Annotated in this window: 52 protein-coding genes and 1 pseudogene (2 of these 53 running past the window's edge); 18 read left to right on the top strand and 35 right to left on the bottom strand. The window is 59.1% G+C overall.

The genetic code is table 11. The features are described from left to right. From ACOI8A_RS07825 to ACOI8A_RS07785, 9 genes are all read right to left on the bottom strand, one after another. Positions 1-1,897 carry the 5' portion of a sensor histidine kinase gene (locus ACOI8A_RS07825; RefSeq protein ID WP_420646196.1) on the bottom strand. It extends 17 nt beyond the left edge of the window, so 1,897 of the gene's 1,914 nt are visible here — the first part of the coding sequence; it begins with the start codon at positions 1,895-1,897; the stop codon falls past the left edge of the window. Positions 1,898-2,134: 237 nt separating this feature from the next. Next, a complete protein-coding gene (locus tag ACOI8A_RS07820) occupies positions 2,135-2,869 on the bottom strand; it encodes an amino acid ABC transporter ATP-binding protein (protein ID WP_420646197.1) in 735 nt (244 codons plus the stop codon). Beyond that, on the bottom strand, positions 2,866-3,537 hold the full coding sequence (locus tag ACOI8A_RS07815) for an amino acid ABC transporter permease (RefSeq protein ID WP_420651209.1): 672 nt from the start codon (positions 3,535-3,537) through the stop codon (positions 2,866-2,868). The genes ACOI8A_RS07820 and ACOI8A_RS07815 overlap by 4 nt, the downstream gene beginning before the upstream one ends. Further along, positions 3,537-4,283 (bottom strand): amino acid ABC transporter permease, encoded by a 747-nt coding sequence (locus tag ACOI8A_RS07810; RefSeq protein WP_095190466.1) that lies wholly within the window; start codon positions 4,281-4,283, stop codon positions 3,537-3,539. The genes ACOI8A_RS07815 and ACOI8A_RS07810 overlap by 1 nt, the downstream gene beginning before the upstream one ends. 193 nt (positions 4,284-4,476) lie before the next feature. After that, a complete protein-coding gene (locus ACOI8A_RS07805) occupies positions 4,477-5,391 on the bottom strand; it encodes a glutamate/aspartate ABC transporter substrate-binding protein (protein WP_420646199.1) in 915 nt (304 codons plus the stop codon). A gap of 341 nt (positions 5,392-5,732) precedes the next feature. Continuing rightward, positions 5,733-7,271, bottom strand: a complete 1,539-nt coding sequence (gene glpD, locus ACOI8A_RS07800; RefSeq protein WP_420646200.1) for a glycerol-3-phosphate dehydrogenase — start codon at positions 7,269-7,271, stop codon at positions 5,733-5,735. A gap of 336 nt (positions 7,272-7,607) precedes the next feature. Continuing rightward, on the bottom strand, positions 7,608-8,363 hold the full coding sequence (locus ACOI8A_RS07795) for a DeoR/GlpR family transcriptional regulator (RefSeq protein ID WP_007916700.1): 756 nt from the start codon (positions 8,361-8,363) through the stop codon (positions 7,608-7,610). A 95-nt stretch (positions 8,364-8,458) separates the two neighbouring features. Then, positions 8,459-9,961, bottom strand: a complete 1,503-nt coding sequence (glpK, locus tag ACOI8A_RS07790) for a glycerol kinase GlpK (protein WP_420646201.1) — start codon at positions 9,959-9,961, stop codon at positions 8,459-8,461. Positions 9,962-10,037: 76 nt separating this feature from the next. Beyond that, the gene (locus ACOI8A_RS07785; RefSeq protein ID WP_420651208.1) at positions 10,038-10,889 is read right to left on the bottom strand and encodes an MIP/aquaporin family protein; all 852 of its coding nucleotides are present in this window, start codon (positions 10,887-10,889) and stop codon (positions 10,038-10,040) included. Positions 10,890-11,249: 360 nt separating this feature from the next. Here ACOI8A_RS07785 and ybaK point away from each other — a divergent pair, with 360 nt between their 5' ends. Continuing rightward, a complete protein-coding gene (ybaK, locus tag ACOI8A_RS07780; RefSeq protein WP_420646203.1) occupies positions 11,250-11,720 on the top strand; it encodes a Cys-tRNA(Pro) deacylase in 471 nt (156 codons plus the stop codon). A gap of 538 nt (positions 11,721-12,258) precedes the next feature. Here ybaK and ACOI8A_RS07775 read toward each other — a convergent pair. Both ACOI8A_RS07775 and argF read right to left on the bottom strand, forming a co-directional pair. Next, on the bottom strand, positions 12,259-13,368 hold the full coding sequence (locus ACOI8A_RS07775) for an ABC transporter ATP-binding protein (RefSeq protein ID WP_420646204.1): 1,110 nt from the start codon (positions 13,366-13,368) through the stop codon (positions 12,259-12,261). Continuing rightward, a complete protein-coding gene (argF, locus tag ACOI8A_RS07770; protein WP_420646205.1) occupies positions 13,365-14,285 on the bottom strand; it encodes an ornithine carbamoyltransferase in 921 nt (306 codons plus the stop codon). Before argF ends, ACOI8A_RS07775 begins: the two co-directional genes overlap by 4 nt. Positions 14,286-14,689: 404 nt before the next feature. Between argF and ACOI8A_RS07765 the strand changes: the two genes are divergently transcribed. The 3 genes from ACOI8A_RS07765 (at position 14,690) to grxD (ending at position 17,656) form a co-directional block, all read left to right on the top strand. Further along, entirely contained in the window at positions 14,690-14,980 is a 291-nt protein-coding gene (locus tag ACOI8A_RS07765) for a hypothetical protein (RefSeq protein WP_420646206.1), read from the top strand. A 134-nt stretch (positions 14,981-15,114) separates the two neighbouring features. Next, complete coding sequence (locus tag ACOI8A_RS07760) at positions 15,115-17,220, top strand: molybdopterin oxidoreductase family protein (RefSeq protein WP_420646207.1); 2,106 nt, start codon at positions 15,115-15,117, stop codon at positions 17,218-17,220. A gap of 97 nt (positions 17,221-17,317) precedes the next feature. After that, positions 17,318-17,656 carry a Grx4 family monothiol glutaredoxin gene (grxD, locus tag ACOI8A_RS07755; protein WP_420646208.1) on the top strand — a complete coding sequence of 113 codons (339 nt, stop codon included), beginning with the start codon at positions 17,318-17,320 and terminating at the stop codon, positions 17,654-17,656. Between the two features lie 131 nt (positions 17,657-17,787). Here the strand turns inward: grxD and bfr are convergent, their stop codons facing one another. Further along, positions 17,788-18,264 (bottom strand): bacterioferritin, encoded by a 477-nt coding sequence (bfr, locus tag ACOI8A_RS07750; RefSeq protein WP_420646209.1) that lies wholly within the window; start codon positions 18,262-18,264, stop codon positions 17,788-17,790. Positions 18,265-18,464: 200 nt separating this feature from the next. Continuing rightward, complete coding sequence (locus ACOI8A_RS07745; RefSeq protein ID WP_003227725.1) at positions 18,465-18,683, bottom strand: bacterioferritin-associated ferredoxin; 219 nt, start codon at positions 18,681-18,683, stop codon at positions 18,465-18,467. Between the two features lie 293 nt (positions 18,684-18,976). On the opposite strand from ACOI8A_RS07745, the gene ACOI8A_RS07740 reads away from it, so the two are divergent. Then, on the top strand, positions 18,977-19,579 hold the full coding sequence (locus tag ACOI8A_RS07740) for a peroxiredoxin (RefSeq protein ID WP_003227723.1): 603 nt from the start codon (positions 18,977-18,979) through the stop codon (positions 19,577-19,579). Between the two features lie 71 nt (positions 19,580-19,650). Here the strand turns inward: ACOI8A_RS07740 and rnt are convergent, their stop codons facing one another. Then, on the bottom strand, positions 19,651-20,325 hold the full coding sequence (rnt, locus tag ACOI8A_RS07735) for a ribonuclease T (RefSeq protein ID WP_420646210.1): 675 nt from the start codon (positions 20,323-20,325) through the stop codon (positions 19,651-19,653). Further along, positions 20,322-21,368 carry a dihydroorotase gene (pyrC, locus tag ACOI8A_RS07730; protein ID WP_420646211.1) on the bottom strand — a complete coding sequence of 349 codons (1,047 nt, stop codon included), beginning with the start codon at positions 21,366-21,368 and terminating at the stop codon, positions 20,322-20,324. The genes rnt and pyrC overlap by 4 nt, the downstream gene beginning before the upstream one ends. 160 nt (positions 21,369-21,528) lie before the next feature. On the opposite strand from pyrC, the gene ACOI8A_RS07725 reads away from it, so the two are divergent. Both ACOI8A_RS07725 and ACOI8A_RS07720 read left to right on the top strand, forming a co-directional pair. After that, a complete protein-coding gene (locus ACOI8A_RS07725) occupies positions 21,529-22,437 on the top strand; it encodes a flagellar protein MotY (protein ID WP_420646212.1) in 909 nt (302 codons plus the stop codon). A gap of 129 nt (positions 22,438-22,566) precedes the next feature. After that, complete coding sequence (locus ACOI8A_RS07720; RefSeq protein WP_420646213.1) at positions 22,567-23,784, top strand: argininosuccinate synthase; 1,218 nt, start codon at positions 22,567-22,569, stop codon at positions 23,782-23,784. A gap of 129 nt (positions 23,785-23,913) precedes the next feature. On the opposite strand, the gene ACOI8A_RS07715 is transcribed toward ACOI8A_RS07720, so the two are convergent. Then, the gene (locus ACOI8A_RS07715) at positions 23,914-24,585 is read right to left on the bottom strand and encodes a hypothetical protein (RefSeq protein WP_420646214.1); all 672 of its coding nucleotides are present in this window, start codon (positions 24,583-24,585) and stop codon (positions 23,914-23,916) included. A gap of 485 nt (positions 24,586-25,070) precedes the next feature. On the opposite strand from ACOI8A_RS07715, the gene ACOI8A_RS07710 reads away from it, so the two are divergent. After that, a complete protein-coding gene (locus ACOI8A_RS07710) occupies positions 25,071-25,697 on the top strand; it encodes a response regulator transcription factor (protein WP_108592726.1) in 627 nt (208 codons plus the stop codon). Between the two features lie 86 nt (positions 25,698-25,783). Here ACOI8A_RS07710 and ACOI8A_RS07705 read toward each other — a convergent pair whose 3' ends face one another. The 8 genes and pseudogenes from ACOI8A_RS07705 to metG all read right to left on the bottom strand — a co-directional run bounded on the left by ACOI8A_RS07705 (position 25,784) and on the right by metG (position 32,354). Continuing rightward, on the bottom strand, positions 25,784-25,963 hold the full coding sequence (locus tag ACOI8A_RS07705) for a PA3496 family putative envelope integrity protein (RefSeq protein ID WP_420646215.1): 180 nt from the start codon (positions 25,961-25,963) through the stop codon (positions 25,784-25,786). A 106-nt stretch (positions 25,964-26,069) separates the two neighbouring features. Then, positions 26,070-26,708 (bottom strand): endonuclease III, encoded by a 639-nt coding sequence (gene nth, locus ACOI8A_RS07700; protein WP_420646216.1) that lies wholly within the window; start codon positions 26,706-26,708, stop codon positions 26,070-26,072. Continuing rightward, positions 26,705-27,229 carry an Rnf-Nqr domain containing protein gene (locus ACOI8A_RS07695; RefSeq protein ID WP_420646217.1) on the bottom strand — a complete coding sequence of 175 codons (525 nt, stop codon included), beginning with the start codon at positions 27,227-27,229 and terminating at the stop codon, positions 26,705-26,707. The genes nth and ACOI8A_RS07695 overlap by 4 nt, the downstream gene beginning before the upstream one ends. Beyond that, positions 27,226-27,819 carry an RnfABCDGE type electron transport complex subunit G gene (locus ACOI8A_RS07690; RefSeq protein WP_420646218.1) on the bottom strand — a complete coding sequence of 198 codons (594 nt, stop codon included), beginning with the start codon at positions 27,817-27,819 and terminating at the stop codon, positions 27,226-27,228. Before ACOI8A_RS07690 ends, ACOI8A_RS07695 begins: the two co-directional genes overlap by 4 nt. Then, a complete protein-coding gene (locus ACOI8A_RS07685) occupies positions 27,816-28,799 on the bottom strand; it encodes an RnfABCDGE type electron transport complex subunit D (RefSeq protein ID WP_420646219.1) in 984 nt (327 codons plus the stop codon). The genes ACOI8A_RS07690 and ACOI8A_RS07685 overlap by 4 nt, the downstream gene beginning before the upstream one ends. A 427-nt stretch (positions 28,800-29,226) precedes the next feature. Then, positions 29,227-29,601 (bottom strand): annotated as a pseudogene (rsxB, locus tag ACOI8A_RS07680) (electron transport complex subunit RsxB); the annotation flags it as partial. Positions 29,602-29,618: 17 nt separating this feature from the next. Beyond that, positions 29,619-30,188, bottom strand: coding sequence for an electron transport complex protein RnfA (locus ACOI8A_RS07675; protein WP_420646220.1), 570 nt, complete (start codon positions 30,186-30,188; stop codon positions 29,619-29,621). Positions 30,189-30,302: 114 nt separating this feature from the next. Next, positions 30,303-32,354 (bottom strand): methionine--tRNA ligase, encoded by a 2,052-nt coding sequence (gene metG / locus ACOI8A_RS07670; RefSeq protein ID WP_420646221.1) that lies wholly within the window; start codon positions 32,352-32,354, stop codon positions 30,303-30,305. A gap of 366 nt (positions 32,355-32,720) precedes the next feature. Here metG and apbC point away from each other — a divergent pair, with 366 nt between their 5' ends. Beyond that, positions 32,721-33,815 carry an iron-sulfur cluster carrier protein ApbC gene (gene apbC, locus ACOI8A_RS07665; protein ID WP_420646222.1) on the top strand — a complete coding sequence of 365 codons (1,095 nt, stop codon included), beginning with the start codon at positions 32,721-32,723 and terminating at the stop codon, positions 33,813-33,815. Between the two features lie 603 nt (positions 33,816-34,418). On the opposite strand, the gene ACOI8A_RS07660 is transcribed toward apbC, so the two are convergent. Beyond that, positions 34,419-35,177: an SDR family oxidoreductase gene (locus ACOI8A_RS07660; protein ID WP_420646223.1), complete on the bottom strand. Its 759-nt coding sequence runs from the start codon at positions 35,175-35,177 to the stop codon at positions 34,419-34,421. A gap of 162 nt (positions 35,178-35,339) precedes the next feature. On the opposite strand from ACOI8A_RS07660, the gene ACOI8A_RS07655 reads away from it, so the two are divergent. The 4 genes from ACOI8A_RS07655 (at position 35,340) to groL (ending at position 38,851) form a co-directional block, all read left to right on the top strand. Next, positions 35,340-36,071: a HugZ family protein gene (locus tag ACOI8A_RS07655; protein ID WP_420646224.1), complete on the top strand. Its 732-nt coding sequence runs from the start codon at positions 35,340-35,342 to the stop codon at positions 36,069-36,071. A 65-nt stretch (positions 36,072-36,136) separates the two neighbouring features. Beyond that, positions 36,137-36,613: an FxsA family protein gene (locus tag ACOI8A_RS07650; protein ID WP_420646225.1), complete on the top strand. Its 477-nt coding sequence runs from the start codon at positions 36,137-36,139 to the stop codon at positions 36,611-36,613. Positions 36,614-36,860: 247 nt separating this feature from the next. Beyond that, entirely contained in the window at positions 36,861-37,154 is a 294-nt protein-coding gene (locus ACOI8A_RS07645; RefSeq protein ID WP_003227685.1) for a co-chaperone GroES, read from the top strand. Positions 37,155-37,204: 50 nt separating this feature from the next. Continuing rightward, positions 37,205-38,851 carry a chaperonin GroEL gene (gene groL / locus ACOI8A_RS07640; protein ID WP_420646226.1) on the top strand — a complete coding sequence of 549 codons (1,647 nt, stop codon included), beginning with the start codon at positions 37,205-37,207 and terminating at the stop codon, positions 38,849-38,851. A gap of 180 nt (positions 38,852-39,031) precedes the next feature. On the opposite strand, the gene ACOI8A_RS07635 is transcribed toward groL, so the two are convergent. Next, a complete protein-coding gene (locus ACOI8A_RS07635) occupies positions 39,032-39,775 on the bottom strand; it encodes a phosphatase PAP2 family protein (protein ID WP_420646227.1) in 744 nt (247 codons plus the stop codon). A gap of 231 nt (positions 39,776-40,006) precedes the next feature. Between ACOI8A_RS07635 and colR the strand changes: the two genes are divergently transcribed. The 5 genes from colR to ACOI8A_RS07610 all read left to right on the top strand — a co-directional run bounded on the left by colR (position 40,007) and on the right by ACOI8A_RS07610 (position 43,732). Further along, complete coding sequence (gene colR / locus ACOI8A_RS07630) at positions 40,007-40,690, top strand: two-component system response regulator ColR (protein WP_420646228.1); 684 nt, start codon at positions 40,007-40,009, stop codon at positions 40,688-40,690. Beyond that, complete coding sequence (locus ACOI8A_RS07625; protein WP_420646229.1) at positions 40,680-41,954, top strand: sensor histidine kinase; 1,275 nt, start codon at positions 40,680-40,682, stop codon at positions 41,952-41,954. The genes colR and ACOI8A_RS07625 overlap by 11 nt, the downstream gene beginning before the upstream one ends. Positions 41,955-42,116: 162 nt before the next feature. Then, positions 42,117-42,785: a class I SAM-dependent methyltransferase gene (locus ACOI8A_RS07620; RefSeq protein ID WP_420646675.1), complete on the top strand. Its 669-nt coding sequence runs from the start codon at positions 42,117-42,119 to the stop codon at positions 42,783-42,785. Between the two features lie 3 nt (positions 42,786-42,788). Beyond that, entirely contained in the window at positions 42,789-43,502 is a 714-nt protein-coding gene (locus ACOI8A_RS07615) for a lipopolysaccharide kinase InaA family protein (RefSeq protein WP_420646230.1), read from the top strand. A gap of 2 nt (positions 43,503-43,504) precedes the next feature. Next, positions 43,505-43,732, top strand: coding sequence for a hypothetical protein (locus tag ACOI8A_RS07610; RefSeq protein WP_420646231.1), 228 nt, complete (start codon positions 43,505-43,507; stop codon positions 43,730-43,732). A 53-nt stretch (positions 43,733-43,785) separates the two neighbouring features. On the opposite strand, the gene ACOI8A_RS07605 is transcribed toward ACOI8A_RS07610, so the two are convergent. The 9 genes from ACOI8A_RS07605 to ACOI8A_RS07565 form a co-directional block, all read right to left on the bottom strand. Beyond that, complete coding sequence (locus ACOI8A_RS07605; protein WP_420646232.1) at positions 43,786-46,812, bottom strand: multidrug efflux RND transporter permease subunit; 3,027 nt, start codon at positions 46,810-46,812, stop codon at positions 43,786-43,788. 13 nt (positions 46,813-46,825) lie between these two features. Next, positions 46,826-47,974, bottom strand: coding sequence for an efflux RND transporter periplasmic adaptor subunit (locus ACOI8A_RS07600; protein WP_420646233.1), 1,149 nt, complete (start codon positions 47,972-47,974; stop codon positions 46,826-46,828). Between the two features lie 190 nt (positions 47,975-48,164). Beyond that, the gene (locus ACOI8A_RS07595) at positions 48,165-49,265 is read right to left on the bottom strand and encodes a DUF1513 domain-containing protein (protein WP_420646234.1); all 1,101 of its coding nucleotides are present in this window, start codon (positions 49,263-49,265) and stop codon (positions 48,165-48,167) included. A gap of 14 nt (positions 49,266-49,279) precedes the next feature. Continuing rightward, the gene (locus tag ACOI8A_RS07590; RefSeq protein WP_420646235.1) at positions 49,280-50,344 is read right to left on the bottom strand and encodes an imelysin family protein; all 1,065 of its coding nucleotides are present in this window, start codon (positions 50,342-50,344) and stop codon (positions 49,280-49,282) included. A 27-nt stretch (positions 50,345-50,371) separates the two neighbouring features. Then, a complete protein-coding gene (locus tag ACOI8A_RS07585) occupies positions 50,372-51,799 on the bottom strand; it encodes a di-heme oxidoredictase family protein (protein WP_420646236.1) in 1,428 nt (475 codons plus the stop codon). 265 nt (positions 51,800-52,064) lie between these two features. After that, positions 52,065-53,414 carry an imelysin family protein gene (locus ACOI8A_RS07580; RefSeq protein ID WP_420646237.1) on the bottom strand — a complete coding sequence of 450 codons (1,350 nt, stop codon included), beginning with the start codon at positions 53,412-53,414 and terminating at the stop codon, positions 52,065-52,067. Between the two features lie 206 nt (positions 53,415-53,620). Further along, a complete protein-coding gene (locus tag ACOI8A_RS07575; protein WP_420646238.1) occupies positions 53,621-55,672 on the bottom strand; it encodes a putative bifunctional diguanylate cyclase/phosphodiesterase in 2,052 nt (683 codons plus the stop codon). A gap of 344 nt (positions 55,673-56,016) precedes the next feature. After that, positions 56,017-56,613, bottom strand: coding sequence for a superoxide dismutase (locus ACOI8A_RS07570; protein ID WP_420646239.1), 597 nt, complete (start codon positions 56,611-56,613; stop codon positions 56,017-56,019). 176 nt (positions 56,614-56,789) lie between these two features. Further along, a protein-coding gene (locus tag ACOI8A_RS07565) for a LysE/ArgO family amino acid transporter (RefSeq protein WP_420646240.1) crosses the window boundary here: on the bottom strand, positions 56,790-56,824 show its 3' end. It continues 568 nt past the right edge of the window; only the last 35 of its 603 coding nucleotides appear in the window; the start codon falls outside the window, past its right edge — the gene reads right to left on this strand; its stop codon occupies positions 56,790-56,792.

Raw genomic sequence — 56,824 nt, 5'->3', positions numbered from 1 at the left:
GAGTAGGGCTTACCAACGGTAAACTGAGGACGAAAGTGGTACCACCGCTGGCCGGGTGTTCAACCCCCAGATGCCCGCCGGTGGCGGCGGCCAGGCTGGCGGACAGGGTCAGGCCAAGGCCCAGCCCTTGCTCGCCGGGTTTGGTGGTGAAAAACGGTTCGAACAGATGTTTGCGTGCTTCGGCGTCGATACCGTGGCCGTTGTCGCGCACCCGCAGACGATATTTGCCGTCGAATTCTTCGCCCTGCAGCCACAGCTCCGGCTGCGGTTGCGCCTGCATGGCGTCGAGGGCGTTGCCGATCAGGTTGACCAGAATCTGTTCAAGGCGGGTCTGGTCGATCTGCACTTGCACATCAATGAACTGGCGATGCACTTGCAGCGCGGCGCTTTCCACCCGCGCGCCGAGTACTTGCAGCGCGGCGTCCACCGCTTTACCCAGACTGGCGCGGCCCTTGTCGTCACCGCGCCGGGCGAACGAGCGCAGGCTGGCGGTGATCCGGCCCATGCGGTCGATCAGGTCGTTGATGGTTTTCAGGTTGGTGCTGGCGACGTCGAGCTGGCCACGCTCCAGAAACCGGATCGTGTTGCCGGACAGCGTGCGCATCGCCGCCAGTGGCTGGTTCAATTCGTGGGCGATGCTGGTGGACATCTGGCCGATGGCGGCGAGTTTTCCGGCCTGCACCAGCTCGTCCTGAGCGCGGCGCAAAGTCTCTTCGGCCTGGCGGCGTTCACGGATCTGCGCCTTGAGCCTTTCGTTGCTGGCGCGCAGGTCGCCGGTGCGTTCGGTAATCCGACGCTCCAGTTGATTGTTGGCTTCCTGCAAGGCTTCACGAGCGGCGAGGCGGGTGGCGATGACCTTGCGCCGCTCGTTCCAGGCGATCAGCAGGAACGCCACCAGCGCAAACGCAATGGCCACCAGAATCCCTTGGTTGATGGCTTCGCGGCGCAAGTCCTGCAACGGCGTGAGCAGGGTGAAATTCCACGGTGTATCGCTCAGCGGCCGGGTTTGCGCCAGATAGCTGATGTTTTCATCCTCAGGCTCTTGTTGCGGCAGCAGCTCGCTGTTGGCCGGGAAGGTGAGTTTTTCCACGCCTTCGGCCAGGGTTTCACGGGCCAGCGGTTGCAGTTCGTTGAGCGGGAACCAGTAGTACTGCAGGCTGCGCGCGAGTTTTTCTTTGGTTTCGTCACTCAGCGGCACCACTGATTTCAGCCGTCGTGCCGGATCGCTGGAGAGAATGATGATGCCGTTCTCGTCGCTGACGAACGCTTCCAGACGTGCGCGCTGCCAGCGTTCTTCCATGGCTTCCAGACGCACTTTGACCACGGCGACGCCGATGATCTTGCCGTGTTCTTCGAGGCCGTGGGCCAGGTAGTAACCGGGTTCGCCGCTGGTGCTGCCGATGCCGTAGAAACGTCCGGGCTGACCGCGCACGGCATTTTGGAAGTAGGCGCGAAAGGACAGGTCTTCGCCGAGGTAACTGTCGACGTCGCGCCAGTTGCTTGTGGCCACCACGCGGCCGGTGGTGTCCATCACGTAGATGGCCCGACTGCGGCTGCGCCGGTTCAGGCCTTCAAGGTATTCGTTGACCGTTTGTCGGTGGTCCGCCGTCGGTTCGTCGAGCAGGCGCGCGACGCTCGATTCGAGCTCCAGCAGGCTGGGCAGGTAGGTGTATTTGCTGATCTCGCTTTCGACTGCACGGGCGTGCAACTCGAGTTGCCGCTGGCCGTTTTCGCCAAGGCTGCGGATACCGAAATGTTCACTGGTCCAGAAGCCGGCATAACCCAATCCGATCATCAGGGCGATGACCAGCGGCGGCAGGAACAAATGGCGGATCAGACGGGGTTTCACGGCAAGTGATGGCGTGGTTGCGCGATAAAGAGTGGGGTCGCATTTCATCACAGATGCCTTGGGTCAACCAGCACACCTTGGGTCAACCAGCACACCTGTTGGTGGATACGCGCTGGCTTGGAGGTGGACTCTGTGGCGAGGGGATTTATCCCCGATGGGCCGCGAGCGGCCCCAGCATTTCAAAGTCAAACCGCATCTGCTGGTTTGACGACTGCTTCGCAGCCGATCGGGGATAAATCCCCTCGCCACAGAAGCTCCCTTGCCACAGAGTTCAGTGTGTAGCTTTTAGTGCTGCAGGATTTTCTCGAGGAAGTGCTGCGCGCGTTCGGAGCGTTGGCTGATGTCGCCGAAGAACTCCTCTTTCTTGCAGTCTTCGATGATCTTGCCCTGATCCATGAAAATCACCCGGTCGGCCACTTTGCGCGCAAAGCCCATTTCGTGGGTCACGCACATCATGGTCATGCCTTCGTGGGCCAGTTGCACCATCACGTCGAGCACTTCGTTGACCATTTCCGGGTCGAGCGCCGAGGTCGGTTCGTCGAACAGCATGACGATCGGGTCCATCGCCAGCGCACGGGCAATCGCCACACGCTGTTGCTGGCCACCGGACAGTTGCCCCGGATGCTTGTGAGCGTGAGCCGACAGGCCGACGCGCTCGAGCAGTTGAAGACCTTTCTTGGTCGCCTCTTCCTTGCTGCGGCCGAGCACCTTGATCTGCGCGATGGTCAGGTTTTCGGTGATGGTCAGGTGCGGGAACAGTTCGAAATGCTGGAACACCATGCCGACGCGCGAACGCAGTTTCGGCAGGTTGGTCTTCGGATCGGCAATCGAGGTGCCGTCGACCACGATGTCACCTTTCTGGAACGGCTCCAGTGCGTTGACGCACTTGATCAGGGTCGACTTGCCCGAACCGGACGGGCCGCAGACCACGATCACTTCGCCTTTTTTGACCTCGGTGCTGCAATCAGTCAGCACCTGGAAGTCCCCATACCACTTGTTGATGTTCTTGATAGAGATCATACGGCGAACCTTTTTTGCAGACGCTTGACCAGCAGCGAGGCGGCAAAGCTGATTGTGAAGTACACGAGACCTGCGAAGATCAGGAACTCATTCGAACGGCCAATGATGTCGCCACTGGCGCGCGAAGCATTGAGGAAGTCCACCAGGCCCACGGTGTAAACCAGCGAGGTGTCCTGGAACAGAATGATGCTCTGCTGCAGCAGCAGCGGGGTCATCTTGCGGAACGCTTGCGGCAGGATGATCAGACGCATCATCTGCCCGTAGCTCATGCCCAGCGCCTGAGCGGCGCCCATCTGACCCTTGGGAATCGACTGCACACCGGCGCGGACGATTTCGCAGAAGTACGCCGCTTCGAACATCATGAACGCCACGATGCACGAGGTGAACGCGCCGATCGGGGTGTCTTCACCGGTGATCCAGCGCAGCACGAACGGCACCGCCAGATAGAACCAGGTGATCACCAGCAGCAGCGGGATCGAACGGAAGTAGTTGACGTAAGCGCCGGCCACCCGCGACAGCAGTTTGCTGGAGGACAGGCGCATCAGCGCCAGAATGGTGCCGAGAATGATCCCGCCGACCACGCCCAGCGCCATCAACTGGAGAGTCATGACCATGCCGTTCCACAAACCGGGAATGGCCGTGACGATGCCACTGAAATCAAATTCCATTATTTACCCCCCACGGAGATCAGGCCGGGCACGGCAACTTTCTTCTCGACCACGCGCATCAGCAGCATCAGGCTCATGTTCAGGGTGAAATAGATCAGGGTCGCCAGGGTGAAGGCTTCAAACAGGTTGGCCGAGAATTCGGCGGTCTGTTTGGTCTGGGCCAGAAGCTCCATCAGACCGATCAGCGACGCCACGGAGGAGTTCTTGAACACGTTCAGGAATTCCGAGGTAAGCGGCGGAATGATGATCCGGTAGGCTTGGGGCAGCAACACGTTCCAGTAGATCTGCGGCAGCTTGAAACCCATGGCCCGAGCGGCGGATTCCTGACCGCGTGGCAGCGCCTGAATACCGGTGCGCACCTGTTCGCAGACCCGCGCGGCGGTAAACAGACCCAGACACACGACAACACTCAGGTACGCCGAGGTGGTCGGGTTAAGGTCCTGCTTGTACCACTCCTGCAGATCGGCCGGCAGCAGATCGGGCACCAGGAAGTACCAGATAAACAGCTGCACCAGCAGCGGTACGTTACGGAAGAGTTCGACGTAGCAGGTCGCAATGCCCGATACGATGCGATTCGGCACAGTGCGCATCACGCCCAGAATCGAGCCCAGCAGCAGGGCGATGATCCAGGCCACGATGGCGATGGCGATTGTCCAGCCCAGCCCGGAGATGAACCAGTCGAGATAAGTCTCGCTGCCCACGCCGGTGGACTTGAAGAACACGCCCCAGTCCCAGTTGTAATTCATTAGGGTCTCCCCTCGATTCGATCGATGTACAAGTGCCCGCCTGGGGGAAATCCGTTCCCGCCCCGATCTTGTCGATCAGGCACACACGATCGGCTCGACAGCCACCGGTTCGAGTGTTCCCAAAAAGTGCCAGCAGGGAGTGACGAACTCCTGAAAGGGCACAGCCCCTTCAGGAGATAAGGTTAGTCAGAAATCAGGACTTCTTGTCGTCAGCCGCTTTATCAGTCGGATTGGCGATCAGGGCCTTGAGCTCGTCGCTCATCGGGAAGTTCAGATTCAGGCCTTTTGGCGGGATTGGCGCCATGAACCACTTGTCGTAGATCTTGTTGATCTCGCCGGACTTGTAGGTCGCAACGATGGCGTCATCCACAGCCTTTTTGAATGGAGCGTCGCCTTTGCGCACCATGCAGCCGTAGATTTCGTACGACTGTGGAGTGCCGGTGACGGCCCAGTCGGTGGCTTTCTTGGCCTTGGCGGCTTCGCCGGCCAGCAGCGCGTCGTCCATCATGAACGCAACGGCACGACCCGATTCGAGCATCTGGAAGGATTCGCCGTGGTCTTTGGCGGAGATGACGTTCATGCCCATCTGCTTGTCGGCGTTCATCGCCTTGAGGATGCGCTCGGACGTGGTGCCGGCGGTGGTCACGACGTTCTTGCCTTTCAGGTCGTCGAAATCCTTGTACTTGGAGTCAGCCTTGGACAGCAGACGGGTACCGATTTCGAAGATGCCGACGGAGAAGTCGACCTGTTGCTGACGCTCGACGTTGTTGGTGGTGGAACCACACTCGACGTCCACGGTGCCGTTCTGCACCAGTGGGATACGGGTCTGCGAAGTTACCAGGTTGTATTTGACCTGCAGGTTTGGCAGGTCGAGGTCTTTCTTGATCGCTTCGACGATAGCCAGCTGGATATCGTGGGAATAGCCGACTGGCTTGCCGGAAGCGTCAGCGATGTAGGAAAACGGGATGGAGGCGTCACGATGCCCCAGGGTGATGGTGTTCGATTCTTTGATTTTCTTAAGGGTGCCGGTGAGCTCGGCAGCGAAAACTGGTGTGCTGATCAGAGCGGCAGCAATGGCTGCGCCCAGGATATGGGGAACGATGCGCATCAAATTTTCCTCGACATTGTTTTTTTTATGGAGCCGGTTGAGCGGGCCCTTGTTGTGCTTCGAATGCCTGACGGCTCCTGTCGGGTTGGCGCAACAGGCATTCGTCGAAGAGTGTAGAGCATGAGTCGTGCCAGAGCAGTCGTGGCTGGTTAAGTTGTTGATCTGTATTGAGATTAAAGTTTTGCGACGATATTTTTTGGGGTTTCTGATCCGGTTAACCGAATTGACTGTCAGGTCGCGTTCGGAAAACCGAATGAAAAGGCGCTGGCGAGATTTGCCGGAGATGCAAAAAGCCCCTGAGTCTCACGATTCAGGGGCTTTGCTTATTAAAACGGATCGAATCAGGCGGCTTCGATCTTACTGCGACTCTGCTCAACCTTGCTCAAGTACACCGCCAGTTTTTCTTGCTCTGCCGGCGTGGTGAACAGGCCCAGCTTGCTCCGGCGCCACAAGATGTCGTGAGCCGTGGTCGCCCACTCTTCACTGCACAGGTAATCCACTTCACGGGTGTAAAGCCCGCCACCAATGTGCTCGCCCATGTCCGCCAGGCTATCCACGCCTTCGAGCATACGCCAGGTGCGGCTGCCGTAAGTGGTGGCCCAACGCCGGGCGATCTCGGTCGGCACGAAGTCAAACTTGTCGCGGATCAGCGCGCTGAGGGCCTGCGGGGTGGTCATGTCTTCGCCGCCGGGCAGGGTCGCGCTGGCGGTCCAGCTCGGGCGCATCTGGGTGAAGTACGGCATCAGTTGCGCCATCGCCGACTCGGCGAGTTTGCGGTAGGTGGTCAGCTTGCCGCCGAACACCGACAAAAGGGGCGCTTCTTCAGTGCTGCCAGACAGCGCGAGGGTGTAATCGCGGGTCACGGCCGAAGGGTTGTCGGATTCGTCGTTGCACAGTGGGCGCACGCCCGAGTAGCTGTGCAGGATGTCGTCGCGGCTGACCTGCTTTTTGAAGTGCGCGTTGACCACTTTCAGCAGGTACTCGGTTTCGCCTTCGGTGATCGTCACTTTGGCCGGATCGCCGGTGTACTCGCGGTCGGTGGTACCGATCAGGGTGAAGTGGTTCAGGTACGGAATAGTGAAAACGATGCGCTGATCTTCGTTTTGCAGAATGTGCGCGTGTTCGCCTTCATACAGCTTCGGCACGATCAGATGGCTGCCCTGAATCAGACGGATGCCGTACGGCGATTCCATCTTCAGGTCGTCGCGAATGAACTTGGCAACCCACGGGCCGGCAGCGTTGACCAGCGCTTTGGCGCGGATCGAAAACAGGCTGCCATCGGCGCGTTCCAGGTGCAGGTGCCACAGGCCTTTGGTACGACGGGCGCTGACGCAACGGGTCTGGGTGTGTACATGCGCGCCTTTTTCACGGGCGGCCATGGCGTTGAGCACCACCAGGCGGGCGTCGTCGACCCAGCAGTCGGAGTATTCGAAGCCTTTGGTGATTTCGCTTTTCAGCGCGCTGTCGGCGCCGAATTTCAGGCTTTTCGAACCGGCGAGTTTTTCGCGCTTGCCGAGGTTGTCATACAGGAACAGGCCCGCACGGATCATCCACGCCGGACGCAGGTGCGGACGGTGCGGCAACACAAAGCGCATCTGTTTGACGATGTGCGGCGCCTTGGCCAGCAGCACTTCGCGCTCGGCCAGTGCTTCACGCACCAGACGGAATTCGTAATGTTCGAGGTAGCGCAGGCCACCGTGGATCAGCTTGCTGCTGGCCGACGAGGTGTGACTGGCCAGATCGTCCTTTTCACAAAGGAACACCGAAAGCCCGCGACCGGCGGCATCCGCTGCGATCCCCACGCCATTAATCCCGCCGCCGATCACGGCAACATCGTAAACCTCGGAGAGTGGGGGCGTAGGCAAGGTAGAAGTGGGCATCGGCTGGCCTCGGGCTCTTTTGATTTTCTGTTTGGAATTCGAACATTAATGTTCATTTGCGAAAATGGTAGCCCATAAAGACGCGCACAGCCAGTCAACTTCGATTGAAAAAACTCATCGAAGGTGGCTTAAAGGAAAATTTTCGAACATTTCAGGTGTGAGTGATGACTGTGGCGAGGGAATTTAGCGAACGTCGCACCGCCCCGTTCGGCTGCGAAGCAGTCGTGAAATCATCAAACGCGGTGTCTCAGGCACACCGTAATCACTGGTTTTGGGGCTGCTTCGCAGCCCAGCGGGGATAAATCCCCTCGCCACAGTAGGACTGTTGTTGGGGGGTTAAACCACTTCCAGCCGAATCTTGTGCTGACTCAACAACTGCGCCAGCGCCGGCACCGGCTGCTGATCCGTCACCAGACAATCAATCAAACTGATCGGCCCCAGGCGAATCATCGCATTGCGCCCGAACTTGCTTGAGTCCGCCGCCAGAATCACCTGCCGCGCATTGGCGATGATCGCCTGCGACACCCGCACTTCCTGATAATCGAAGTCCAGCAAACTGCCGTCCTCATCGATCCCGCTGATGCCAACCAATGCGAAATCAACCTTGAACTGGTTGATGAAGTCCACACTCGCCTGACCGACTACGCCGCCATCGCGGCGCACATTGCCGCCCGTCAGCAGCACATCGAAATCATCCTTGGCGCTGAGCATTGAAGCAACGTGCAGGTTGTTGGTGATGATCTTCAGGTGATTATGGTTCAGCAGGGCCCGGGCAATCGATTCGGTGGTGGTACCGATGTTGATGAACAGCGAGGCGTGATCGGGGATCTGCGCAGCGATGGCTTCACCGATGCGTTGTTTCTCATCGCGCATCTGATCGGCGCGCATCGCATAGGCAGTGTTTTCGACGCTGGAATCATAGGCAGCGCCGCCATGGTAGCGACGCAGCAGATTGGCTTCCGCCAGCTGATTGATATCGCGGCGGATGGTTTGCGGAGTAACAACGAACAGCGTGGCCATTTCCTCGATGCTCACATAGCCGCGTTCGCGAACCAGCTCGAGGATTTGTTGCTGACGGGGAGGCAGATTCATGGGGCGTCCTTTGGGCTGCCGTGCAAAATTTGCCCATGATGCCGCAGGAATCACCTCCCGACCAGTTTCCAGCTTTAGACAGTCCTCAGACTGGCTTATTCAGCGTCTTCACGTGCCCAGTCGCGGGTACGGCTGACCGCTTTTTTCCAGCCTTTATAGAGCTTTTCCTTTTCGACTTCGTCCAGCGTCGGTTCGAACTCGCGCTCGATCACGGCTTTGTTGCGCAGTTCGTCGAGGCTGCCCCAGAAACCGCACGCCAAGCCAGCGAGGTACGCCGCGCCAAGGGCGGTGGTTTCGCGCATTTTCGGACGCTCGACCTGCGTGCCGAGGATGTCGGCCTGGAATTGCATGAGGAAGTTGTTCGCCACCGCGCCGCCATCCACGCGCAGGGCTTTCAGGCGTTCGCCGGAATCCTGTTGCATGGCGTCGAGCACGTCGCGGGTCTGGTAGGCAATCGATTCCAGCGCAGCGCGGATGATGTGATCCACGCGCACACCGCGCGTCAGGCCGAACAGTGCGCCACGGGCATACGGGTCCCAGTACGGAGCGCCCAGGCCAGTGAAGGCCGGCACCAGGTACACGCCGTTGCTGTCCTTCACTTTGCTGGCGAAGTACTCAGTGTCGTGGGCGTCGTTGATGATTTTCAGTTCATCGCGCAACCACTGCACGGTCGAGCCGCCATTGAATACCGCGCCTTCGAGTGCGTAAGCCACTTCGCCGCGCGGGCCGCAAGCGATGGTGGTGAGCATGCCGTGCTTGGACTTCACGGCTTTGTCGCCGGTGTTCATCAGCAGGAAGCAGCCAGTGCCGTAGGTGTTTTTCGCCTGGCCCGGCTCGACGCACATCTGGCCGAACAGTGCAGCCTGTTGGTCGCCGGCGATACCGCCGATGGCGATGCCGCTTTTGGTGCGACCGTAGATTTCCGACGAGGCCTTCACTTCCGGGAGCATTTCGCGCGGGATATCGAGGATCTCCAGCATCTTCGCGTCCCACTCAAGCGAGTGGATGTTGAAGAGCATGGTGCGCGAGGCGTTGGTGTAGTCAGTGACGTGCACCTTGCCGCCGGTGAATTTCCAGATCAGCCAGCTATCGATGGTGCCGAACAGCAGTTCGCCGTTGCGCGCACGCTCGCGGCTGCCTTCGACGTTGTCGAGGATCCACTTGAGCTTGGTGCCGGAGAAGTACGGGTCGGTGACCAGGCCGGTGGTGTCGCTGATGTATTGCTCGTGACCGTCGCGCTTGAGCTGCTGGCAGATCTCGGTGCTGCGGCGGCACTGCCAGACGATCGCGTTGTAGACCGGGCGGCCGGTGGTCTTGTCCCAGACGACGGTGGTTTCACGCTGGTTGGTGATACCGATGGCGGCAACCTGGTCGTGATGCAGACCGGCCTGAGCCAGCGCTTCAACCATCACCGCGCTCTGGGTGGCGAAGATTTCCATCGGGTCGTGTTCAACCCAACCGGCTTGCGGGTAATGCTGGGCAAATTCGCGCTGCGCGGTGCACACCACGTTGGCGTCACGGTCGAAAATGATCGCGCGCGAGCTGGTCGTACCCTGATCGAGGGCAATGATGTAGTTCTTATTCTGAATGTCGGTCATGTCGATTGCCTTGGACGAAGTAAGGAGAGTGGGCCGTAGCGCGGGCTCGATTTGACAGGAGCCCGCGCCGACTGTTTCAAGAAGTTCTTGGTTTGCCGTCAATGGCCGGTTCTGCATCCTTTGTAGCAGGTGTGGCGCCAGTCAGGTGACGGGCGATAAGCCCGCGATACCCGGCAGCGCCGAGGCAGGCACCGACAATCGGTGCAAAAATCGGAATCAGGAAGTACGGAATTTCACGCGCGCCGGTGAAGGAGACTTCACCCCAGCCAGCGAAGAAAGTCATCAGTTTCGGACCGAAGTCACGCGCCGGGTTCATCGCGAAACCGGTCAGCGGGCCCATCGAACTGCCGATCACCGCGATCAGCAAACCGATCAGCAGCGGTGCCAGCGGGCCTTTCGGCAAGCCGTTGTTGTCGTCGGTCAGGGACATGATCACGCCCATCAGGATCGCGGTGATGATCATCTCGACCAGAAATGCCTGAGCGGTGGACAGCGCAGGATTGGGGAAGGTGGAGAACACCGATGCCAGTTCCAGGCTCGCCTGTGTGCCGCGAACCATGTGGTGAGTTTGTTCGTAATCGAAGAACAGGTTGCTGTACAGCGTGTACACCAGCAGCGCGCCGCAGAAGGCACCGGCAATCTGCGCGAGGATATAGAACGGCAGTTTGCGCTTTTCGAAGTCGGCGAAAATGCTCAGGGCGATACTCACGGCAGGGTTCAGATGCGCGCCGGAAACGCCGGCGGTGAGGTAGATCGCCATGCTCACGCCGACGCCCCAGATGATGCTGATTTCCCACAGGCCGAAGCTGGCACCCGCGACCTTGAGCGCGGCGACACACCCTGTGCCGAAAAAGATCAGCAGTGCAGTACCCAGAAATTCAGCCATGCATTGGCTCGAAAGCGATGGTTGCTGTAAAGCAGTTGTCATTGAAAACCTCGTTTTTGTTGTTGTCTGGCGCGATTGCCATCAGGGCAAGGCGCGATTTTCCCCGAGGCAGGATCCCCATCCTGTTCTCGGTCTACTGCTAGGTACTGCACGAGTAACAATTCTTACATTATTCAGATTCGAAAAAATATAGACAAGAAACACTGCTGTCAAAGGTCGAAAGTGAACTGTCGGTCACAATGTAACTATCAGCCTTGTGAATGATCGCGCGGTTGTCGCAGCTAACTTTCTGGTTAATTGCACGCAAGCCACGGGAAACACGGGTGTGCTAGAGCCTTTTGTGCTTGGTTGTCCTAGAATCCGACGCAGCATTTTTCACTGACTGCCGAGCCTGGAGCTGCCATGACGCCTGCGTTGGACTTGTTGAAAAAAGTTCGTGCCGAACATCGCGTGCACAGTTACGAACATGATCCAAAGGCCGCGTCCTATGGGCTGGAGGCCGCAGAGAAACTCGGGCTGGCCCCGGCGCAGGTGTTCAAGACGCTGCTGGCGGCGAGTGAAAAAGGCGAGTTATTGGTTGCCGTGGTGCCGGTCGTCGGAACCCTCGACCTCAAGGGACTGGCACACGCGGCCGGCGTGAAAAAAGTCGAGATGGCGGACCCGGCCGCTGCCCAGCGATCAACCGGTTACCTGTTGGGCGGGATCAGTCCCTTGGGCCAGAAAAAACGCTTGCGCACGTTCATCGATAATTCCGCCCAGGTTTTTGCGACTATTTATGTCAGCGCCGGTCGCCGCGGTCTGGAAGTCGAATTGGCCCCAGCGGTGCTGGCTGAACACACCCAGGCCAAATTTGCCGAAATCGGCCGCACTTGAATCGTTGGCTGTTGTTTCCCGAAACAACTGTGGGAGCTGGGTACATCTGCTAGAGATCGGCCGGCTGTCAGGCCGCCATCGCTGGCAAGCCAGCTCCCACAGGTTTGATATCCACCCGAAAACCGCACTTCGCTTCTAACCACTCAACACAATGAGCGTTAGCTCGAGTACCGCTCTTGATCTCGAGCGCCCGTCGGCAGGCTGAGTGGAGGGATTGATCAGGGGGTGGGAGCGCAGCGACCGTTTGGCGCAGCCAAACACATCGAGAGGAGGTGCAGCGCAGCAAACCGGAGGCGATGCCCCCGGATCAATCCCGCAGCGAAGGAACCCGAGCCACAGCGAGGGCCGAACGTCAGGGCAAAGCCTTTTGGGTTACCTTTTCGCTGGGCCGGCATCCCGGCGTTTGAAAAAGGTGACCCGCCGTCAGGGCGGAACCCCAGGAAGCCGTTACCGCAGCAACGGATATGGACTCAGTCAAAAACAGGTTTGGGGGCTTCCCCCCCAAACATAGAATCTCCCACAGGGGATAAGTGTTGTTTCAGAGTGCTGCGCTGTACCGGCGCACGCCGCTTTCTACCGCCGGGATTTGTGCTGCCGTGCTCCCCGATGCCTGAAACAGCACCAAGTGCTCAGCCACCACCCGAATCCCCACCTCTGCACCGACCTGGTGATCAGCATGGCTCGGGAAAATCGATTCCAGCTGCGCGCCTGTCGGCAGTTGCAGGCGGTACAGGGTCGATGCACCGAGGAACGTCTTGCCGACAATCCGCGCTTTCAACGAGCTGTCCGGCGCATAAACAATGTCATCCGGACGCAGCAACACATCCACGGCACCGCCAATTGGCCAGGTGTAAGCACGATTGCCGCGCAGATCGCCGAGTTCGGTCTGCACCGATTCCGGGCTGGCGAGCTGGCCGCGAATGAAATAACCCTGACCGATGAAACTGGCGACATAAGGTGTAGCCGGTTCGTGATAGAGGTTGTAGGGCGTATCCCACTGCTCCAGCCGACCTTCCTTGAACACGCCAACGTGATCGCTGACGGCGAAGGCTTCTTCCTGATCGTGGGTTACCAGAATCGCGCTGGTGCCGCGTGCTTTGAGGATGTCGCGCACTTCGTGACTCAGCTTGCGTCGCAGTTCGCCATCGAGGTTGGAAAACGGTTCATCGAGCAGCAGCAGTTGCGGCTCCGGCGCCAAGGCGCGGGCGAGGGCGACACGTTGCTGCTGGCCGCCGGACAACTCGTGCGGGAAGCGCTTGCCGAGGTTCTTCAGGTTGACCAGTTCCAGCAGCTCTTCGGTGACGCGCTCTTTTTGCGGGTGCTTGCGAATGCCGAAGGCGATGTTATCGGCGACGCTCAGGTGCGGGAACAGTGCGTAATCCTGGAACACCATGCCAATCCGGCGTTTTTCCGGGGCGAGGGTGAAACCGGCGCTGGAGATGACTTCACCGCCGAGCTGGATTTCACCTTCGTGCACCGGTTCGAAACCGGCAATGGCGCGCAGGGTTGTGGTCTTGCCGCAGCCGGACGAACCGAGCAGGCAGCCAATATCGCCGGCGTTCAGGTGCAGATTGAGGTTCTGCACCACACGTTGGTCCTGATAGCCGCAAGCGAGGTTGCGCAGGTTCAGCAGTAATTCATGGCTCATGCGTGGTGATATGCCGGCTCGACGAGGAATTCGAGCAGCGCCTTCTGTGCGTGGAGACGGTTTTCTGCCTGATCCCAGGCGACGGAGCGCGGGTCATCAAGCAGGTCGAGGCTGATTTCTTCGCCGCGGTGCGCGGGCAGGCAGTGCAGGAACAGCACGTCCTCGGCCGCCAGATCGAGCAGGGCGCGATTGACCTGATACGGCGCGAACAGCTTGAGGCGCTTGGCGGTTTCCTCTTCCTGGCCCATCGAGGTCCAGACGTCGGTACTGACCAGATGCGCACCGCGCACGGCATCCTGCGGATCGCGGACGATGGTCACACGATCGCCGGCCCTGGCCACAAATTCCGCGTTCGGCTCGTAGCCTTCCGGGCAGGCAATGCGCAACTGGAAGTCGAACTGAATCGCCGCTTCTATATAGCTGTTGCACATGTTGTTGCCGTCGCCGATCCAGGCCACGGTCTTGCCCTGGATCGAGCCACGGTGCTCAAGGAAGGTCTGCATGTCGGCCAGCAACTGGCACGGGTGCAGATCATCGGACAGGCCATTGATCACCGGCACGCGCGAGTTGGCAGCGAATTCGGTCAGGGTGCTGTGGGCAAAGGTCCGGATCATCACCGCATCGAGCATGCTCGACATGACGATCGCGCAGTCGCCGATCGGCTCGCCACGGCCCAGCTGGGTGTCGCGCGGCGAGAGGAAAATCGCCTGGCCGCCGAGCTGGATCATGCCCGCTTCGAACGAGATCCGGGTGCGGGTCGAGGACTTCTCGAAGATCATCCCCAGCACGCGGTTTTTCAGAGGCTCGAACAGTACGCCGCGGTTACGCAGGTCCTTGAGCTCAACGCCTCGACGGATCACGCTGACCAGCTCTTCGGGCGTGCAATCCATCAGGGAGAGAAAGTGCCTTGCGCTCATCATTGACTACCTTTTGCTACAAACCGCAGATGCTCAAAGCCTTGTTTAACGGAACAACGGGCGAGACCTGCGGCGTAAGCCGCACGGGGCGACGAAATAGGGAAGGGCGCGATATTGACACTAAATGTCGCGTTTTTCCAATAGGCTACGGTTTTTGCAAATGTGTGCCGGTGTGATAGCAGGGCGAACGCTGTGATTTATCGTCAGCTTCGCCAGGGGCAGCAGGCCATTTGTACACTGGCCCCACCGCGCTTGGCAATCAGCCACGCCGCGGATGGTGCGGGCCGGGTCGGTTTGCGACCAGTGAGCCACTGAGCCGCTTGGTCGGATGGCGCGCTGAAACATTTGCTAAAGCAAAGTGCTGAGTTATAAATAACCCCACGAGCGACGCAGGATGCCTACGCATGGAATCGAAAGAACAATTGTTAATGGAATTGCTGGGCCACACGGCACGCTCCCTGACTCATCTCACCGCCTCGATGACGTCCATGTCCTTCGAATTGATGCGCAGCGAAGACGACGTGGTCAAGGCTGCCAGCCGCCAGATGATTGATCGCATGGCGACCATCAGCGCCGGACTCGACGAGCACTGGCGTCTTATCGGCGAACTCACCGGCGTCCATATCGCCCACGAGCAGATCGAGACCATTCAGGAAATCCAGCTGGCGCCGCCGCCGCAATCCACTCCCAATTGACCGCGCCGGGCTATCGGCGCGCCTGATGGCCGCCGATTCACAAGACGAACGTCGCTGGCGCAGCTCCGGTACACGGGCCATAGTTTTGTTCCCGCAGGCGTTATCGCCCGCCCAGAACAATACAGAGACTGGCCATGACCAAGACTCTCCATCACCGTGCCTGCCATCTGTGTGAAGCCATCTGCGGCTTGACCATCGAAACCAGCGAAACCGATGGCGCCGTCGCGATCACCTCGATCAAGGGCGATGCGCAGGACACTTTCAGCCGCGGGCATATCTGCCCCAAAGCGGTGGCGCTGCAAGACATTCAGAACGATCCGGATCGCCTGCGTCAGCCAATGCGCCGGGTCGGTAGCGAATGGCTGCCCATCGAGTGGGATGAGGCGTTCGCGCTGGTGGCCGAGCGGCTGGCGGCGATCCAGGAGCGGCATGGGCAGAACGCGGTGGCGGTGTATCAGGGCAATCCCAGTGTGCACAACTATGGGCTGATGACCCATAGCAATTACTTCCTCGGGCTGCTGAAAACCCGCAACCGCTACTCGGCGACTTCGGTCGATCAACTGCCGCATCACCTGACCAGTCATTTGATGTACGGCCACGGTTTGCTGCTGCCGATTCCGGACATCGACCACACTGATTTCATGCTGATCCTCGGCGGCAATCCGCTGGCGTCCAATGGCAGCATCATGACCGTGCCGGATGTCGAGAAGCGCCTGAAGGCGATTCAGGCGCGCGGGGGCAAAGTGGTGGTGGTCGATCCACGTCGCAGCGAGACGGCGGCGATGGCCGATCAGCATTTGTTCGTGCGTCCCGGTGGCGATGCGGCGTTGTTGTTTGGCGTGCTCAACACTCTGTTCAGCGAAGGCCTGGCGCGGGGCAGTCATCTGCCGGTCGACGGTCTGGACGAAGTGCGCGCCGCCGTGGCGGGTTTCACCGCTGAAACCATGAGCCCGTTGTGCGCCGTGCCGGCCGAGCAGATCCGCCAATTGGCCCGCGACTTTGCCGCTGCGCCGAGTGCTGTCTGTTACGGGCGGATGGGCGTTTCCACTCAAGCCTTCGGCACGCTGTGCCATTGGGTGGTGCAACTGATCAACCTGGTGACCGGCAACCTCGACCGCGTTGGTGGTGCGCTGTGCACCGAGCCGGCGGTGGATCTGGTGGCGACTACTTCAGGCGGGCATTTCAACAAATGGCAGAGCCGCGTCTCCGGGCGGCCCGAGTACGGCGGCGAGCTGCCGGTCTCGGCGCTGGCTGAAGAAATGCTCACTGAGGGCGAGGGCCAGATCCGCGCGTTGATCACCGTGGCCGGCAATCCGATCCTCTCCACGCCCAACGGTCGGCAGCTCGAGCAAGCACTGGATGGGTTGGAGTTCATGGTCAGCATCGACCTGTACATCAACGAAACCACGCGTTACGCCGACCTGATCCTGCCGTCGACCTCGGCGCTGGAGAACGATCACTACGACACCACGTTCAACCTGTTCGCGGTGCGCAACGTCACGCGCTTCAATCGCGCAATCCTCGCCAAGCCTGAGGGAGCCTTGCACGACTGGGAAATCTTTGTCGGCCTGGCGAAAGCCTTTGCGCAGAAGACCGGGAAAGAACTCAAGCCAACCATGCCACCGGCGAAGATGATCGACATGGGCCTGCGCATGGGCATGTATGGCGACGCGTCAGAGCTCAAGTTATCGCTGGCGACGCTGTTCGATCATCCGCACGGAATCGATCTGGGGGCGTTGAAACCTAATCTGGCACCGCGTCTGAAGACTGCCAATCAGCGCATTCAGGCTGCACCGGCAGCGATTCTTGCCGACCTCGCGCGGTTTGCCGCATTACAAGCGCCGGCCGCCGATGAGTTGCTGATGATTGGCCGCCGCCATGTGCGCAGCAACAACTCGTGGATGCACAACTACCATCGACTGGTGAAGGGCAAGCCGCGGCATCAACTGTTGATGCACCCGGACGACCTCGCCACGCGCGGTCTGACTGACGGGCAGTTGGTGCGCGTGAGTTCGCGTGTCGGGCAGATCGAGGTCGAGGTGGTGGGCAGTCTGGACATGATGAAGGGCGTGGTCAGCCTGCCGCACGGTTGGGGGCATGCGCGGCCGGGTGTACAGATGGCGATTGCCAGTAGCCAGCCGGGTTCCAGCGCGAATGACCTGACTGATGAGTGTCAGCTCGATGAACTGTCAGGCAATGCGGCACTGAATGGCGTGCCGGTGACCGTGGCGGCGGCTTGAGGAAGTCTGTCGGGGAGACCGAGCAGCGCGCTCGGGATTCCGTTACAATGCGCCACCGTGCCGACCCGTGAGTCGGAAAGTTCAGCCGAGGTGCTCCATGGATATCATCGAAACGATTAAAGAGCAGATTGCCAACAACACCATTCTGCTTTACATGAAAGGCTCGCCGAATGCCCCACAGTGTGGCTTCTCCGCGAAAGCCGCGCAGGCCGTGATGGGCTGTGGCGAGAAGTTTGCCTACGTCGACATCCTGCAGAACCCGGAAATCCGCGCCAACCTGCCGAAGTACGCCAACTGGCCGACGTTCCCACAGCTGTGGGTTGGTGGTGAGCTGGTCGGCGGTAGCGACATCATGATCGAAATGGCTGCCGACGGTTCGCTGCAAAGCACCATCAAGGCTGCGGTTGAAGCTGCTGCTGCCAAGACTGAAGCCTGAATCGATTAGCTCCCCTGTAGGAGCTGTCGAGAGAAACGAGGCTGCGATCTGTTGATCTTCAGCCAATAAAAAGCCCCGCCACTCGAAAGAGGGCGGGGCTTTTTAGTGCCTCGAAACTAGCGGACGCTAACTTACTCGTCTTCGCCCATCTGCGATTGCAGATAGTTCTCAAGACCGACTTTATCGATCAGGCCCAACTGAGTTTCCAGCCAGTCGATATGTTCTTCTTCGGATTCGAGAATGTCTTCCAGCAACTCACGGCTGCCGTAGTCGGCAACGGTTTCGCAGTGCGCGATCGCCGCTTTCAGATCAGCATGGCCGATTTTCTCGATTCGCAGATCGCACTCAAGCATTTCCTTGGTGTGCTCGCCGATGTGCAGCTTGCCCAGGTCCTGCACGTTCGGCAGACCTTCCAGGAACAAGATGCGCTTGATCAGCTTGTCCGCGTGTTTCATCTCGTCGATGGATTCTTTGTATTCGTGCTTGCCGAGCTTGTTCAGACCCCAATCTTCATACATGCGTGCATGCAGGAAGTACTGATTGATCGCGACCAGCTCATTGGCAAGGATCTTGTTGAGATGCTGGATGACTGTAATGTCGCCTTTCATGATCGGAGTCCTGCCCTGTAATAGCTGTATATGGGCCAGAGTTTGAGCCGCACTCTTATAAGTGTCAAACCTAAGTTATTGAATAATAAATGAAAATTAATCGGAATAAGAATGTTTTTGTTCCGCGTCTAGGCCCTAAGCAATTGATTTGCAGGCATAAAAAAACCGGACATAAGTCCGGTTCTTCGAAATAGGGGGATTTACGCAGCAGTAAATTCTACCGGATAGGGGATCGCGGCCTGGGCGGTTTGCAGCTTGGTCAGGGTTTCGCGAACGACTTCCTTGGCAAGGCAGGCACATTTGCCGCATTGGCTGGCGACGCCGGTGGCCTGACGAACTTCTTTATAGCTGCAGCAACCTTCATAGATCGCTTCGCGGATCTGTCCGTCGGTGACGCCAGTGCAGAGACAAACATACATAAGTGAGAACAGTCGCTGGTTGTGACTCAATTGCGATGGATCTTAATGTTAACGAGAATGATTGTCAAAGTGCTTTCGGAACGGATTATCGCCAAATCCGGGTATGCCTGACGAACGGTGTCTTATGGCCGGAGGCCAGCGCGACTTGTGCAAAAAAACCGTTGAGGACAGGCCAAATTCGCAGTGTATGATGGTCGGCCCTTGCGAAGGGGGTTCGTGTCACAGGGCTGTCGCCTTAGGGTGACAGGCTGGCCCGGACCCTGAACTTCAAGTTTTTACACCAGGAGATATCAATGAGCGTACTCGTAGGCAAACAAGCCCCAGACTTCACCGTCCCGGCCGTACTCGGCAATGGCGAGATCGTTGACAGCTTCACCCTGTCCTCGGCCATCAAAGGCAAATACGGCCTGGTGTTCTTCTACCCGCTGGACTTCACCTTCGTCTGCCCGTCCGAGCTGATCGCTCTGGACAACCGCATGGCCGACTTCAAGGCACGCAACGTAGAAGTGATCGCTGTTTCGATCGACTCGCACTTCACCCACAACGCCTGGCGCAACACCCCGGTCAACAATGGCGGCATCGGTCAGGTGAAATACACCATGGCTGCCGACATGAAGCACGATATCGCCAAGGCCTACGACGTTGAGTCCGAAGGCGGCGTAGCTTTCCGTGGCGCGTTCCTGATCGACGACAAGGGCGTTGTCCGCTCGCAGATCATCAACGACCTGCCGCTGGGCCGTAACATGGAAGAGCTGATCCGTCTGGTCGACGCTCTGCAATTCCACGAAGAGCACGGCGAAGTCTGCCCTGCCAACTGGAAAAAAGGCGACAAAGGCATGAACGCTTCGCCAGAAGGCGTTGCGGCTTACCTGACCGAGAACGCTGCTGCCCTGTAAGGCGCAACGTCGAGGTACAAAAAAACCGGCTCTTGAGCCGGTTTTTTCATGCGCGCGAAAAACTTCGACGATCAGTCGTTGAAGTCTTCCCAGCCACCCATCTGTTTCCAGCGGTTGACGATGCCGCAGAACAGCTCAGCGGTTTTCTCGGTGTCGTAACGCGCCGAATGCGCCTCGCGACCGTCGAAATCGATATCGGCGGCCTGACAGGCTTTGGCCAGTACGGTTTGACCGTAGGCCAGGCCGGCCAGCGTCGCGGTATCGAAACTGGAGAACGGGTGGAACGGGTTGCGCTTCATGTCCAGCCGCGCGACGGCGGCGTTGAGGAAGCCCAAATCGAAGCTGCTGTTGTGGCCGACCAGAATCGCGCGTTTGCAGCCGTTGGCTTTCAACGCCTTGCGGATGCCACGGAAGATGTCGGTCAACGCGGTTTCTTCACTGACGGCCATGCGCAACGGGTGATCCAGCTTGATCCCGGTGAACTCCAGCGCAGCCGCTTCAATGTTGGCGCCTTCGAACGGCTCGACACGGAAGAAGTAGGTGTGATCCGGGTAAACGAAACCCTTTTCATCCATGGCGATGGTGGTCGCGGCAATCTCCAGCAACGCATCGGTGGCGCAATTGAAGCCACCGGTTTCTACGTCGACGACGACCGGCAGGTAACCGCGAAAACGCGCTGCCATCGGATGACGGGAACCGCCACCACCTTGACCGTCCTGTTCGTCGTCGAAATGGTCTTCACTCACGCGTGTTCCTCCAGCAGGCGCCAGCGCAGTTTTTCACCGGCGCGCAGCGGGATAACGGTCAGCTCGCCAAGTGGCAGGCTGGTCGGGGCGGTCCATTCTTCACGAACCAGGGTAATGCGATCGGTGTTCACCGGCAGGCCGTAAAAACGCGGGCCGTTGAGGCTGGCAAACGCTTCAAGCTTGTCCAGCGCATTGCGCTGTTCAAAGGCTTCGGCATACATCTCGATGGCCGCGTACGCCGTGTAGCAGCCGGCACAGCCGCACGCGGCTTCCTTGGCGTGCTGGGCGTGCGGTGCCGAGTCAGTGCCGAGAAAGAACTTCGCGCTGCCGCTGGTAGCGGCGTCGAGCAGGGCTTCCTGGTGGGTATTGCGCTTGAGGATCGGCAGGCAATAGAAGTGCGGTCGAATCCCGCCAACCAGCATGTGATTGCGGTTGTACAGCAGGTGATGCGCAGTGATGGTCGCGCCAACGTTGGCCGCAGCCTCGTTGACGAACTGCACAGCGTCGGCGGTGGTGATGTGTTCGAACACCACTTTGAGCGTCGGAAAACGCTCGACCACGCGGCGCATGTGCTCATCGATAAAGATTTTTTCGCGGTCGAACACATCGACATCGCCACGGGTGACTTCACCGTGGATCAACAACGGCATCCCGACTTCGGCCATGGCCTCGATCGCCGGGAAAATCTTGTCGATGCTGGTGACACCGGAATCGGAGTTGGTGGTGGCGCCGGCCGGATACAACTTGGCGGCGTGCACGAAACCGCTGGCCTTGGCCTCGCGAATTTCTTCGGGCTGGGTGCGGTCGGTGAGGTACAGCACCATCAACGGCTCGAAACCACTGCCGGCCGGGCGGGCAGCGAGAATCCGCTGGCGATAGCCGTCGGCTTCAGCGGCGTTGCGCACCGGCGGTACCAGGTTGGGCATGATGATTGCGCGACCAAAGGTGCGCGCGACATCCGCAACGGTATTGGTCAACACGGCACCATCGCGAAGATGAATGTGCCAGTCGTCGGGACGCAGCAGGGTCAGGCGGTCGGACATGAGGGGATTCCAGGCGGGTCAAACTGAGGCGAATGCTACCGGAAAAGACTCCTTCAGGCACTCGCTATCAAGTTTTGAGACAAGCGTCCGATATCCCATAGGTATGCCGTAAACATATGTGTATCGGTCTTTTTGTTGCAGAAGCCAGATGGAGCCTCCCGTGCGCCAGCGTTATTTAGCCTTGCTCAGTGTGTTTGCCAGCCTTCCAGCGATGGCGCTGACGTACCAGACACGTCTGGAGAACATCGAGTGGACGGTCGAGGGCGACAAGTTCGAATGCCGCTTGACGCAGCCGATCACTGATTTCGGCTCAGGGCAGTTCGTGCGCAAGGCCGGCGAGCAGGCGACCTTCCGGCTCAACGCCTACAACGCCATGCTCGGTGGCGGATCGGCGACCCTGCTGGCAGCCGCCGCGCCGTGGCAACCGGGGCGCGGCGACCTCAATCTGGGGACCGTCAGGCTGGGTAGCGGCAACGTGCTGTTCAACAGTTCTCAGGCTCAGGCCGGACGTTTGATCAGCGGCTTGATGGATGGTCGCAGCCCGCTGATCCGCCATGCCTCGGGCGATGGCCGGGTGGCGGAGGTCCGTCTGTTGCCGGTCAAGTTCAGCAAGGCGTTCAACGATTACCAGACCTGCGTGGCGAAGTTGCTGCCGCAGAATTTCGACCAGATCAAGCAGTCGCAGATCGGCTTCCCCGGCGAAGGCGTCGAACTGGACGCTGCCGCCAAAGCCAAGCTGCAAGTCATGCTCGAATTCATGAAGGCCGATCCGACGGTCAATCACATCGAGCTCGACGGCCATTCCGACAACAGCGGCAATCGCCTGACCAATCGCGAACTGTCGCGCCGTCGCGCCTTGGCCGTGGTCGACTTCTTCAAGGCCAACGGCATTCAGGAATCGCAGATCACCGTGCGCTTCCATGGCGAGCGTTATCCGCTGGTACCGAACACCAATGCCGGCAATCGGGCGAAGAACCGCCGGGTCAATGTGCACCTTGCACGGGTGGCGCCGACCACGGCTCCGGCACCTACCGCGAACACGCCTGCCAACGCTGCGGCGACTTCCTGACTCGCCGGTCATCGTCGCGCTGTCGAAACAATCTGTCGCTTTGTCGTCTTAAGCTGTCGCGCCTCTGTAAATTATCGCGTTTGAGCGGTAGACTCCTCGGCTTTCCGTAGAACCCCGTGGAGTGATGGCATGGCGGACGTAAACAAGGTCGTTCTGGCGTATTCCGGCGGCCTGGACACTTCGGTGATCCTCAAGTGGCTGCAAGATACTTATAACTGTGAAGTAGTGACTTTCACTGCTGACCTCGGTCAGGGCGAAGAGGTCGAGCCAGCTCGCGCCAAGGCGCAGGCCATGGGCGTCAAAGAAATCTACATCGACGACCTGCGCGAAGAATTCGTGCGTGACTTCGTATTCCCGATGTTCCGCGCCAACACCGTTTACGAAGGCGAGTACCTGCTGGGTACTTCCATCGCACGTCCGCTGATCGCCAAGCGCCTGATCGAAATCGCCAACGAAACCGGCGCTGACGCCATTTCCCACGGCGCCACCGGCAAAGGCAACGACCAGGTACGTTTCGAGCTGGGTGCCTACGCGCTCAAGCCAGGCGTGAAAGTCATCGCGCCATGGCGTGAATGGGACCTGCTCTCGCGTGAAAAGCTGATGGATTATGCTGAAAAGCACAACATCCCGATCGAGCGTCACGGCAAGAAGAAATCCCCGTACTCGATGGATGCCAACCTGCTGCACATCTCCTATGAAGGTGGCGTGCTGGAAGACACCTGGACCGAGCACGAAGAAGACATGTGGAAATGGACCGTCTCCCCGGAGAAGGCTCCTGACCAAGCGCAATACCTGGAACTGACCTACCGCAACGGCGATATCGTCGCACTGGACGGCGTCGAAATGACCCCGGCCACCGTGCTGGCGACGCTGAACCAGATCGGTGGCGCCCACGGTATCGGCCGTCTCGACATCGTCGAGAACCGCTACGTCGGCATGAAGTCCCGTGGCTGCTACGAAACCCCGGGCGGCACCATCATGCTGCGCGCGCACCGCGCCATCGAGTCGATCACTCTGGACCGCGAAGTCGCTCACCTGAAAGACGAGCTGATGCCGAAATACGCCAGCCTGATCTACACCGGCTACTGGTGGAGCCCTGAGCGTCTGATGTTGCAACAGATGATCGATGCGTCCCAGGCCCACGTGAATGGCGTTGTGCGCCTGAAGCTGTACAAGGGCAACGTGATTGTCACCGGCCGCAAGTCCGACGAATCGTTGTTCGACGCCAACATCGCTACCTTCGAAGAAGATGGCGGTGCTTACAACCAGGCCGACGCGGCGGGCTTCATCAAGCTCAACGCGCTGCGCATGCGTATTGCCGCCAACAAGGGTCGCAAGCTGTTCTAAGACCCTGGTACACGCAATAAAGAAAGGCGGCCTTGTCATTGGACAAGGTCGCCTTTTTCAATTCCGTGTTTTTTGGCATACGTGCCAGTGTGCTGATCTTTTTGTGCCTCAAACCCGAATGCCAATGCATCAAAATTTGCCGAGAGCAGTCACGGCTCGCGTACATACCTTGTAAACAATGAAATAGCTAGTGCCTCTGCCTTTCTTTGGAAGTTTACTCTCACGCAAATTGTCTGTTGTAAGAAATTTGTCCGAAACATCGTTGGATAAAAATATGACAACTTGAGATATGCGTTTTCCCGTAGGCGGTATTTTTTCAAGACTTTCTCCAAGCTCGTTTTTTTCTGTCATTGTTCGTGCGTCTATAATGTGCAACTCCCTTATCGCGTCTGGAAGTTTTATATGGTGCTGCGCCATGGGGTCAAGTGTGTCTTGAGAGTTTGTCGGTGGGTCTGCGATGTTATGCGTTCTGTCAGATAGAGCAGAGTCTGCTATCTCACAAGGTGTCTGTTCGGTTGATCCAGGTTTCCTGTTATCGCGCTCTTTGCTATCTATGACCTGAATGAAACTTTCGTCCGTCTCGAAATCAGATGGCGCGTAGAGCGAGCGGTAGTTGAAGTTGAGGGTCATGAAAAACAGGAACAACAAGTAAAACGGAAAGCTGATCAGGAACCAGACGTAAATTTCTCTTTCTTCGTCCGCCAGGAAGGGCAGGGAAATCGCGGCTGATGACTCTGACAGGACCGCGAATATGGCGATAATGGTCATCGGGTTCGGGATTTTTTTCTTGATCTTTAACATGTTTGAGTTCCATGGGGTCGTATTGCTCGTCAAGTTTATTGAGTGTGGGTTGGGTCGTACTTCTGGTTGTTCAAGTTGCTGCAATCTGTGTTTATAGCAAAAGTCGATTTTTTGAAAGTGTTCTCTTGTATCAGAGGTTTGTCGAGTTGCTGATACTTGGCGGAGTAGCATCGACTGCCGAAGATGTAATAGTTGACCGATATGAATTCGTGTCGTTTGTAGAGCGCGATCAGAAGGATGAGGTGGGCGCGCTTTTTCCATCAAGCATGTAGTCTCGATGCCGGTTTTTTACGTTTGCGAGGCAAGGCCACACCATTAGTCTTGCCGTCAGTGAGGCGAGTAAGGTTTTTTTGTAGGATAAATCCATTAAAGCTGTAGGGAATGTCTCTCGCTGCAAGTGCGTGAGCGATGCGGTGTGCAACAAGGGAAGTCACTAGGATATTGTGCCGGTTCTAAAAATTCGAACAGCGAAACTGGACTTGCCCATGAATAAAGTGCTGATCGTGGATGATCACCCCGTCATTCGTCTTGCGGTACGTATGCTGATGGAACGTCATGGCTACGAAGTCATTGCAGAAACAGACAATGGAGTGGATGCGTTACAACTTGCGCGCGACCAAATGCCCGATATCGTTATTTTGGATATCGGCATACCGAAACTTGATGGTCTGGAAGTCATTGCGCGGCTGACCTCGACCGCCATGCCGCTGAAAGTCCTGGTGTTGACTTCCCAGGCGCCCGGGCACTTCTCCATGCGCTGCATGCAATCGGGGGCTGCTGGGTATGTTTGCAAGCAACAGGATCTGACGGAACTGCTAAGTGCGATCAAGGCAGTTCTGTCCGGGTACAGTTATTTTCCCAACCAGGCTCTGCACACCGTGCGCACCAGCTTGGGCAATGCCAGCGAAGCCGACATGGTCGATCGTCTTTCCGGGCGAGAAATGATGGTGTTGCAACAGTTGGCGCGGGGTAAAACCAACAAGGAAATTGCCGACGGCATGTTTCTCAGCAACAAGACCGTGAGTACTTACAAGACCCGTCTGTTATTGAAACTCAACGCCCGCTCACTGGTGGATCTGATCGAGCTGGCGCAGCGTAACGGTTTGGTCTGACCGGTTATTCGCTGACCGATCCTGGGCAGATCAAATCAGCTTGCTGTAGAAAGCGAAAAGCCTCCATTTCTGGAGGCTTTCAAGTTTCACAGGTCAAAATCGTAATCGGCCAATTGCTTTTGCAAACGACGCTCCTCAAGCATGTTGTCGATGGTGCGGCGCTTGCTCAGGTTGGTTTTGGCTACTTCGACTACGGGTTCGGCATCGTCAATTTCTACGGGGATAAAATCGTCTTCTGCTTCCAGTTGCTCTTTGCCGGTACTCATAGAATCACTCCAGGCTAAGACTGCCTTTGGCGCCCCTTATAACGATAAACAGGCGGCGGGTAAAAAAGATTTTTTCAATCGAAGAATGAAAAAACGTAATAGCCGCTCAATCGTCAGAGGTTTTCTGTTTGTACTCGCACAAATCTTCGATTCGGCAACTGCCACAGCGCGGCTTGCGCGCGAGGCATACGTAGCGCCCGTGGAGAATCAGCCAATGGTGCGAATCGAGCAGAAAATCTTTGGGTACAAACTTCATCAGTTTCATTTCCACTTCGACCACATTCTTGCCCGGGGCAATGCCCGTGCGGTTGCTCACCCGGAAGATGTGGGTGTCGACGGCCATGGTCAGTTGGCGGAAAGCCGTGTTGAGCACCACATTGGCAGTCTTGCGGCCTACGCCGGGCAAGGCTTCCAGTTCTTCTCGGGTCTGCGGGACTTCGCCGCCGTGGCGCTCAACCAGCAAGCGACAGGTCTCGATCACGTTTTTGGCCTTGCTGTTGTACAGGCCAATGGTCTTGATGTATTCGGACAAGCCTTCCACGCCCAACGCATAAATGGCGGCAGGCGTATTGGCCACTGGGTACAGCCTGGCCGTCGCCTTGTTCACTCCGACGTCGGTCGATTGCGCTGACAGAATCACCGCGATCAGCAGTTCGAACGCCGAGGAGTAAGCCAATTCGGTCTTGGGCTCGGGATTGTCCTCGTGCAGCCTGCGGAAAATTTCCAGACGTTTTGCGGCATTCATGGGCGATGCGTTTCCTCGGGTAGGGCGGCGGGGCGTTTCCAGGTCTGAAGGGCGGCGAGCAAGAGTCCGAGCACAATGAATGCACCCGGTGCCAGGGTGAGCAGGTGCAGACCCTCGCCGAACAATTCGCGCAATGTGGCCAGTGTCAGCATCAAGCCGACAAAGCGGCCGTACAGGCTCAGACGCTCACCTGCCGACTGGCTAAAGAATCCATGCTGTTCCAGCAGCACGCACTGCAGGCCGATCAGGCCGATATAGAGACCGACCAGCGTATGCCACTGCAACGACCAGCGTTGCAGCAGGATGTCCGCGCAACTGCTCAGGGTGGCCGCCAGCAGCAGACTGGCGAGCAGCAAACTTGCGGCGCTCAGCCGCGTGCGCAGCGGCTTCATGCACAGATGATACAAACCGACGACGACCGCGAACATCAGCAGGATCGCCAGCGCGCTGGCTATTGATCCTGAAGCGCCAAGCAGCAGAACCAGCAGCATCGAGTTAGACAGCGCCGCCGATCTGTTCATGGCGCACTCCCTGACAAGGCTTGCCGGTGCTCGTCGAAATAGCGCAAAGCGTCATGGATCGCGTTGATCGCGGCGCGGGAAGTGACGGTGGCGCCGGCCATCTGGTCGAATTGCCCCTGATCCTTTTTCAATGCCCAACCTGCATCCAATGATTTGCCGGTAAACGCCTGCAACCAACCATTCGGCCAGTCACCGATGTGTCCGCCGAGTGCCGGTGTTTCGGTCTGCCGCAGTGTTTTGACCCCAAGCAATCTGCCGTCGGAATCAATCGCGATCAATAATTCGAGCGTCCCGGCATAACCCTCAGTCTGACTGCGCAGGAGCACCGCGACCGTGCGCCCGCCCTTGGTCGCCCGATAGCCAGCCACCAGAGAACTGTGGCTCAACTTGACATCGATCTGCGGCAGCGGTTGTTCCAGCGGTTGATTGTCGTAACTGTCCGCCGCAAGAACATCGAGTAACTTGCGGCTGTCGATCAGACGTTGTTCGGCAGCAATCTGCGGCGCATTGATCCGATATACCGTGTAAGTCACGGCGATACCCGCTACTGCCAGCAGCACCAGCGTGATCAGGCTGCGACGATGGTTCATGGCGTCACCCGGGCCTGACGTGCGGCGGCAAAGCGCTCAAGCGCCGGTACGCACAAGTTCATCAGCAGCACCGCGAACGCCACGCCGTCGGGATAGCCACCCCAGGTTCTGATCAGATAAGTCAGCAACCCGACACCGACACCGAACAGCAGGCGCGCGAGCGCGGTTTTCGCCCCGGACACTGGCTCGGTGATGATGAAAAATGCGCCCAGCATGCTTGCGCCGCTGAGCAGGTGAAACCATGGCGAGCCGTGGGAATCCGACCCCGAGCCGTTCCAGCACAGCAAGCTGATCACAAACAGACTGGCGAGCATGCCAACTGGTGCGTGCCAGCCAATTACCCGCTGTTGCAGCAGAAACAGCCCTCCGGCAAGAAACGCCAGATTGATCCATTCCACACCGCGCCCACCGAAACGCCCGAAAGCCTGATTGGCGGCAAACAGCTCATCCATGGTCAGGCTTTTGTTGATACGCAGACTGTCCAGCGCGGTGGCCTGAACCCAGGCATCCGGTGCCTGCCCGAAAGTGAACACCTGCTGCAAAGCCGCGAACAGATCCATGCCATGCGCCGGCCAATGAGTCATCGGTTGCGCGAACGTGACCATGGCCAGGGCGAAGCCAAGCATCGCCGGGTTGAACGGATTCCTGCCGACGCCGCCATACACATGCTTGCCGAACAACAAGCCCGAAGTGATCGCGCTGACTGGCAGCCACCACGGGCAATACGGCGGCAGTGCCAGCGCGAGCAAGGTCGCAGTGACCAGCGCGCTGCCGTCGGTCAACGTCGGTTGCAGCGCTTGCCGGCGCAGACTTGCCACCAGCGCCTCGACGACCAATGCGCCAGCCACGCACAAGATCAGATTGATCAACACGCCCCAGCCGTAAAACCAGAATGAGGCGAGCAACCCCGGCAGCGTGGCCAGCAGCACCAGCCTCATCGCCTGTTGCAGGCGAGCGTCCGGGGCCTCAAGGGGCGACATGGTCTTGCACCTGCCGCTCGGCGGCGTGCAGTGCACGTTCTGCCGCCTCGAACTGCTGTTGCAGTACGATCAATTGCGACTGCTGTTCGAAAGTCGGCGGATGACCGAAGGCTTTCAGCGACTTGTTCAATTGCGCGCGGCTCATCGCCACATCGATCTTGGCTTTCTTCAGCGCAGCATCCGCGCCCACGGTTTTTTGCGCGCGCACTCGCTCAAGTGCTGCCTGCACCGGATCGAGCGTGGTGGTTGCTACGAGTGCCGCGCGTTGTGCGCGGGCTTCGCGGTCGGCCTGTTTCTGTTGTTCTTCGCGTTGGAGTCGAGCATTGCGGCGTTCGAAGCGCTGTCGGGCGTGATCGCGTTTGGTGGCGCGCGCCTGCTGTTCTTCAAGACTCGCTGCGAGGCCGCCAATCACCGGCAGCGTTCCCGGCGGCAACGGATGCATCTCGATGCAATCCACCGGGCACGGCGCCACGCACAGGTCGCAACCGGTGCATTCATCAATGATGACCGTGTGCATCAGTTTCGCCGCGCCGACAATCGCATCAATCGGGCAGGCCTGAATGCATTTGGTGCAGCCGATGCATTCGGCCTCGCGGATATAGGCGACTTGCGGTGGAGCCACACCACGAGTGACGTCCAGCTCCAACACCGGAACCTTCAACAACTCGGCCAGCGCAGCAATGGTTTCGTCGCCACCCGGCGGGCACTTGTTGATCGGCTCGCCGGCGGCGATGCCTTCAGCGTAGGGTTTGCATCCGGGATGCCCGCACTTGCCGCATTGGGTCTGCGGCAGCAGGGCATCGATGCATTGAATCAGACTCATGTTTTGATCAGTCCACTGAATCCGAGAAAAGCCACGGCCATCAATCCGGCGCCGATCAATTGAATCGGCAAGCCACGGAAGGGCAGTGGAACATCGTTATCCGCCGTACGTTCACGCAAATCGCAGAACAGGCTCAACACCAGCCAGAAGCCTAGCCCCGCGCCCAGGCTCAGCGCTGTCGCGTGCAGCAAACCCCGGTCTGCTTGGGCGTTGATCAGCGTCAACCCCAACACGCCGGCATTGCCCAGCAGCAACGGCCACAAACCGTCGAAGCGCCACGTCGGCAGCCAACGCGCCAGCAGTTTAAGCAGCGGCGCTATCAGCAACACGCTCAGCGGCAGGAACACGAACAGGCGCAACGCCTGCAATTGCAGCGGCACCAGTAGCCAATGCCAGATCGCATAACCGAGCACGCCGACCATCAGCATCAAGCACAACGTCGCCAAACCCAGCGCATGCACCTGACGCCGATCAGCCGCGAGTAGCGGATCGACACCCAGCGGCCAGTGCAACACGAAGTTGTTGAGCAGCGCAGCACTGAAAAGCGTAAGCACTAGTTCGGTCATGGTTCTGCCGGCAGAAACGGGCGGGTGTCACTCAAGGTTAGGCATTATCCGCGCGGATATGAAAAATCCCACAGGCGCACGGAGCACGCCGGTGGGATCAGTCAACGCGCAACCTTACTTGATGCGCTGACCCGGCTTGGCGCCGCTGTCCGGGCTGAGCAGGTAGATTTCTTCACCGCCAGGGCCGGCCGCCATCACCATGCCTTCAGAGATGCCGAACTTCATTTTGCGCGGCTTGAGGTTGGCGATCATCATAGTCAGGCGACCGTCGAGCTTGGACGGGTCCGGGTAAGCGCTCTTGATCCCGGAGAATACGTTGCGCTGCTCGTCACCGATATCCAGCGTCAAGCGCAGCAACTTGTCCGCGCCTTCCACGGCTTCAGCCTTGATGATCAGCGCCACGCGCAGGTCGACAGCGGCGAACGCGTCGAAGTCGATTTCCGGCGACAGCGGATCCTTGGCCAGTTCGCCGTTGCCGGCAGGTGCAGCAGCGCCGGTGTCGGTCTGGCTGGCGGTCAGGTCTTCTTTCGAGGCGTCGCTCATGGCTTGTACTTTTACCGGGTCGATGCGCGTCATCAGCGGCTTGAACTCGTTCAACTGATGGTTGGCCAGCAGGGTGGTGTGGTCGTTCCAGGTCAGCGGCGCGACGTTGAGGAACGCCTCGGCATCGGCGGCCAGCAGCGGCAGCACCGGTTTGAGGAAGATCACCAACTGGCGGAACAGGTTGATCGCGGTGGCGCAGATCGCCTGCACTTCAGCCTGCTTGCCTTCCTGTTTATTCAGCGACCACGGCGCCTTGTCGGCGATCCACGCGTTGGCGCGGTCGGCAAGGGCCATGGTTTCGCGCATTGCACGGGCGAAATCACGCGCTTCATAAGCATCAGCGATGCTTGGCGCGGCAGCGAGGAAGGCTTCGGTCAGTTCCGGTGCGGCGTTGGTATCGACCAGCAGGCCGGCGTTGCCCTTCTGGATGAAACCGGCGCAGCGGCTGGCGATGTTCACTACTTTGCCGACCAGGTCGGAGTTGACCTTCTGCACGAAGTCTTCGAGGTTCAGGTCGAGGTCATCCACGCCACGGCCGAGTTTGGCCGCGTAGTAGTAGCGCAGGTATTCCGGCGACAGGTGATCGAGGTAAGTGCGGGCCTTGATGAACGTGCCGCGCGACTTGGACATCTTCTGGCCATTGACGGTCAGGTAGCCGTGCACGTTGATCGCGGTCGGCTTGCGGAAACCCGCGCCTTCGAGCATTGCCGGCCAGAACAGCGCGTGGAAGTTGACGATGTCCTTGCCGATGAAGTGGTACAGCTCGGCCGTGGAATCCTTGCCCCAGAACGCGTCGAAGTCCAGCTCCGGCGTGCGGTCGCAGAGGTTCTTGAAGCTGGCCATGTAGCCGATCGGCGCATCCAGCCATACGTAGAAATATTTGCCCGGTTCGCCCGGGATCTCGAAGCCGAAGTACGGCGCATCACGGGAAATGTCCCACTGTTGCAGGCCGGCATCCAGCCACTCGGCGATCTTGTTGGCCACGGCGTCTTGCAGGGTGCCGCTGCGGGTCCAGGCCTGCAGCATTTCCTGGAAGTCCGGCAGCTTGAAGAAGAAGTGCTGGGAATCCTTGAGCACCGGGGTGGCGCCAGAGATTGCCGACTTCGGATCCTTCAAGTCAGTCGGCGCGTAGGTTGCGCCGCATTTTTCGCAGTTGTCGCCGTACTGGTCTTCAGTGCCGCACTTCGGGCAAGTGCCCTTGATGAAGCGGTCGGCCAGGAACATTTTCTTTTCCGGGTCGAAATACTGGGTGATCGAACGCTGGGCGATGTGCCCGGCGTCACGCAGTTTCAGGTAGATCTGGCTCGACAGCTCACGGTTTTCTTCGGCGTGAGTGGAGTGGAAGTTGTCGAAGTCGACCAGGAACTCGGCAAAGTCGGCGCTGTGTTCAGCCTGCACGTTGGCGATCAGTTGTTCCGGGGTGATGCCTTCCTTTTCTGCGCGCAGCATGATCGCCGAACCGTGGGCGTCGTCGGCGCAGACATAGATGCATTGGTTGCCGCGATGCTTCTGGAAGCGCACCCACATATCGGTCTGGATATATTCCAGCATGTGGCCAAGGTGAATCGAACCGTTGGCGTAGGGCAGGGCGCTGGTGACGAGGATCTTGCGTGGCTCGGACATGGGGCTTCGCTACTTGATGAAACGGAGGTCGGCCACTATAAAGCGCTGGCGCATATTTTTCACCCCACAGGCCTGTTTCCGATTGCGGCAGATGCGATAACCGTGGCGAGGGGATTTATCCCCGTTGGGTGGCGAAGCCGCCCCAAAACCATCGCACTCGGTGTGTCAGGAATACCGAGTGCAGTGGTTCAGCGACTGCTGCGCAGCCGAACGGGGATAAATCCCCTCACCACAGAATCCCTTCTCCACAGTCATTCCCCTATCCACAGGTAAATCCTTCCCTACACCTAAATCCCCTCACCACCAATGAATGTCAGGGGTTAGGATACCCGCCATCTTTTCCCAGTCTTGTTATCGGAGTTGCCCATGAGTGCCGTCACTCGCGCAGCGGTGGAAGCCGTCCTCAGCCAATACACCGACCCTTACCTGAACCAGGATCCGGTCAGCGCCGGTTGCGTTCGCAGCATCGAAATCAACGGTGATCGCGTCAGCGTGCAGCTGGAAATCGGTTATGCCGCCGGTCTGTTCAAGAGCGGTTGGGCGCAGTTGCTGCAACTGGCCATCGAAAACATCGATGGCGTGGTCGTTGCGCGAGTCGAAGTCAATTCGGTGATCGCCGCGCATAAGGCGCAGGCGCAGATTCCGGGGCTGGCCAACGTCAAGAACGTGGTCGCCGTGGCGTCCGGCAAGGGCGGCGTCGGTAAGTCCACCACTGCGGCCAACCTCGCACTGGCGCTGGCCCGTGAAGGCGCCAAGGTCGGGATTCTCGATGCTGATATTTACGGTCCGAGCCAAGGCATCATGTTTGGCATTGCCGAGGGCACACGTCCGCAGATCAAGGATCAGAAGTGGTTCGTGCCGTTGCAGGCGCACGGCGTCGAAGTGATGTCGATGGCGTTCCTGACCGACGACAACACGCCGATGGTCTGGCGCGGGCCGATGGTCTCCGGTGCGCTGCTGCAACTGGTCACGCAAACCGCGTGGGGCGATCTGGATTATCTGGTGATCGACATGCCGCCCGGCACTGGCGATATCCAACTGACCCTGGCGCAGAAAGTCCCGGTGGCCGGCGCTGTGATCGTCACCACGCCGCAGGATCTGGCGCTGCTCGATGCACGCAAGGGCGTGGAGATGTTCCGCAAGGTCAACATTCCGGTGCTTGGTGTGGTGGAAAACATGGCGGTGCACATCTGCTCTAACTGCGGGCATGCGGAACATCTGTTCGGGGAGGGCGGTGGCGTGAAGCTGGCAAATCAGTTCGGCGTCGAACTGCTGGCCTCGCTGCCGCTGTCGATGCTGATCCGCGAACAGGCCGATGGCGGCAAGCCAACGGTGATCGCCGAGCCAGACAGCCAGATTGCCATGGTTTATCAGGAACTCGCCCGCCACGTTGGCGCGCGGATTGTGTTGCAGGAAGCGGCGTCGCCGGCGATGCCGAACATCACCATCAGCGACGATTGATGGGTTGAAACCCAAGCAAATGTGGGAGCCTGCTGGCGATGGCGTCGAGTCAGGCGATGGGTTTTTTGGTTGAGTACATATCCGTTGGTGCGGTTATGGCTGCTTAGGGTTCCGCCCTGACGGCGGGTCACTTTTTCCAGACGCCGAAAAAGTAACCAAAAAGGCTTTTCCCTGACGTTCGGCCCTCGCTGTGGCTCGGGTTCCTTCGCTCCGGGATTGATCCGGGGGCATCGCCTCCGGTTTGCTGCGCTGCACCTCCTCTCGATGTGTTTGGCTGCGCCAAACGGTCGCTGCGCTCCCACCCCCGGATCAATCCCTCCACTCAGCCTGCCGACGGGCGCTTGAGATCAAGAGCGGTACTCGAGCTAACGCTCATTGTGTTGAGTGGTGAAAAGCGAGTGCGGTTTTTGGGTGGGCCTAACCCTGTGGGAGCTGGCTTGCCAGCGATGGCGGCCTCCGAGCCGACCAGTCTCCGGCAGATGAACTCAGTCCCCACTGTGGGAGCCAGCCTGCTGGCGATGGCGGTGGTTCAGTCAACAAACCTGTTGAATGTGAATCCGCTATCGCCAGCAGGCTGGCTCCCACATTGGTTTTGCGCGGTGTTTAGATGCGCAACCCGCCATCCATCTCCAGAATCCGACCTGTGTAATAGTCGTTCTCGAAGATATAAGCCGCCGAGTGCGCAATCTCCTCCGGCTTGCCCATGCGCTTGAGCGGAATCCCCGCGGTCATTTTCTCCAGCGCTTCCGGCTTCATGCCCAGCGTCATCTCGGTTTCGATGAAGCCCGGCGCAATGCCCGCTACGCGAATCCCGTAACGCGCCAGTTCCTTGGCCCAGGTCACGGTCGCCGCGGCAACGCCAGCCTTGGCCGCGGAGTAGTTGGTCTGGCCAACGTTACCGGCACGCGAAATCGACGAGATATTGATGATCGCGCCGCTGGATTTCAGCTCGACCATTTTCGCCGCCACTTCACGGGTGCAGAGGAAAACACCGGTCAGGTTGACGTCGATCACCGCCTGCCACTGCGCCAGGCTCATCTTGGTCATTTCGCCATCCTTGACCTTCAGCAGCAGGCCGTCACGCAGGATCCCGGCGTTGTTGATCAGGCCATGAATCGCGCCGAAGTCTTCAGCGACCTGCGCGACCATGTGTGTCACTTGCTCTTCATTGGCGACGTTGCACAGGTAGCTGCGCGCCTCGACGCCCTTGGCCTTGCAGGCCGCTACGGTGTCGTCGAGTTTTTCCTGATTGAGGTCAACCAGCGCCAGCTTCGCGCCTTTGCCAGCGAAATACTCGGCCATCGAGCGGCCCAAGCCTTGGCAACCGCCGGTGATAATGATTACTTTGTCGTTGAGTTGCATTCGCATGCCCCGATAGCAGGTCTGAGTGGTGTTCTCCTTGAGAGCCTCTCGATCTGCACCGGCCGTGGCTGGCTGCATATGAGAATTGCCCGAAGGCGCAGCGGAAACTTATCCCATGCGCCTGTCCGTTTTTTCGACGGACTCTATTTAAGGAGTCATAAATTGAGCGTTGAAGCGGCCAAGCATGCCCGAGAATTGCTTCTCAAGGAATACCGTGGGGTCCTCTCGACCCACTCCAAGTCAATGCCCGGTTTCCCGTTCGGTTCGGTAGTTCCGTATTGCCTGGATGAGCAGGGCCGGCCGCTGATCCTGATCAGCCGCATCGCCCAGCACACCCACAACCTGCAAAAAGATCCGAAGTGCTCGCTGCTGGTGGGTGAGCGCGAAGCCGATGACGTGCAGGCCGTTGGTCGGCTGACCTATCTGGCTGAAGCGCAAAAGCTCGAAGACCCGACGGCAATAGAAGCGGCCGCCGAGCGCTACTACCGCTACTTCCCCGATTCGCAAAACTACCACCAGGCCCACGATTTTGATTTCTGGGTGCTCAATCCGGTACGGCATCGCTACATCGGCGGGTTCGGTGCGATCCATTGGGTCGATCAGCTGACTCTGGCTAATCCGTTCTCCGGCAAGGCCGAGATCAGCATGGTCGAGCACATGAACAGCGATCACGCCAAAGCCATCGCGCATTACGTCGAACTCGCCGGTCTGCCGCAAAGCGTGCCGGCGCAACTGGCCGGGATCGACACGGAGGGCATGCACCTGCGCATCGGTCAGGCGCTGTACTGGCTGCCGTTTCAAGCCCCGTGTCATACGCCGATACAAGTGCGCGAAGCCTTGGTTTCACTGGCTCACGCCGAGCATTGGCCAAAAAATGCAGTGGCCGACGCTTGAATTCACGAAAGGGCGACGTCATCTAAGGCTTACTGCAAGGCATTTCTTGCGTTGAGGAATCTTTGATGCGCCCTTTTCTGTTGCTCTTTCTGCTGTTTCCAGTGTTGGAGCTGTTCGTATTCGTCAAAGTGGCAGGCTCTATCGGGTTTTTCCCGGCCCTGCTGCTGATAATCGTCGGCTCGATGTTCGGCGTGTTCGTGCTGCGCGTCGCCGGTCTGGCCACCGCACTGCGTGCCCGTGAAAGCCTGAATCGCGGTGAATTGCCTGCGCAAACCATGCTTGAAGGCTTGATGCTGGCATTGGCCGGCGGTCTGTTGATCCTGCCGGGCTTCATCAGCGACGTGGTCGGTCTGGTGATGCTGCTGCCGTTCACCCGTCGCCTGCTGGCAAATAAAATGCGCCAGCGCGCCGAAGATCAGGCCATGCGTCAACGAGCCTTCGCCGATGACCTGCAACCCCGCGGCGGGCCTGCCCCACGTGAGCCGCTGGGACGTGAACCGAACCTGATCGAAGGCGAGTTCGAACACCGCGACACCAAGTAAGACTTTTATCGACACGGCACCCTCGGGTGCCGTGTCTTTTTGTGGGCGCTGTGATGAAAAAATTTCTGCACTCGCCCTTGTAATAAGCTTATGCGCCCTTATGTAACGGTCACCGCAAGGTTTCTGGCATGTGTGCCAGTCAGACTTTCGCGTCTCGCTTGTCGAGGCGCAACCGGCGAAGGCCGGATTTGTTAAACCCGCCGGGACTACACCGGCCGATGAAAACCACAATTAGGAGAGATCGACAATGAAGCTTCGTCCTCTGCATGACCGCGTCGTAATCCGTCGCAGCGAAGAAGAAAAGAAAACCGCTGGCGGTATCGTCCTGCCAGGTTCGGCTGCTGAAAAAGCCAACCACGGTGTGATCGTCGCTGCAGGTCCAGGCAAGACTCTGGAAAACGGTGAAGTGCGTGCGCTGGCCGTTAAAGTCGGTGACAAGGTTGTGTTCGGTCCGTACTCCGGCAGCAACACTGTGAAAGTTGATGGCGAAGACCTGTTGGTAATGGCTGAGAACGAGATTCTCGCTGTACTGGAAGGCTGATTTTCCCGTTCATTTTCCCGCTACTACAAAGTATTTAAGGAATATCGATCATGGCTGCTAAAGAAGTTCTGTTTGGCGATTCCGCCCGTAAGAAAATGCTCAAGGGCGTCAACGTCCTCGCTGACGCGGTAAAAGCGACCCTGGGCCCGAAAGGCCGTAACGTGATCATCGAGAAGAGCTTCGGCGCTCCGACCATCACCAAGGACGGCGTTTCCGTAGCCAAAGAAATCGAACTCGAAGATCGTTTCGAAAACATGGGCGCGCAGCTGGTCAAAGACGTTGCCTCCCGTGCCAACGATGACGCAGGCGACGGCACCACCACCGCTACCGTTCTGGCTCAGGCCATCGTCAACGAAGGCTACAAGGCCGTCGCTGCCGGCATGAACCCGATGGACCTCAAGCGCGGCATCGACAAGGCGACCATCGCCGTTGTTGCTGAGCTGAAAAACCTGTCCAAGCCATGCGCTGACACCAAGGCAATTGCTCAGGTCGGTACTATCTCGGCCAACTCCGACAGCTCCATCGGCGAAATCATTGCCGAAGCCATGGAAAAAGTCGGTAAAGAAGGCGTGATCACCGTAGAAGAAGGCACTGGCCTGGAAAACGAACTGTCGGTTGTAGAAGGCATGCAGTTCGACCGTGGCTACCTGTCCCCGTACTTCGTCAACAAGCCTGAGGCCATGGTTGCCGAACTGGAGAGCCCGCTGGTTCTGCTGGTCGACAAAAAGATCTCGAACATCCGCGAAATGCTGCCAGTGCTGGAAGCCGTTGCCAAAGCCGGGCGCCCACTGCTGATCGTTTCCGAAGACGTTGAAGGCGAAGCCCTGGCGACGCTGGTCGTGAACAACATGCGTGGCATCGTTAAAGTCGCAGCCGTCAAGGCTCCAGGCTTCGGCGACCGTCGCAAGGCCATGCTGCAGGACATCGCGGTTCTGACCGGCGGTACCGTTATCTCCGAAGAGATCGGCCTGAGCCTGGAAAGCGCCACCCTGGAAAACCTCGGTAGCGCCAAGCGCGTGACCATTTCCAAGGAAAACACCATCATCGTTGACGGTGCTGGCGTAGCAGGCGACATCGAAGCGCGTATCGCTCAGATCCGTGCTCAGGTTGCCGAAACTTCCTCGGACTACGACCGTGAAAAACTGCAAGAGCGTCTGGCCAAGCTGTCCGGCGGCGTAGCAGTGATCAAGGTTGGCGCTGGTTCCGAAGTTGAAATGAAAGAGAAGAAAGCCCGCGTTGAAGACGCCCTGCACGCAACCCGCGCAGCCGTTGAAGAAGGCGTGGTACCTGGCGGTGGCGTTGCGCTGATCCGCGCTCTGGAAGCCCTGACCAACCTGACCGGCGACAACGCTGACCAGAACGTTGGTATCGCTGTACTGCGTCGTGCTGTTGAAGCTCCGCTGCGCCAGATCGCTGCCAACTCCGGCGACGAGCCAAGCGTTGTGGTCAACGAAGTCAAGAACGGCAAAGGTAACTACGGTTACAACGCTGCAACTGGCGTGTACGGCGACATGATCGAAATGGGCATCCTGGACCCTACCAAGGTGACTCGTTCGGCATTGCAGGCAGCAGCTTCCATCGGTGGCCTGATCTTGACCACCGAAGCTGCCATTGCTGACAAGCCTAAGGCTGAAGGCGCTGGCGGTGGCGGTATGCCAGACATGGGCGGCATGGGTGGTATGGGCGGCATGATGTAAGCCAGCCTTACCCCTGTACGAAAAAACCCCGTCTGCGAAAGCAGGCGGGGTTTTTTATTGGCCTTGAATTCGGTGTTGGCGTAACACCGAGGCGCGGCCATCGCTGGCAAGCCAGCTCCCACAGGGATTGGTGTTTCCCTTGGACATTGTGGGAGCTGGCTTGCCAGCGATAGCGTCAGATCAGGCGCTGGCAGTTTGCGCTTTGACGGCAGCCTCGGTGTTCACCGCCGGGCGATACAACACCCAGTAATACGACCCCAGACAAATCAACCAGCAGAAAATCGCCGTCCAAACGTTGTGCGAAAAAAAGTGCGCGCCCTGCATCATCCGGCTGATGGAGAACACCGAACCCAGCGCAAAGGCAAAGATGAACGCCTGCCGCGCCAGACGTGGGCGTCGATCACGCAGCACGAAGAACAATGCAAACAAGGTGAAACCGGTCGCCGCATGGCCGCCGGGCCAGCAACGGCCGGGTTTGTCGGTGGCCGGACGATGGCTCAGCAATTTGCTGTAGGTTTCATGTCCACCGAACTGCTCCAGACTCCACGGGCACTGCACTGCCGTCGCCGCTTTGACTGGCGTGACGAACGAAGTCGCCAACCCCAGCGACAACACCAGACAGCCCAGTTCGCGCTTGAACGGTTTGAGCCGTTCGACGAAAAACGCAGCGATGAAGCCGATGATGGCAAACACCGAAAACGCGATCACCACTTCCTTGGCGCGGTCGTGCAGGATGTCTTCGAGAAAGTAACTGTGCCGACCGATGAAATCCCCCGCGACCGGGTCGTAAAACAGGCGCGCCAGATCCATGTCCAGATCGGTCAGTTCCAGCAACACCAGAATGACCGCCGCAACAGCGGGAATCCCCAGGCACAGCCAGAAATTCAAAGGTCTTGAAGCAGGGCGGGCAGCGGTCGGTACCATGGCAGTTCCTGGGTCGATTTAAGTATTCGGTGGAGTTGTTCAGGGATGCGCAACCGCGCGAGTCTGCGCTGGATTCTGTCGGCAACTTGTCAGCCGGCCGTGAAAAAATCGTCAATCCCGGCAATGGCCGTTTTAAAGTTGAATCCGTCTATCCACGCCTAGCTCTGAGCCACACTTGGCCGTAAGCTGCGCGGGCCATGACGGCCGTTACTGTGTACGTAGGAGGTGCCCATGCGAATTCTAGTGGTCGAAGACAACCGCGATATCCTGGCCAATCTGGCCGACTATCTGGGGATGAAGGGCTATACCGTGGATTGCGCCCAGGACGGTCTGTCCGGCCTGCATCTGGCTGCCACCGAGCATTACGACCTGATCGTGCTCGACATCATGCTGCCCGGCATCGATGGCTACACCCTGTGCAAACGCCTGCGCGAAGACGCCCGCCGCGACACGCCGGTGATCATGTTGACCGCTCGTGATCAGCTCGACGACCGTTTGCAGGGTTTCAAGTCCGGGGCCGACGATTACCTGATCAAACCGTTCGCCCTGTCGGAACTGGCGGCTCGGGTCGAGGCGGTGATGCGCCGCGCTCAGGGTGGCGGTCGCCGTGCCCTGCAAGTCGGTGACTTGAGCTACGACCTCGACACCCTCGAAGTGACCCGCGAAGGCAAACTGCTCAAGCTCAACCCGGTCGGCCTCAAGCTGCTGGCGGTGTTGATGCAGAAAAGCCCGCACGTGCTGCGCCGGGAAATTCTCGAAGAAGCGCTGTGGGGCGATGATTGCCCGGACAGCGACAGCCTGCGCAGCCACGTCCACCAATTGCGTCAGGTGATCGACAAACCGTTCGCCAAACCGTTGCTGCACACCGTGCACGGCGTGGGTTACCGCTTGGCCGAGGGCCGTGATGGAGTTTAAGCAGAGCCTTTCCCAACGGATCATCATCGCTTTTGCGCTGATGAGTGCACTGGTGGCGGGCGCCTTCGCCATGGGCATCGTCGCAACCGTGCATCTGGTGGAAGAGAAGCTGATTTCGGCAGGCCTGGGCGGCGACTTGCAGCGCTTGCTGTTGATGGACAACGTCTCGGACTGGAGCCATCGTCCGGAGCCGGATCAGTTGTTCTATTTCAGTGGCGGCCCGGGCGATTTCGAGCTGCCGAAAGATCTGCGCCACCTCGACTCGGGATTCCACGAAGTCTTCCGCGAAAATCTCTCGTATCACGCCATGGTCGAAGTGGTTGACGGCCGGCGTTACGTGCTGCTGCAGGATCAAAGCGATTTCGAAGAACGCGAGCGCGTGCTGTTTGCCGTGGTGCTGGTGGGCTTCGTGCTCAGTCTGGCACTGGCGGTATTTCTCGGCTGGGTGCTCGCGCGCAAAGTGATGGCGCCGGTGGTGCGTCTGGCGCGTCAGGTGCGCCATCGCGATCAACTGCTCGGACTGGCGCCGCCGCTGGCGCCGGATTATGCCGCTGACGAAGTCGGCGAACTGGCGGTGGCGTTCGATGCGACGCTGGGTCGTTTGCGTCAGGCGTTGACCCGCGAACGGCTGTTCACCAGTGATGTGAGCCATGAGTTGCGTACACCGTTGATGGTGCTGGCCAGCTCCTGCGAGCTGCTGCTGGAAAACCCCGGCATCGATCAGCGCGGTCGCGCGCAGGTTGAGCGCATTGCCCGCGCCAGCGAAGAGATGCGCGAACTGGTGCAGACCTTCCTCATGCTGGCTCGCGCGCAACGTGAAGACGCCGGCGCAGCACCTCAGCAAAATCTCACTCATGTGGCTGACAGCTTGCTGTGCCTGTGGCGTGAGCCGATCGAAGCCAAGGGCCTGACCTTGATCTTCGAACCCGGCAATCCGGCAGATACCCGTTACAACGCCACCTTGCTCAACGCGGTAATGGGCAACCTGCTGCGCAATGCCCTGCACTACACCGAGCATGGCTTCATTCGCCTGACGCTCAGTGCCCATGGTTTTGTGGTTGAAGATTCTGGCGTGGGCATTCCGGAAGAGAAACGCGAAGCCATGTTCGAACCCTTCGTGCGCGGAACCGAGAAGCGCGGCGACGGTCTTGGATTGGGTCTGTCACTGGTGCAGCGGATTTGCGAGAACGAAGGATGGAGCGTCAGTCTCGGCACGATGGAACCCAATGGCTGCCGTTTCGAGGTGGATCTCGGCCAGCATTGAGAAGCACTGCCTATCACACGACAGTGCTACCAACCTGAACCAATCCTGTATAACCTTGAAATAGTTTGCCGGTTTACCTGACATTTTTTTCACAAAGGGATGACCTGACGCTGACAAGCCCATCCCTAAGGTGAGGCCATCAGTATTTCAGGAGCCCTGATGATGGCCGGCCCGATCAAACTCGATTTTTCCGAAAAGTACGACGACAACCATGCGCAGAAATATTTGCGCAAGCATCAGGACGGTCTCGGCCGTCGTTTGTCCAACTGGCGCGATCAGCAAGTGGCCCGCAAGGCGCTGACACTGGCTGGCGAGCCGGGACTGGTGCTCGATCTGCCGTGTGGCGCGGGACGCTTCTGGCCGATGCTGGCGGAAAAGCAGAATCGCGTGATCATCGGAGCGGACAACTCCGAGTCGATGATCAAGATCGCGATGCAGGCGCAACCGGCCGATGTGGTGAAAAGGGTACAACCCTTGCACACGTCGGCATTCGACATTGCTTTGCCGGATAACGCGGTCGACAGCATTTTCTGCATGCGACTGCTGCATCACATCGGCGAGGCCGAGCACCGCCGGGCGATTTTGCGCGAGTTCGCCCGTGTGACCCGTGACAGCGTGATCATTTCGCTGTGGGTGGATGGCAATTTCAAGGCCTGGAAACGCAAACGCTCCGAGCAAAAACGCGGGCAAGTGGGTTACCAGAATAGATTTGTGTTACCGGCTGCAACGGTTGAAAAGGAATTTGAAGAGGCGGGATTCCGTATCCAGGAACAACTGGACTTCATTCCGCTCTATGCCATGTGGCGGGTTTACGTATTACGCAAGAGGTAGTAAATGGCAGTGCAATTTGCAGCAGAAAATTCAGTCGCTCCCCAGGAAGGCTTTGACTACTACTGGAACCAGCGCGGTGAGTGGGTTGAAGAACCCAATGTGCGGCGCGGCGGTGAAAGCGGAGTACAGCGGGTGGTGGGGCGTGACGGGCAACTGCTGTATGCCAAGCGTCAGACCGGACATATCTATCGCAGCTGGCTGCACCCGTTCGGACGCCCGACCGTATTGCGTGAACTGGATGCGCTGACCGGCGTTTCGCGACTGGGTGTGCGCGTGCCGGAGATCGTTTTCTGTGGCGCGCAGCCTGATCCGCAACACACCTGGCGTGCGCTGCTGGTGACCAAGTCGCTGGACGGTTTTCAAGAACTCGAATTGTGGAAGGCCGCCGGCGGTCGCGAACAGTATGGCGAAGCCGTCTATGAGCGCGTGCTCAAAGACCTGGCGGACAATCTGGCGCGCATGCACAAGGGCCGCTGGCAGCACAGCTGCATCTACGTCAAACATGTGTTTGTGCGGGTGACCGGCGAAGGTGAATCGGCCAAAGCTGAAATCGCACTGATCGATTTCGAGAAATGCCGTCAGCGCCTGACCGCCTATCGCGCGGCCTCCCACGACATGAAGCAATTGCGTCGCCACTCGTCGTTCAGCGATGCCGAATGGCAAAAACTCGTCTACTTTTATGAGACGGCGTTTGGCAGCGCTATCAAAGGTTTATAGCGATGAAACTAGAAATTGCTCGAGGTGTGTTTCTGGTAGGAGCCTTGGCAGTTGCATCATTGGCGGTGGCGGCCTGGGAACAGCCACGCATGCAGGTAATCGACGCATCCCCCAGCGATGCCCATTGCCCGATGCCACGGGTGGCGAAAGCTTCCGTGGCGGCACAGCCGGATCATGATTTATTGCTGTTCATGTTCGGACTCACTCAAGGGATGAGGCCACAAAGTTGAATCGATTGAAGCCAAAATGAAAGGCCTCGCAAATGCGAGGCCTTTTTTTGATTTCAGGCTTTGTCGGGTTTGGCCAGCAAGGTGTAAACGCACGGCAAGACAAACAGCGTAAACAACGTGCCGATCGACATCCCGGTGGCAATCACCATCCCGATGTCAAAACGGCTGACCGCCCCCGCACCGCTGGCCAGAATCAGCGGCACCATACCGAAGACCATGGCTGCGGTGGTCATCAGCACTGGCCGCAAACGAATCGCTGCCGCTTCCTCCACCGCCTCACGCGGCGTCAAGCCCTTGTCCTTGCGCAACTGGTTGGCGAACTCGACGATCAGGATCCCGTGCTTGCTGATCAGCCCGATCAACGTCACCAGGCCGACCTGGGTGTAGATGTTCATGCTCGACCAACCGAGGAACAGCGGAATCAGCGCCCCGCAGATCGACAACGGCACGGTCACCAGAATCACCAGCGGGTCGCGGAAACTCTCGAACTGCGCCGCCAGCACCAGGAAAATGATCGCCAGCGCCAGCGCGAACGTGACCCACAGCGCGCTGCCTTCCTGCACGAACTGACGCGAGGCACCGCCGTAGTCGAAGGCGAACCCGGCCGGGGCCTCTTCACGGGCGATCTGCTGCACGGCTTCGATGGCTTCACCCATGCTCACCAGCGGGAACCCGGACAGCTTCGCGGCGTTGAGTTGCTGGAACTGGTTGAGCTGCCTTGGGCGCGCGCGGTCAGTCACGCTGATCAGGGTCGACAGCGGTAACAGTTCGCCCTGGGTGTTTTTCACGTAGTAGTTGTTCAGCCAGTCCGGATTGTCGCGGAAGGCACGCTCGACCTGAGCGATGACTTTGTAGCTGCGACCTTCGATGGTGAAGCGGTTGATCTCGCCCTCGCCGAGCAGGGTCGCAAGCGTCCCGCCCAGATCCTGCATCGACACGCCTATCTGCGCCGCTTTGGCGCGGTCGATATCCACCACGACTTCCGGTTTGTCGAACGCCAGATCGAGGTCGACGAAGGCGAACTTGCCCGATTCCATGGCGCGCTTCTTGATCCGGTCAGCGACTTGCAGCAACAACTCATAGTCGTTGGCGGTGTTGATCACGAACTCGAACGGCAAGCCCTCACCGGTTCCGGGCAGCGAAGGCAGATTGAAGCCGAAAATCTGCAAGCCCGGAATGCTGCCCAGTTTGTCCTGCACCTCGGGGAGGATCTGCATCTGCGTGCGGTCGCGTTCATTCCATGGTTTGAGCAGGAAACCGCCAATACCCGATTGCACGCCGTTATAGCCATTGATCTGGAACGAAGAGTAGTACTCGGGGAATTCCTTGAAGATCTTGATGAACTCGTCGGTGTAAGTGTTCAGATAGTCGAGGTTGGTTGGCTGTGGGGCGCTGGCCATCATGAAAATAATGCCCTGATCTTCGTCCGGCGCCAGTTCCGATTTGGTGAACTTGAGCAGCACCGGAATCAGGCACAGCACGATCACCGCGAACACCAGCACCACCGGCCGCGTATTCAGCGTGCCATGCAGCATGCTCTGATAGCGGCGCTTGAGGCTGTCGAAGAGGCGGTCGAGGCGATGGGCCAGACCGCTGGGGTTTTCTTCATGGCGCAGCAGGAAGGCGCACATCATCGGCGACAGGGTCAGCGCGACGATCCCGGAAATCACCACGGCCCCGGCCAGCGTCAGCGCGAACTCCTTAAACAGCGCCCCGGTCAGCCCGGTGAGGAAACCGATCGGTGCATACACCGCCGCCAGCGTGATAGTCATCGAGACCACCGGCATGGCGATTTCACGCGCGCCTTCAAGCGCAGCGTCCATCGGCGTCTTGCCCTCCTCGATATGTCGGTGGATGTTTTCCACCACCACAATCGCGTCGTCGACCACCAGCCCGATGGCCAGCACCATCGCCAGCAGCGTCAGCAAATTGATCGAGTAACCCATCATCTGCATGAAGAACATCACGCCGATCATCGACAGCGGAATGGTCACCACCGGGATCACCACCGAGCGCAACGCACCGAGGAACAGGAACACCACGACGATCACGATCAGTACCGCTTCGAACAGGGTTTTCACCACTTCGTCGATGGAGGCCTGAATGAACAATGTGGCGTCGTAGGCGATTTCGCTTTTCAGGTTGGGCGGCAGCTGGGATTCCAGCTCCGGCATGATCTTGCGCACTTCCTTGATCACGTCCAGCGGGTTGGCGCCGGGCGTGGCCTTGATCCCGATGTACACCGAAGGCGTGCCGCCGAACGAACTGACCGAGTCGTAGTTCTCGGCGCCCATTTCGACCCGTGCGACATCGCTGAGCAGCACGCGGCTGTCACCGCTGATCTTCAATGGAATCTTGCCGAACGCCTCGGCGGACTTCAGTTCGGTGTTGGCGTTGATGCTGGTGACCACGTACTCGCCTTTGACTTCGCCGGCAGCGGAGAGAAAGTTGTACTGGCGCACTGCGTTGGTCACATCGCTGGCGCTGAGACCGAAACCGGCGAGTTTTACCGGATCGAGCCACAGGCGCATGGCGAATACCTGATTGCCGAGAATCTCCGCTTCGGCCATGCCCGGCAGCGTCGCGAGTTTCGGCTGGATCACTCGCGACAGGTAGTCGGTGATCTGCGGGTTGCTCAGTTCTTTACTGAAGAAGCTGATGTACATCAGCGCCGAGGCGTCGGCCGACTCCTTGCTCAACACCGGATCTTCGGCATCTTGCGGCAGTTTGTTTTTCACCTCGTTGGCCTTGGCCAGCAGTTCGGTGAACAGTCGGTCGCTGTTGGAGCCGATGCGCGCGTAGATTGAAATCACCGAGAAGTTCTGGCGACTGACCGAGGTCATGTAGTCGATGCCCTCGGCACTCGCCAGGCTTTGCTGCATCGGCTGAGTGATGTAGCCCTGAATGGTTTCGGCATTGGCGCCGGGATAAGCCGTGGTCACGATGATCAGGGCGTTTTCCATTTGCGGGTATTGGCGCAGCGGCAACTTGCTCCAGGCCTGGAAACCCAGGAGCACAATCAGCAGGCTGACCACGGTGGCGAGCACCGGGCGGCGGATGAACGGATCAGTAAAAGCCATGAGGATTCCTTGATCAGTCGGCGCGGCGCGGACTGTTCTGCTCGCCGAGGGTCTTGTCGTCGCTGATGGCAATGTGCGCGCCGTTGTCCAGTTTGATCTGGCCAGCCGTCACCACTTGTTCGCCGCTCTGCACGCCCTTGTTGATCATCACCAGGCCATCGCGGCGTTCACCGGTTTCGATGAAACGGCGCTCGGCGATCAGCACCGGTTGACCCTTGTCGTCTTTTTCGAGGCTGCCGTCCTCGGCTTTCTTCTGCGCGACCACGTACAGCGAGTTGCCGTAGAGGGTGTAGGTGATCGCGCTTTCCGGCACCACGATGTGCTGTTGCGGATTCGGTAGCAGCACTTCGAGGCTGGCGAACATTCCCGGCAGTAGCTTGCCGTTGGGGTTGGCCAGTGTGGCGCGCACCAGGATGTTGCGCGTGGTGCTCTCGACAATCGGGTTGATCGCGCTGATGGCTCCAGAGAAGTTCTGGCCGGGGTAGGCCGCGACTGAAATCTGCACCGGTTGGCCGATGGCGAGTTTCGGCACCGATTGCTCGGGCACGTAGAAGTCCGCGTAGAGGCTGCTCAGATCCTGCAGGGTGGCGATTTTGGTGCCGCTGGCCAGGTAGTCGCCGATGTCGACGAGGCGGATGCCGATGGTGCCGCTGAACGGCGCCACGATGCGTTTCTTTGCCAGCGCCGCATTGAGCTGATTGACCGTGGCCTTGTTTTTTTGCAGTTGCGCCGCGAGTCGGTCGAATTCGCCTTTGGAGATGGCGCTGCTGCCGACGAGTTGGCTGCCGCGACCGTAATCCAGTTGCGCGAGGCCGAGGTCAGCCTTGGCGGTTTCCAGGAAGGCTGCTTCGACCGCGCTGTCCAATTGCAGCAAGGGTTGGCCGGCCTTGACCTTCTGTCCGGATTCGAACTTCAGCTCGGTCACGGTGCCGGCGTTCTCCAGGCTCAGATCGACGCCCTGCAATGCCTTGAGCGTGCCGACCGTAGGCAAACGCATCTGCCACGGGCGCTCGGTGGCAGTGGCCACGGCGACGCTGATCGGCGGTTTCGGTTTGGAAAAGCCCTGCACCATCGTATAGATCGAGAAGGCTTTATACCCGGCCAGCACCAGGACAATCAGCAGCACAACACCCAACATGATCAGCATGCGGCGACGCAGCATATTTCCAGTTCCTTGGAGAAAATCAGGCGAGACAGGCGCGAACATTACTCCGAGTACAGTGCGGATTCCAACTGGCAGTTTTTACAGGGCATGAGTAGGCACAAAAAAAGATCGCAGCCTGCGGCAGCTCCTACATGGGAATGTGCTTATTCCTGTAGGAGCTGCCGCAGGCTGCGATCTTTTAAGGCTATTAAGCCATCAAGTGAAGATGGTTGTCCCAGAGCCCCGCCGGCAGTTCCAGCGGTTTGGCCAGCAGTTCATCCTGGCGGCAATCGTAGTAACGGCAACGGCCCTGACCCGAGGTCACGACAAAACCATCCTGCACCGCACCGACGCCTGCGCAGTCCGGCAGCGGTGCATCAAGACGCACTTCGCCGCTGTCCAGATCCCAGATGAAAAAGCGATTACCGCGCGGCGCGGTCAGCGCCACCAGACGCAACTCGCTGTGTACGGCAACGCTGGCGGTGTAATGCCCCATCGACTGCAACTGATGCTCCGGCACCGGGAACGCCACGAATGGCTGACCTGGACGCTTGATCGCCAACAACTCGGAACGCTCATGCGAAGGCCCCATGAACTGCTGACCGGCCACGATGGTGCCATCGCTGGCGATCCCCAGATGACGCACGCTGTTCATCTGCTGGGCGAGGGTTTCCTTGCTCAGCAGAGTGCCGTCGCGCTGCATCAGCACCAGGCTCGGTTCCATGGCGTTGAGATTCATATCCACGCGGCTTTCGGCCTCGGTGCGAATTCCGCCGTTGGCCACCACCAGCGTCTCGCCGTCGGGCATCCACGACACCTGATGCGGGCCGAGGCCGTGGGTGGAAATCTCGCCGCTGTGCACCAGTCGCTCGCCTTCGAATTTGTACACCCCGAGCAGGCCACGGCCGGCATCGGAGGTGTCGTTTTCGGTGGCGTACAAATAATCGCCGCTGTGGTGAATCACTGCGTGGCCGTAGAAGTGCCGGTTCGGCTGCGAGGCCACGGTTTGCAGCAACGTGCCGTCTCGCAGATCGATCAGATAGCTCTCGGTGCCGGGGCGCCGGGCCACGAACAACGCAATCGGCAGCGTCGGGTGGTTGATGATGTCGTGGCAGCGCTGGCCGACCTGGGTGGCGAACACCCGCGTGCCGTCCAGCCGATAACCGACGGCGTAGTGCTTGCCATCGGTGTCATCGCGAGCCGAGAGCAACAGCGGGCTCTGATCCCTGCGTTTGAACAGCGTCCAGCCGCCCAGTGTCACTGCTCCCAGCAGCAAACTACCTAAAGTCAGAGCCTGGCGTCGCAGCATGGCACTTGCCCTCATCAGTCACCGTCGTTGGCGTTGAAGCCCAGTTGGATGCCCAGCGCCTTGGCCAGTTCGCCTTCGTGCAGGCGGTGGACGACGTTCAGGCTGTCGTAGATGTCGTTGAGTTGCTGGCGACCGGCGTCGTCTTCGAGCATTTCGCCGAGCGAACGCTGAGTGCTGTCGAACAGCTTCAGCGAGGCCGCGTAAGCCGCATCGATCTTGTCCGCCAACGGTTTTTGCTCGGCCGGCAGTAAGCCGCGCAGGCCTTTGTTGTCGACGCCTTCCCAAACGGTTTTGGCCGCTGCGAGGCTGGCTTCCAGCGCCGTCAGGGACGACTGGCTGCGCCAGGCATCGGCCTGGAACGGCTGCGGCACGCCTTTGCTCTGGCGACCCATTGGCGTGCCGAGTTTTTTCTTCAGGGTGTCGAGCGCGGTGACCTGCACCCGCAGCAGATCGGCGATCGCTTCGTGGGAGTCGGCGTAGCGCTGATTGGGGAACTTGCTCATCTGCGCGAGCATGCCGTCGGTGTTGTTCCAGCTGTTGAGGATTTCTTCAGCGAGCTGTTTCTGGCGTTCGCCGATGGCCACCAGCAGCGGGCAGTATTTGGCTTTCTGCGCGTCATTGGCCACGTCTGGCTTGGCGTCGAACAGAATGTATTCGTATGCCGACAGGCCTTGCACTACAACGCTGGACTTGGCCAGCGCGGCGGCATCGATTTGCGGCTGGGCGATCACCAGTTGCTCGACCTGACGGCCGACGAGGTTTTTCTTGTCCGGCCAGAACTGCACCTGCCACGAACGGTTGCCCTCGGCCAGCGGACCGATCAGCAGCGGTTGCAACTCGGCCCAGGCTTTCTGCGCGTGCAGGAAGTCGGCGCGGGCGGTTTCCAGGGTTTCTTTGCCCTGGCAGTAGGCGAGGGCGCTGACCGCCAGTTGCTTGTCGGCTTCAACCCAACGGGTGTAGGTCGGCAGGATCACCGACTTGGCGATCGCCGCCGAAGTGACCGCTTGCGGATCCTGCGGCGAGCAGGCACCCAGCGCGAGGGCGGCGAGGCTAGTGAACAACAGCTTGGGACGGAACATGTCGGGCTCCCGAATCTTGATCTGTGTTTAAAGGGAATTCAAAAACGCCAGCAGCGCGGCACGCTGCTCGGCATTGAAAGACAAAACCTGTTGCTGCGCCGCGCTCGCTTCGCCGCCATGCCAGAGCACGGCTTCGAGCAAATTGCGGGCGCGGCCGTCATGCAAAAACTGGGTGTGGCCACTGACCGTCTGCGTCAGGCCGATGCCCCACAGCGGCGGCGTGCGCCACTCGCGGCCGGAGGCCTGGAATTCAGTGCGGTTGTCGGCCAGACCTTCGCCCATGTCGTGCAGCAGCAGATCGCTGTAAGGGCGGATGACCTGATTGGCCAACTCGGGTTCGGCGGCGTTGGCATCCGTGGTGTATTTCGGCGTGTGACAGGACTGGCAACCGGCCTGGAAAAACAGATTCTTGCCGGCCAGCACCTGTGGCTCGTTAACACCACGGCGTGCCGGCACAGCGAGGTTGCGGCTGTAAAACAGCACCAGACGCAGGATGTTGTCGCTGACTTCCGGTTCGCCATTCGGACCGTTGCCGTTCGGTGACTGTTTGCAGGCAGTTTGCGCGTCGGTGCAGTCATCGACGGGTCTGAGGCTGGTGGTCAGGCCCATATCACCGGAAAACGCGTGAACATTCTGTTGATTGAGATTCGGCTGTCCGGCCTTCCAGCCAAAACGGCCGACTACGGTTTTCTGCTGCGCGTCATCCCAGACCTGATTCGGCCGGCCTTTTATGCCGTTGTGCTGTTTGGCCTGCTTGGCGGCATTGGCGAGGATCGCTGCTTCCGGGATCGCCTCGAGCAAGCCGAGGCCGATCATCGGCGGGGCGATGCGCGCCGAGAAACGTGTGTCCGGGTGCATCGGGCCATAGCCGAGCTGGGTGATCTGCAAGGTCGGTTTACGCAGCTCGACTTCGGTGCCGTCCTTGAAGCGGATCGGCACCGGGGTGTAATCGACCCGTACTTTGCCTTCCGGGGCGACGCCGGGTACTGACATGTCCTGAAACTGCCCGCCGTAAACCGGCTCCGGCACCACGCCCAATTGTTCGATGACCTTGGCGTACTGCGGCGCATCTGGAATCGACAGACGCACCAGCATCGACACGGCGTTGGCCGCATTCGCTGCTGGCGGATGACCGCGACCGTCCTTGATGTGGCAGTTCTGGCAGGCGTTGGTGTTGAACAGCGGGCCAAGACCATCGCGTGCGGTGGTGGTCGACGGCGCGATGACCCACGGGCTGCGAAAGAAGCTGTTGCCGACGCTGAAATCCACCCGACGCGACGGCGGCAGGTTGGCCGAAGGCAGGGAAAACGCGTTCTGATCGCTCTTGCGCACGGTCGCGCCGCCGCCGGACCGGGCTTCACCAGGTTCGGCCTTGGTGAAACGCGGGGCGTCATCGCAGGCACTCAGGCCCAGGGCCAGCAACAGTGCGGACAAGCGAAGAACCGGCGAGGGCATCAGACATCCTGCAAACGGGGCGAAATTTGAGGCGCAAAGTCTAACAGGGCGGGGGAGATTGAATAAGAGGAATTATCGTTTGCTTGATATGAGGCAACCCCTAAACCCCCTGTAGGAGCTGCCGCAGGCTGCGATCTTTTGATCTTGATCTTTAAAAGCAAAGTCAAAAGATCGCAGCCTGCGGCAGCTCCTACAGGGGAATGGGTTTAGCAGCTATGAAAAAAGGCGATCCGAAGATCGCCTTTTTCAGTCAGACACGCTGTGATCAGAACTCGTGATCAGCGCTGTCCGGGTTCAGGTCGCTGATGCCCAGCTTGCCGGCAGCCGCTTCGATCGAACCGGTCTGCTTGACCAAGGAAGCGATCGCATCACGCACGATCTGGTTGCCAGCGGTGTTACCGGCAGCGATCAACTGGTCGTAGTGCTCACCCTTGTTGGCGTGATCGACCATGACCTGGATCTTCGCTTCGGTGGCAGCCAGATCGGCCTTGAGTGCGGTGTCGGCAGCCGGGTCAGCCTTGGCCACCAGCGACGACAGGCTGGCGCCGGTCATTTTAGTGCCGTCAACGCGGGTGTACTCGCCCAGGTACACGTTACGAATGCCTTTGGCATCGTAGAAGTGCGAGTTGTGGGTGTTGTCGCTGAAGCAGTCTTGCTCGTCTTCAGGCGAGTTGGCTTCCAGGGAAACCTTCATGCGCTCGCCCGCCAGTTCACCCAGCGACAGACTGCCCATGCCGAAGAGCATTTTGCGCAGACCGGTTTCGCCCGGCTCGGCTTCCAGCGTGGCGCGGTAGTTGTCAGCCACGTTCGGCTTCCAGTTGCCGACCATTTCTTCCAGATCGCTGACCAGCAGTTCGGTCACGGCTTTCAGGTAGGCACGACGACGGTCGTTGTGACCGCCAGTGGCGCCGGCGCCTTCCAGGTAGTCCGAAGCAGGACGGTTGCCAGCGCCAGGGCCGGTGCCGTTCAGATCCTGGCCCCAAAGCAGGAATTCGATGGCGTGGTAGCCGGTCGCGACGTTGGCTTCGGAACCGCCCAGCTCGTTGAGGCTGGCGAGTTTCTCGGCGGTGATGTCTTTCACGTCAACCTTGTCTTCGCCGACCTGAACTTCGGTGTTGGCGATGATGTTGGCAGTGGCGCCCGGGTTACCCAATGCGTGCTCGTAGGATTTGTCGACGTAGTCGATCAGACCTTCGTCCAGCGGCCAGGCGTTAACCTGACCTTCCCAATCGTCGATGATGGTGTTGCCGAAGCGGAACACTTCGCTCTGCAGGTAAGGAACGCGAGCGGCCACCCAGGCGGCCTTGGCGGCTTTCAGGGTGTCGGCGTTCGGCTTGGCAAGGAACGCGTCGATAGCGGTTTGCAGGGTTTTCGCGGTGGATTCGGCATCGCTGTAAACGGCGAAGACCATGTCGGCGTAATGCGCGACCACAGCCTTGGCAGCGGCTTCGTCGACTTTACCGGCAGCAGCGGCTGGAGCAGGAGCAGCCGGTGCAGTGGTAGTGGCAGCCGGAGTAGGCGCTGGGGCAGCGGCTTTGTCTTTGCCTTCGCCGCAACCGGCGAGGGAAATAGCGATGGCCAGCAGACTGGCGGTGGCCAGAGGCATACGAATCATGGCGAACATCCTGCTTCGGTGATTGATGGACAGGCGCCGGGGGCGCGCAAAACTGCGACATAATGCAAATCTTTCGCATTATGTGTAAAGGGTTGTGGCTGGAAATATTTCTTATTTACACGGATGTTGGTACAGATCAAAAGATTGCAGCCACGTTGCACTCTGTAGGAGCTGTCGAGTGCAACGAGGCTGCGATCTTTTGATCTTTAAAGAATTGCCGCATTCGTGCGCTGCGCCTGCTTGAGGTACGCCGCCAACTCGCGCGCCGGCAGGGGCTTGCTGTAGTGGTAGCCCTGACCTTCGTGGCAGCCTTCGGAGATGATGTAGCTTTCTTGCTCGGCGGTTTCCACGCCCTCGGCAATCACCTGCATGCCGAGGCTCTTGCCCAACTGGATGATGGCGCGAACGATGGTCGCGTCATCGTCGTCATCCAGCAGATCCTGAACGAAGCTCTTGTCGATCTTGATCTTGTCCAGCGGCAGGCTTTTCAGATAGCTCAGCGATGAATAACCGGTGCCGAAGTCGTCGATGGCGATCAACGCGCCGGAGCGACGCAGGCTCAGCAGATGCTGGGCGGCGGTGCTGATGTCTTCCATCAGACCGGTTTCGGTGACTTCCAGCTCCAGACTGCGCGGCGGCAAGCGGTACATCTGCAACAGGTTGTTGACCACCCGCGGCAGCTCGGCGTGGTGCAACTGCACCGTGGACAGGTTGACCGCCATGCGCAGGTCGACGAAACCTTGGTCATGCCATTCGCGCAATTGCTTGCAGGCCTGATCGAGCACCCACTCGCCGATGGCGATGATCGTGCCGTTCTGCTCCGCCAGCGGGATAAACAGATCCGGTGGCACCAGACCGTGTTCCGGATGCTGCCAGCGAATCAGCGCTTCGACCCCGACCACACGGTGATCGCGATAGCTGATTTGCGGTTGGTAAACGAGGAAGAACTGATCGCGCAGCAATGCGTCGCGCAAATCCTTTTCCAGCTCGCGACGGCGGCGCATCTCGCTGTCGACGCTGGCGATGTAGAACTGATAGCGATTGCGCGAACGGCTCTTGGCCAGCGTCATGGTCTGCTCGGCCTTCTGCAACAGCTTCTCGGTGCTGTCGCCGTCCTCCGGAAACAGGGTGATGCCGATGGTCGCGCGCAGGCGGATTTCCTGATCGCCGAGGGCAAATGGCGCTTCGAGGTCATCGAGAATGCTTTGCGCCAGTTCCGCCGCTTCGTAAGGTTGTTCGATATCCGCCTGCACCAGTGCGAACTGGTCGCCACCGAGGCGGGCGAGGGCGCCGAGACGACCACTGTGCGCGCGCAGCCGATCGGCCAGCGCCAGCAGCAATTGGTCGCCGGTCTGGTAGCTGAACTGCTCGTTGATGCCTTTGAAATCGTCGAGACCCACGCACAGCACCGCCACGCGGCGCTGCAGTTTGCCGGCGTCGACCAGAATCTTGTCCAGCTGTTGCTGCAATTGCTGGCGGTTTGGCAGACCGGTGAGGAAGTCGTACTGGGCCATGCGCAGCAGGCTGTTCTCCGCTTCGTGGCGCAGATGGGTGTTGCGTTCGATGGATTCGAGCAATTGATTGGCGGTGTTGATCCAGATGCCCAGCTCGTTTTTCTCGTGACCCTTGAGCTGTGGAATCTTGTGCTCGCTGGGGCGGTCGGGATTGATTTCGGTCAGGTGCTCGATGATCCGCGACAGCGGCTTGGTCAGCAGCCAGTGATACACCAGATACAACACCAGACCCATGGCCAGCGCGCGCAATACGCCGGAAATGAAGATGATCACCGAGCTGACAATAAAGCCTTCGCCGTAAGTGGCGGTGTCGAGGGTGATGCTCAGGTCGCCGTAATACTCGCTGTACGGACCGCGACCGACCAGTTGCGTGGTGAACTTGCGCTCCTGACCGAGGATCAGGTCGGTCAGCCAGCGGCTGTTGGAATGCTGTAACTCCCGTGATTTCTGCGCGAGCATCGCTTCGTTGGGATGGCCGATGGAGGCCTGGCGCACGGCGTCGTCCTGGAACAGGCCTTCAATCACCTGCATACCCATTTCGCGGTCGAGGCTGTAAACCGCCTGAGTCGACGGATCACGGAACATGTCGAGAATGCGTTCGGCGTCACCGGCGACGGCCTGACGGGTTTTATAGGCATCGAAAACGATCTGCGCGCAGCTCAAGACCACGCCGACGATCAATGCCGACAGGAGCACGACCCGGAGCAACTTCACCGACAAGCTGTTCTTGAGTTCCAGCTTCAAAGGGTTATTCCTTGTTCCGTGCGGGTAGCGTCAAGTTGCCATGAGTATTGGCAATCCGGTGGTGGCAGTCAAAGGGACAATCAGGCCCGGGAGCATTTGTCTTTGAGGCTGGCCGAAAGGCGGCTTTCTGGAGTATTTGTCCTATTTGTACTATGTCGGTAGTTTGCGCCCGCAACTTGAGGGCATCGGGATAATTTTTCCTGTGTTTGATGTTAGCCCGCCGTGGCTTGTGAGCAAGGCGCGCAGGTCTGCTTTCACTGTGGGAAAAGTCCGCGCGTCACCGCGCACAAATCGCAGGCACAAAAAACCCGGCAGCAGCCGGGTTCCTTGATCTGGCGCGCAGCTTAAGCGGTGAAGGTTTTGCCTTCGAACTGCTCGGCCACGAACTTCCAGTTGACCAGGTTCCAGAACGCTTCGACATACTTCGGACGAACGTTGCGGTAGTCGATGTAGTAAGCGTGTTCCCAGACGTCGCAGGTCAGCAGCGGGGTGTCGCCGCTGGTCAGCGGGTTGCCGGCGCCGATGGTGCTGGCCAGAGCCAGGGAACCGTCAGCCTTTTTCACCAGCCAGCCCCAGCCGGAACCGAAGGTGCCGATCGAGGTTTTGCTGAACTCTTCCTTGAACTTGTCGAACGAACCGAAAGAAGCGTTGATGGCTTCAGCCAGTGCGCCGGTTGGTTGACCGCCGGCGTTTGGCGCCAGGCAGTTCCAGTAGAAAGTGTGGTTCCAGACCTGAGCGGCGTTGTTGAAGATGCCACCCGAGGAAGATTTGACGATTTCTTCCAGGGTCTTGCCTTCGAACTCGGTGCCTGGCACCAGGTTGTTCAGGTTCACGACGTAGGTGTTGTGGTGCTTGTCGTGGTGGAATTCCAGGGTTTCCTTGGAAATGTGCGGCTGCAGGGCATCGTGTGCGTAGGGCAGCGGCGGCAATTCGAAAGCCATGATGATTCTCCTAATCAGGTCTGTTGCGGTGAGCGCAAGGCCGATCACGGGCGGCCAGAAATGCACCGGCGAGTTTTTACTCTTTGCGGCGCAGGGTTCGGATCATAGCACCGGGGGTGCGGCATAACCACGCAACAACTGTGTGGGATAGAGGTTCCAGAGCAGTTGGGAATAAATCACGCTGCGAAGATCAACTGACCGGCCACCGCAA

Source organism: Pseudomonas sp. P4795 (assembly GCF_048822895.1).
Classification (GTDB): domain Bacteria; phylum Pseudomonadota; class Gammaproteobacteria; order Pseudomonadales; family Pseudomonadaceae; genus Aquipseudomonas.
This window is presented reverse-complemented; position numbering and strand designations above follow the sequence as displayed.

Bases quoted from the DNA above. Each gene is read 5' to 3' on its own strand.
- apbC (WP_420646222.1), top strand. From the start codon at position 32,721: ATGAGTGCCGTCACTCGCGCAGCGGTGGAAGCCGTCCTCAGCCAATAC.
- glpD (WP_420646200.1), bottom strand. From the start codon at position 7,271: ATGCCCACTTCTACCTTGCCTACGCCCCCACTCTCCGAGGTTTACGAT.
- ACOI8A_RS07775 (WP_420646204.1), bottom strand. From the start codon at position 13,368: ATGAGCCATGAATTACTGCTGAACCTGCGCAACCTCGCTTGCGGCTAT.
- pyrC (WP_420646211.1), bottom strand. From the start codon at position 21,368: ATGTCCGACCGCCTGACCCTGCTGCGTCCCGACGACTGGCACATTCAT.
- bfr (WP_420646209.1), bottom strand. From the start codon at position 18,264: ATGAAAGGCGACATTACAGTCATCCAGCATCTCAACAAGATCCTTGCC.
- ACOI8A_RS07605 (WP_420646232.1), bottom strand. From the start codon at position 46,812: ATGGCTTTTACTGATCCGTTCATCCGCCGCCCGGTGCTCGCCACCGTG.
- ACOI8A_RS07805 (WP_420646199.1), bottom strand. From the start codon at position 5,391: ATGCGCATCGTTCCCCATATCCTGGGCGCAGCCATTGCTGCCGCTCTG.
- ACOI8A_RS07650 (WP_420646225.1), top strand. From the start codon at position 36,137: ATGCGCCCTTTTCTGTTGCTCTTTCTGCTGTTTCCAGTGTTGGAGCTG.
- ACOI8A_RS07660 (WP_420646223.1), bottom strand. From the start codon at position 35,177: ATGCAACTCAACGACAAAGTAATCATTATCACCGGCGGTTGCCAAGGC.
- ACOI8A_RS07695 (WP_420646217.1), bottom strand. From the start codon at position 27,229: ATGAACAGATCGGCGGCGCTGTCTAACTCGATGCTGCTGGTTCTGCTG.
- groL (WP_420646226.1), top strand. From the start codon at position 37,205: ATGGCTGCTAAAGAAGTTCTGTTTGGCGATTCCGCCCGTAAGAAAATG.
- ACOI8A_RS07715 (WP_420646214.1), bottom strand. From the start codon at position 24,585: ATGTTAAAGATCAAGAAAAAAATCCCGAACCCGATGACCATTATCGCC.
- ACOI8A_RS07820 (WP_420646197.1), bottom strand. From the start codon at position 2,869: ATGATCTCTATCAAGAACATCAACAAGTGGTATGGGGACTTCCAGGTG.
- ACOI8A_RS07705 (WP_420646215.1), bottom strand. From the start codon at position 25,963: ATGAGTACCGGCAAAGAGCAACTGGAAGCAGAAGACGATTTTATCCCC.
- grxD (WP_420646208.1), top strand. From the start codon at position 17,318: ATGGATATCATCGAAACGATTAAAGAGCAGATTGCCAACAACACCATT.
- colR (WP_420646228.1), top strand. From the start codon at position 40,007: ATGCGAATTCTAGTGGTCGAAGACAACCGCGATATCCTGGCCAATCTG.
- ACOI8A_RS07795 (WP_007916700.1), bottom strand. From the start codon at position 8,363: ATGAATCTGCCTCCCCGTCAGCAACAAATCCTCGAGCTGGTTCGCGAA.
- ACOI8A_RS07600 (WP_420646233.1), bottom strand. From the start codon at position 47,974: ATGCTGCGTCGCCGCATGCTGATCATGTTGGGTGTTGTGCTGCTGATT.
- ACOI8A_RS07645 (WP_003227685.1), top strand. From the start codon at position 36,861: ATGAAGCTTCGTCCTCTGCATGACCGCGTCGTAATCCGTCGCAGCGAA.
- ACOI8A_RS07690 (WP_420646218.1), bottom strand. From the start codon at position 27,819: ATGAACCATCGTCGCAGCCTGATCACGCTGGTGCTGCTGGCAGTAGCG.
- ACOI8A_RS07635 (WP_420646227.1), bottom strand. From the start codon at position 39,775: ATGGTACCGACCGCTGCCCGCCCTGCTTCAAGACCTTTGAATTTCTGG.
- ACOI8A_RS07710 (WP_108592726.1), top strand. From the start codon at position 25,071: ATGAATAAAGTGCTGATCGTGGATGATCACCCCGTCATTCGTCTTGCG.
- glpK (WP_420646201.1), bottom strand. From the start codon at position 9,961: ATGACCGACATTCAGAATAAGAACTACATCATTGCCCTCGATCAGGGT.
- ACOI8A_RS07570 (WP_420646239.1), bottom strand. From the start codon at position 56,613: ATGGCTTTCGAATTGCCGCCGCTGCCCTACGCACACGATGCCCTGCAG.
- ybaK (WP_420646203.1), top strand. From the start codon at position 11,250: ATGACGCCTGCGTTGGACTTGTTGAAAAAAGTTCGTGCCGAACATCGC.
- metG (WP_420646221.1), bottom strand. From the start codon at position 32,354: ATGTCCGAGCCACGCAAGATCCTCGTCACCAGCGCCCTGCCCTACGCC.
- ACOI8A_RS07760 (WP_420646207.1), top strand. From the start codon at position 15,115: ATGACCAAGACTCTCCATCACCGTGCCTGCCATCTGTGTGAAGCCATC.
- ACOI8A_RS07610 (WP_420646231.1), top strand. From the start codon at position 43,505: ATGAAACTAGAAATTGCTCGAGGTGTGTTTCTGGTAGGAGCCTTGGCA.
- ACOI8A_RS07620 (WP_420646675.1), top strand. From the start codon at position 42,117: ATGGCCGGCCCGATCAAACTCGATTTTTCCGAAAAGTACGACGACAAC.
- ACOI8A_RS07615 (WP_420646230.1), top strand. From the start codon at position 42,789: ATGGCAGTGCAATTTGCAGCAGAAAATTCAGTCGCTCCCCAGGAAGGC.
- ACOI8A_RS07585 (WP_420646236.1), bottom strand. From the start codon at position 51,799: ATGCCCTCGCCGGTTCTTCGCTTGTCCGCACTGTTGCTGGCCCTGGGC.
- ACOI8A_RS07815 (WP_420651209.1), bottom strand. From the start codon at position 3,537: ATGGAATTTGATTTCAGTGGCATCGTCACGGCCATTCCCGGTTTGTGG.
- ACOI8A_RS07590 (WP_420646235.1), bottom strand. From the start codon at position 50,344: ATGTTCCGTCCCAAGCTGTTGTTCACTAGCCTCGCCGCCCTCGCGCTG.
- ACOI8A_RS07675 (WP_420646220.1), bottom strand. From the start codon at position 30,188: ATGACCGAACTAGTGCTTACGCTTTTCAGTGCTGCGCTGCTCAACAAC.
- ACOI8A_RS07580 (WP_420646237.1), bottom strand. From the start codon at position 53,414: ATGATTCGTATGCCTCTGGCCACCGCCAGTCTGCTGGCCATCGCTATT.
- ACOI8A_RS07740 (WP_003227723.1), top strand. From the start codon at position 18,977: ATGAGCGTACTCGTAGGCAAACAAGCCCCAGACTTCACCGTCCCGGCC.
- ACOI8A_RS07685 (WP_420646219.1), bottom strand. From the start codon at position 28,799: ATGTCGCCCCTTGAGGCCCCGGACGCTCGCCTGCAACAGGCGATGAGG.
- ACOI8A_RS07595 (WP_420646234.1), bottom strand. From the start codon at position 49,265: ATGCTGCGACGCCAGGCTCTGACTTTAGGTAGTTTGCTGCTGGGAGCA.
- argF (WP_420646205.1), bottom strand. From the start codon at position 14,285: ATGAGCGCAAGGCACTTTCTCTCCCTGATGGATTGCACGCCCGAAGAG.
- ACOI8A_RS07810 (WP_095190466.1), bottom strand. From the start codon at position 4,283: ATGAATTACAACTGGGACTGGGGCGTGTTCTTCAAGTCCACCGGCGTG.
- ACOI8A_RS07720 (WP_420646213.1), top strand. From the start codon at position 22,567: ATGGCGGACGTAAACAAGGTCGTTCTGGCGTATTCCGGCGGCCTGGAC.
- ACOI8A_RS07625 (WP_420646229.1), top strand. From the start codon at position 40,680: ATGGAGTTTAAGCAGAGCCTTTCCCAACGGATCATCATCGCTTTTGCG.
- nth (WP_420646216.1), bottom strand. From the start codon at position 26,708: ATGAATGCCGCAAAACGTCTGGAAATTTTCCGCAGGCTGCACGAGGAC.
- ACOI8A_RS07765 (WP_420646206.1), top strand. From the start codon at position 14,690: ATGGAATCGAAAGAACAATTGTTAATGGAATTGCTGGGCCACACGGCA.
- ACOI8A_RS07745 (WP_003227725.1), bottom strand. From the start codon at position 18,683: ATGTATGTTTGTCTCTGCACTGGCGTCACCGACGGACAGATCCGCGAA.
- ACOI8A_RS07785 (WP_420651208.1), bottom strand. From the start codon at position 10,889: ATGACAACTGCTTTACAGCAACCATCGCTTTCGAGCCAATGCATGGCT.